The sequence below is a fragment of the Frankia sp. CcI49 genome, assembly GCF_001983215.1.
Lineage (GTDB): Bacteria > Actinomycetota > Actinomycetes > Frankiales > Frankiaceae > Parafrankia > Parafrankia irregularis.
Genome location: NZ_MOWP01000031.1, coordinates 115,343 through 173,013, shown reverse-complemented (window position 1 = coordinate 173,013; position 57,671 = coordinate 115,343). Strand labels below are relative to the sequence as shown.

Annotated in this window: 45 protein-coding genes and 2 pseudogenes (2 of these 47 running past the window's edge); 22 read left to right on the top strand and 25 right to left on the bottom strand. The window is 69.8% G+C overall.

What is annotated here, in order from left to right:
• The 3 genes in view from CcI49_RS27970 to CcI49_RS27960 are tightly spaced (each overlapping or abutting the next) and all read right to left on the bottom strand, a layout consistent with a single transcriptional unit that may run on beyond the window.
• A protein-coding gene (locus CcI49_RS27970) for an ABC transporter permease (protein ID WP_076830959.1) crosses the window boundary here: on the bottom strand, positions 1-1,828 show its 5' portion. 986 nt of this gene lie to the left of the window's left edge; the window shows 1,828 of its 2,814 coding nt (coding positions 1-1,828); its start codon is at positions 1,826-1,828; its stop codon lies off the left edge, out of view.
• The gene (locus CcI49_RS27965; RefSeq protein ID WP_076830956.1) at positions 1,825-2,739 is read right to left on the bottom strand and encodes an ABC transporter ATP-binding protein; all 915 of its coding nucleotides are present in this window, start codon (positions 2,737-2,739) and stop codon (positions 1,825-1,827) included. The genes CcI49_RS27970 and CcI49_RS27965 overlap by 4 nt, the downstream gene beginning before the upstream one ends.
• A complete protein-coding gene (locus CcI49_RS27960; protein WP_076830953.1) occupies positions 2,736-3,485 on the bottom strand; it encodes a PadR family transcriptional regulator in 750 nt (249 codons plus the stop codon). Before CcI49_RS27960 ends, CcI49_RS27965 begins: the two co-directional genes overlap by 4 nt.
• Positions 3,486-4,481: 996 nt before the next feature.
• Here CcI49_RS27960 and CcI49_RS27955 point away from each other — a divergent pair.
• A complete protein-coding gene (locus CcI49_RS27955; RefSeq protein ID WP_241840270.1) occupies positions 4,482-5,900 on the top strand; it encodes a class I SAM-dependent methyltransferase in 1,419 nt (472 codons plus the stop codon).
• 23 nt (positions 5,901-5,923) lie between these two features.
• On the opposite strand, the gene CcI49_RS27950 is transcribed toward CcI49_RS27955, so the two are convergent.
• On the bottom strand, positions 5,924-7,525 hold the full coding sequence (locus tag CcI49_RS27950; RefSeq protein WP_076830950.1) for an aldehyde dehydrogenase family protein: 1,602 nt from the start codon (positions 7,523-7,525) through the stop codon (positions 5,924-5,926).
• Entirely contained in the window at positions 7,522-9,027 is a 1,506-nt protein-coding gene (gene lat, locus CcI49_RS27945) for an L-lysine 6-transaminase (protein WP_076830946.1), read from the bottom strand. The genes CcI49_RS27950 and lat overlap by 4 nt, the downstream gene beginning before the upstream one ends.
• 242 nt (positions 9,028-9,269) lie before the next feature.
• Here lat and CcI49_RS27940 point away from each other — a divergent pair, with 242 nt between their 5' ends.
• Both CcI49_RS27940 and CcI49_RS27935 read left to right on the top strand, forming a co-directional pair.
• Entirely contained in the window at positions 9,270-10,997 is a 1,728-nt protein-coding gene (locus CcI49_RS27940) for a protein kinase (RefSeq protein WP_076830942.1), read from the top strand.
• 304 nt (positions 10,998-11,301) lie between these two features.
• Positions 11,302-13,413, top strand: a complete 2,112-nt coding sequence (locus CcI49_RS27935; RefSeq protein WP_076830939.1) for a serine/threonine-protein kinase — start codon at positions 11,302-11,304, stop codon at positions 13,411-13,413.
• Here CcI49_RS27935 and CcI49_RS27930 read toward each other — a convergent pair.
• The 4 genes from CcI49_RS27930 to CcI49_RS27915 all read right to left on the bottom strand — a co-directional run bounded on the left by CcI49_RS27930 (position 13,400) and on the right by CcI49_RS27915 (position 18,370).
• Entirely contained in the window at positions 13,400-13,879 is a 480-nt protein-coding gene (locus tag CcI49_RS27930; RefSeq protein WP_054567133.1) for a hypothetical protein, read from the bottom strand. The two genes, CcI49_RS27935 and CcI49_RS27930, sit on opposite strands and share 14 nt — an antisense overlap.
• An 11-nt stretch (positions 13,880-13,890) precedes the next feature.
• Positions 13,891-14,703: a mechanosensitive ion channel family protein gene (locus tag CcI49_RS27925; protein WP_347280144.1), complete on the bottom strand. Its 813-nt coding sequence runs from the start codon at positions 14,701-14,703 to the stop codon at positions 13,891-13,893.
• Positions 14,704-15,418: 715 nt separating this feature from the next.
• Positions 15,419-17,107 carry an acyltransferase gene (locus tag CcI49_RS27920; protein ID WP_076830930.1) on the bottom strand — a complete coding sequence of 563 codons (1,689 nt, stop codon included), beginning with the start codon at positions 17,105-17,107 and terminating at the stop codon, positions 15,419-15,421.
• A 369-nt stretch (positions 17,108-17,476) separates the two neighbouring features.
• Positions 17,477-18,370 (bottom strand): LysR family transcriptional regulator, encoded by an 894-nt coding sequence (locus CcI49_RS27915; RefSeq protein WP_054567312.1) that lies wholly within the window; start codon positions 18,368-18,370, stop codon positions 17,477-17,479.
• Positions 18,371-18,580: 210 nt separating this feature from the next.
• Between CcI49_RS27915 and CcI49_RS27910 the strand changes: the two genes are divergently transcribed.
• The 3 genes and pseudogenes from CcI49_RS27910 to CcI49_RS27905 all read left to right on the top strand — a co-directional run bounded on the left by CcI49_RS27910 (position 18,581) and on the right by CcI49_RS27905 (position 21,583).
• Complete coding sequence (locus CcI49_RS27910) at positions 18,581-19,516, top strand: TIGR03564 family F420-dependent LLM class oxidoreductase (protein WP_076831173.1); 936 nt, start codon at positions 18,581-18,583, stop codon at positions 19,514-19,516.
• Between the two features lie 98 nt (positions 19,517-19,614).
• Positions 19,615-19,758 (top strand): annotated as a pseudogene (locus CcI49_RS40875) (carboxymuconolactone decarboxylase family protein); the annotation flags it as partial.
• Between the two features lie 37 nt (positions 19,759-19,795).
• Positions 19,796-21,583: a recombinase family protein gene (locus CcI49_RS27905; RefSeq protein ID WP_076830927.1), complete on the top strand. Its 1,788-nt coding sequence runs from the start codon at positions 19,796-19,798 to the stop codon at positions 21,581-21,583.
• A gap of 690 nt (positions 21,584-22,273) precedes the next feature.
• On the opposite strand, the gene CcI49_RS27900 is transcribed toward CcI49_RS27905, so the two are convergent.
• Positions 22,274-23,113, bottom strand: coding sequence for a hypothetical protein (locus CcI49_RS27900; RefSeq protein ID WP_076830924.1), 840 nt, complete (start codon positions 23,111-23,113; stop codon positions 22,274-22,276).
• A 222-nt stretch (positions 23,114-23,335) separates the two neighbouring features.
• A complete protein-coding gene (locus CcI49_RS27895) occupies positions 23,336-23,581 on the bottom strand; it encodes a hypothetical protein (protein WP_131831211.1) in 246 nt (81 codons plus the stop codon).
• 609 nt (positions 23,582-24,190) lie between these two features.
• Here CcI49_RS27895 and CcI49_RS41700 point away from each other — a divergent pair.
• The gene (locus tag CcI49_RS41700; protein WP_131831210.1) at positions 24,191-24,646 is read left to right on the top strand and encodes a hypothetical protein; all 456 of its coding nucleotides are present in this window, start codon (positions 24,191-24,193) and stop codon (positions 24,644-24,646) included.
• 2,495 nt (positions 24,647-27,141) lie between these two features.
• Here the strand turns inward: CcI49_RS41700 and CcI49_RS27875 are convergent.
• On the bottom strand, positions 27,142-27,363 hold the full coding sequence (locus CcI49_RS27875) for a hypothetical protein (RefSeq protein ID WP_076830907.1): 222 nt from the start codon (positions 27,361-27,363) through the stop codon (positions 27,142-27,144).
• 512 nt (positions 27,364-27,875) lie between these two features.
• Here CcI49_RS27875 and CcI49_RS27865 point away from each other — a divergent pair.
• Positions 27,876-28,766: a hypothetical protein gene (locus tag CcI49_RS27865; protein WP_131831209.1), complete on the top strand. Its 891-nt coding sequence runs from the start codon at positions 27,876-27,878 to the stop codon at positions 28,764-28,766.
• A 237-nt stretch (positions 28,767-29,003) separates the two neighbouring features.
• Here CcI49_RS27865 and CcI49_RS27860 read toward each other — a convergent pair whose 3' ends face one another.
• The 5 genes from CcI49_RS27860 to CcI49_RS42235 all read right to left on the bottom strand — a co-directional run bounded on the left by CcI49_RS27860 (position 29,004) and on the right by CcI49_RS42235 (position 33,728).
• Positions 29,004-31,139, bottom strand: a complete 2,136-nt coding sequence (locus CcI49_RS27860; protein ID WP_116437519.1) for an FtsK/SpoIIIE domain-containing protein — start codon at positions 31,137-31,139, stop codon at positions 29,004-29,006.
• On the bottom strand, positions 31,136-32,047 hold the full coding sequence (locus tag CcI49_RS27855) for a helix-turn-helix domain-containing protein (RefSeq protein ID WP_158230820.1): 912 nt from the start codon (positions 32,045-32,047) through the stop codon (positions 31,136-31,138). Before CcI49_RS27855 ends, CcI49_RS27860 begins: the two co-directional genes overlap by 4 nt.
• 171 nt (positions 32,048-32,218) lie before the next feature.
• A complete protein-coding gene (locus tag CcI49_RS27850) occupies positions 32,219-32,575 on the bottom strand; it encodes a hypothetical protein (protein ID WP_076830895.1) in 357 nt (118 codons plus the stop codon).
• Entirely contained in the window at positions 32,572-33,267 is a 696-nt protein-coding gene (locus CcI49_RS27845; RefSeq protein ID WP_131831208.1) for a hypothetical protein, read from the bottom strand. Before CcI49_RS27845 ends, CcI49_RS27850 begins: the two co-directional genes overlap by 4 nt.
• 140 nt (positions 33,268-33,407) lie before the next feature.
• On the bottom strand, positions 33,408-33,728 hold the full coding sequence (locus CcI49_RS42235; RefSeq protein ID WP_076830888.1) for a hypothetical protein: 321 nt from the start codon (positions 33,726-33,728) through the stop codon (positions 33,408-33,410).
• Between the two features lie 88 nt (positions 33,729-33,816).
• Here CcI49_RS42235 and CcI49_RS27835 point away from each other — a divergent pair.
• A pseudogene (locus CcI49_RS27835) lies at positions 33,817-34,122 on the top strand (carboxymuconolactone decarboxylase family protein); the annotation flags it as partial.
• A 59-nt stretch (positions 34,123-34,181) separates the two neighbouring features.
• On the opposite strand, the gene CcI49_RS27830 reads toward CcI49_RS27835, so the two are convergent.
• The 3 genes from CcI49_RS27830 to CcI49_RS27820 all read right to left on the bottom strand — a co-directional run bounded on the left by CcI49_RS27830 (position 34,182) and on the right by CcI49_RS27820 (position 37,845).
• The gene (locus CcI49_RS27830; protein WP_054567122.1) at positions 34,182-34,982 is read right to left on the bottom strand and encodes a hypothetical protein; all 801 of its coding nucleotides are present in this window, start codon (positions 34,980-34,982) and stop codon (positions 34,182-34,184) included.
• Positions 34,983-35,470: 488 nt separating this feature from the next.
• Positions 35,471-36,439: a zinc-binding dehydrogenase gene (locus CcI49_RS27825; protein ID WP_054567121.1), complete on the bottom strand. Its 969-nt coding sequence runs from the start codon at positions 36,437-36,439 to the stop codon at positions 35,471-35,473.
• Positions 36,427-37,845 carry a DHA2 family efflux MFS transporter permease subunit gene (locus tag CcI49_RS27820; RefSeq protein ID WP_158230819.1) on the bottom strand — a complete coding sequence of 473 codons (1,419 nt, stop codon included), beginning with the start codon at positions 37,843-37,845 and terminating at the stop codon, positions 36,427-36,429. The genes CcI49_RS27825 and CcI49_RS27820 overlap by 13 nt, the downstream gene beginning before the upstream one ends.
• A gap of 87 nt (positions 37,846-37,932) precedes the next feature.
• On the opposite strand from CcI49_RS27820, the gene CcI49_RS27815 reads away from it, so the two are divergent.
• The 3 genes from CcI49_RS27815 to CcI49_RS27805 all read left to right on the top strand — a co-directional run bounded on the left by CcI49_RS27815 (position 37,933) and on the right by CcI49_RS27805 (position 40,702).
• Positions 37,933-38,493, top strand: coding sequence for a MarR family transcriptional regulator (locus tag CcI49_RS27815; RefSeq protein ID WP_076830881.1), 561 nt, complete (start codon positions 37,933-37,935; stop codon positions 38,491-38,493).
• 50 nt (positions 38,494-38,543) lie between these two features.
• Positions 38,544-40,151 carry an MFS transporter gene (locus CcI49_RS27810; RefSeq protein ID WP_076830878.1) on the top strand — a complete coding sequence of 536 codons (1,608 nt, stop codon included), beginning with the start codon at positions 38,544-38,546 and terminating at the stop codon, positions 40,149-40,151.
• A 104-nt stretch (positions 40,152-40,255) separates the two neighbouring features.
• Positions 40,256-40,702 carry a peroxiredoxin gene (locus CcI49_RS27805; protein ID WP_054567309.1) on the top strand — a complete coding sequence of 149 codons (447 nt, stop codon included), beginning with the start codon at positions 40,256-40,258 and terminating at the stop codon, positions 40,700-40,702.
• 82 nt (positions 40,703-40,784) lie between these two features.
• Here CcI49_RS27805 and CcI49_RS27800 read toward each other — a convergent pair whose 3' ends face one another.
• Together CcI49_RS27800 and CcI49_RS27795 are read right to left on the bottom strand one after the other, a co-directional pair.
• Positions 40,785-42,326, bottom strand: a complete 1,542-nt coding sequence (locus CcI49_RS27800; RefSeq protein WP_083749753.1) for an MFS transporter — start codon at positions 42,324-42,326, stop codon at positions 40,785-40,787.
• Complete coding sequence (locus CcI49_RS27795; protein WP_054567118.1) at positions 42,323-42,724, bottom strand: cupin domain-containing protein; 402 nt, start codon at positions 42,722-42,724, stop codon at positions 42,323-42,325. The genes CcI49_RS27800 and CcI49_RS27795 overlap by 4 nt, the downstream gene beginning before the upstream one ends.
• 237 nt (positions 42,725-42,961) lie before the next feature.
• Between CcI49_RS27795 and CcI49_RS27790 the strand changes: the two genes are divergently transcribed.
• The 3 genes from CcI49_RS27790 to CcI49_RS27780 all read left to right on the top strand — a co-directional run bounded on the left by CcI49_RS27790 (position 42,962) and on the right by CcI49_RS27780 (position 48,135).
• A complete protein-coding gene (locus tag CcI49_RS27790; protein ID WP_054567117.1) occupies positions 42,962-43,624 on the top strand; it encodes a TetR/AcrR family transcriptional regulator in 663 nt (220 codons plus the stop codon).
• 142 nt (positions 43,625-43,766) lie between these two features.
• Positions 43,767-46,169, top strand: coding sequence for a protein kinase (locus CcI49_RS27785; protein WP_076830872.1), 2,403 nt, complete (start codon positions 43,767-43,769; stop codon positions 46,167-46,169).
• A 163-nt stretch (positions 46,170-46,332) separates the two neighbouring features.
• Entirely contained in the window at positions 46,333-48,135 is a 1,803-nt protein-coding gene (locus CcI49_RS27780; RefSeq protein WP_083749752.1) for a multicopper oxidase domain-containing protein, read from the top strand.
• Between the two features lie 54 nt (positions 48,136-48,189).
• Here the strand turns inward: CcI49_RS27780 and CcI49_RS27775 are convergent, their stop codons facing one another.
• Complete coding sequence (locus CcI49_RS27775; protein ID WP_063793100.1) at positions 48,190-48,882, bottom strand: GntR family transcriptional regulator; 693 nt, start codon at positions 48,880-48,882, stop codon at positions 48,190-48,192.
• A 153-nt stretch (positions 48,883-49,035) separates the two neighbouring features.
• Between CcI49_RS27775 and CcI49_RS27770 the strand changes: the two genes are divergently transcribed.
• From CcI49_RS27770 to CcI49_RS27735, 7 genes are all read left to right on the top strand, one after another.
• Positions 49,036-50,127 (top strand): urea carboxylase-associated family protein, encoded by a 1,092-nt coding sequence (locus CcI49_RS27770; protein WP_083749751.1) that lies wholly within the window; start codon positions 49,036-49,038, stop codon positions 50,125-50,127.
• Positions 50,128-50,218: 91 nt separating this feature from the next.
• A complete protein-coding gene (locus CcI49_RS27765; protein WP_076831167.1) occupies positions 50,219-50,809 on the top strand; it encodes a flavin reductase family protein in 591 nt (196 codons plus the stop codon).
• Between the two features lie 116 nt (positions 50,810-50,925).
• Positions 50,926-52,161 carry an ABC transporter substrate-binding protein gene (locus CcI49_RS27760; protein WP_116437518.1) on the top strand — a complete coding sequence of 412 codons (1,236 nt, stop codon included), beginning with the start codon at positions 50,926-50,928 and terminating at the stop codon, positions 52,159-52,161.
• A 2-nt stretch (positions 52,162-52,163) separates the two neighbouring features.
• On the top strand, positions 52,164-52,904 hold the full coding sequence (locus CcI49_RS27755; protein WP_076830866.1) for an ABC transporter ATP-binding protein: 741 nt from the start codon (positions 52,164-52,166) through the stop codon (positions 52,902-52,904).
• Positions 52,901-53,803, top strand: coding sequence for an ABC transporter permease (locus CcI49_RS27745; protein WP_241840267.1), 903 nt, complete (start codon positions 52,901-52,903; stop codon positions 53,801-53,803). The genes CcI49_RS27755 and CcI49_RS27745 overlap by 4 nt, the downstream gene beginning before the upstream one ends.
• A 213-nt stretch (positions 53,804-54,016) precedes the next feature.
• Positions 54,017-54,637, top strand: a complete 621-nt coding sequence (locus CcI49_RS27740) for a GNAT family N-acetyltransferase (RefSeq protein WP_076830860.1) — start codon at positions 54,017-54,019, stop codon at positions 54,635-54,637.
• A gap of 6 nt (positions 54,638-54,643) precedes the next feature.
• A complete protein-coding gene (locus CcI49_RS27735) occupies positions 54,644-55,132 on the top strand; it encodes a hypothetical protein (RefSeq protein ID WP_054567110.1) in 489 nt (162 codons plus the stop codon).
• 100 nt (positions 55,133-55,232) lie between these two features.
• Here CcI49_RS27735 and CcI49_RS27730 read toward each other — a convergent pair whose 3' ends face one another.
• Positions 55,233-56,462, bottom strand: a complete 1,230-nt coding sequence (locus CcI49_RS27730) for an MFS transporter (protein ID WP_054567109.1) — start codon at positions 56,460-56,462, stop codon at positions 55,233-55,235.
• Between the two features lie 220 nt (positions 56,463-56,682).
• Positions 56,683-57,671, bottom strand: the 3' portion of a protein-coding gene (locus tag CcI49_RS27725) for an erythromycin esterase family protein (protein ID WP_158230818.1). The gene runs 358 nt beyond the window's last position; 989 of the gene's 1,347 nt are visible here — the last part of the coding sequence; its start codon lies off the right edge, out of view — the gene reads right to left on this strand; the stop codon is at positions 56,683-56,685.

Here is a 57,671-nt window from a genome sequence, read left to right as displayed (position 1 = left end):
CAGCGGCGTCGACGGGCGTCTCGACCACGTGCACCGACCGGATGGGCAGGTGCTCGCGCAGCACCCGCTCCGCGCCGGCCAGTTCCCGCGCCACGTCGGCCTGGTCCCGCGAGTCGTCGAAGAGGCTGATCAGTGCCACGCCGTCGCCCAGCATGGGCTGGTAGGCACGGCGGTCGTGATCATCCATGGCGGCGACGAACAGGGAGACGGCGACCGAGGCCGACACCGCCGCCATCACCGCGCCGATCGCCGGGGTGGTGCGGCCACGCTGGCGGGCGGCGTCGCGCAGGGCCAGCCGCCCGGCGACGGGCAGGGTCCCGGCGAGACGGGCGACCAGGCTGACGAGGACGCCACCGACGGCGATCAGGCCGAGCATCGTCAGCGTCGTCCCGGCGAGGATCAGCAGCCCACTGCGGTTCCCGGCGCCGAGGAGCGCCACGGCCGTTCCGGTGCCGACCAGGACGGTCCCGGCGACCGGGACGCAGCGCCGCATCCGGGCCGGACTGCCGTGCCCGTTCAGCGCGGCGAGCACGTCCAGCCGGCTCGCGGAGATCGCCGGGGCGGCCGCGGCGGCGATCGCGGTGAGCGTGCCGACCGCCACGATCGCCAGCAGATCCAGGATTCGGACGTCGGTGCGCACGATGTCGGCCCAACCGTGGTCCACCAGGGTCGGGATGAGTGCCACGCCGAGCCCGGTGCCGACGGCCGCCCCGAGCAGCGACGCGGCCAGGCCGATGACCACACCGCCAGCCAGCACGATGTCGCGCAGGTGCGCGGGTGCCCCGCCACCGGCCGCGATCAGCGCGAGCTGGCGGCGGCTGCGCCGGGAGCCGATCGCGAACGCGGGGCCGGCGAGCAGCGCCACCACCAGCAGCGCCAGGCCCGCGGCGAGCACCGTCGCAGCGACCATGTCGGCCGCGGGGCCGGTCGAGAGGACCTCCGGTCTCTGGGCCTTCGGGGGCGGGTTTGCGAGCACCGCCCGGCTCACCACCACCGCACCTGCGGCGTTGGCGGCACGTACCCGCGACCAGTCGATGGGATGCGGACCGACCACATACAGCATCTGGGTGACATCCGAGGCCACCGGAGCCAGCGTGCGGGGTGGGGCCAGCACCGTCCTCTCCTGTGGCCCGCGGGTTTCCTCGACGACCCCGACGATCGTCAGCGCGGGCCCGGAACCCGGGGCCTCGCCCGCGGCGAGCGCCGCTGCGGTGAGCGTGTCGCCGACCCCGAGGCCGGCGTGGCGTGCGAGTGCCCGGCTGACCGCGGCCTCGCCCACGGTGGTGGGCAGCCGGCCGGACCGGACCGTCGCCAACGCCGCGAGCTCAGGACGGGTCCAGTCGGTCTCCCGCACGTTCGTGCCGACGGACCGGTCGCGGTGCGACCCGTCGCTGATCCGGAACCTCAGGTAGCCACGCAGCTCGGTGACGGCCGTGTTCCCGGCGGGCAGGGCCGCCAGCGCCTGCCGCTGCGAGTCGGCGGGATCTGGCGCGGCGTCGCCCGCGCCGACGGCGTCGACGGCGCCCGGCGGAGGCGTGGGGAGGTCCTCGGTCCGTATGTCGCTGCCATCGGGACTCTGGGTCAACGGACTGTCCGGCCCGAAGAACGAGACCTCGGCCTGCACGGACGGGTCCTTGCCCAGGTGCCGGTAGGCGATCTGGGCCGGGCCGTCCTGGCTGGATCGCGCGATCACGTCGACCGTCGACACGAGCATCACCGGCACCGCGATCATCGCGAGGACGAGTGCGGTGCGCCCGCGGGCACGCAGGGCGTCGCGCCGAGCGAGGCGCAGCGCCGCCCGCCAGGCCCGCAACCGGCCAGCCGTCACCGCCGGCCCCCGTCAAACCCGTCGGACTCGCCGGACTCATGGAACTCATCGAAATCGTTGGAGTCGCCGGTGCCGTCCCGCGCCGGGTTCGGCCCGTCCGGCGCCGGACTCGCCGCCGCGCCGGCCCTCGAACCGTCCGCGGGGACGGGGACCGGGGCGCTCAGCAGGGACTCCGGCGTCTCGGGCGTGCCGGTCGAGTCGACGACCAGGCCGTCCCGCAGGAAGATCACGCGGTCGGCCCAGGCCGCGTGCCGGGCCTCGTGCGTGACGAGCAGCCCCGCGGACCCGGCGTCGCAGCGGGCCCGCAGCACCCGCAGAACCGCCTCGCCGGTGTTCGAGTCCAGCGCACCGGTCGGTTCGTCCGCCAGGACCAGGCCTCGCGGGCCGACCAGCGCGCGGGCGATGGCCACCCGCTGCTGCTGGCCACCGGACATGTCGTCGGGAAACCGGTCGGCGAGGTCGGCGACACCGACCTCGGCCAGGGCCGCCTGCGCCTCCCGCCGGGCCGCCCGAGCGGAGATCCCGTCCAGCTCGCGGGGAAGCATGACGTTCTCGACCGCGGTCAGCGCGGGTATCAGGTTGAGATTCTGAAAGACATAGCCAAGCGATCGCCGCCGCAGCGCGGCCAGGGCCTTCGGCGACTGGCCGCTCAGCGTCGCGCCCGCGATGAGGACCTCACCCGAGGTCGGGGTGTCCAGACCGCCGGCGAGGGCAAGCAGCGTCGACTTGCCCGACCCGGACGGGCCCATCACCGCCACCAGCTCGCCGGCGCACACGGTGAGATCCACCCCGCGCAGCGCCTGCACCCTGGTCGCGCCCCGGCCGTGCTCCCGGTGCACGCCCCTCAGTTCCAGGGCGGGTGCCCGTCCGACCTCCACCTGGACGTCCGGGCTGGTCAGTGCCGTTGTCATCGGGTGTCCTCACGATCGGGTCCGGCGGGAGCGCCGGAACTGCGGCGAATCAGGCGCAGCTCCACATGGTCGAGCCAGCGGATCTCCGCCTCCGCGGTGAAGATCAGGTTTTCCAGGACGAGGAGCCAGGCGAGGTCGGCGCTGTCGTCGGCCCGGTGCCGCAGCCGGGTGTACTCCTGCATCGCCCGGAGCGTCTCCACCCGCTGCCGCTGGAGCAGCGATCGGACGTCCACCTCGGGGAGCGTGACGGCGAGCGCGAGCTTGATGGCGAGCTCGTCGCGGCCCGCCATCCGCCGGCTCACCGGGGTCGACCACCAGCGCTGCGCCTCCGCCGCGCCGGCAGCCGTGAGCCGGTAGACGATCCCCCGGCCGTCGCCGCTGTCGCCTTCGCCCTGCTCCGGGTTCATGACCGCGGTCCTCGCCACTGGAGCGCCGGTGACCGGCTCGTCCGCGGCAACCGCCGCAGCGCTCGGGGCCGCCGTCTGTGTGGGAGACCTTTCCGCCGCCGACGCATCGGTGGCCAGAGCGTCTGTGGCCAGGGCGTCCGAGTCGGTCGGGTCCGCTCGGCTGGGAGCGCGCTCGCCCGCCACGAGGCCGTCCCGCTCGAGGCGGCGCAGGGTCGTGTAGACCTGCCCGATGTTCAGCGGCCAGGTCGATCCCGTCCTGGCCTCGAACTCCGCCCGCAGCTGATAGCCGTACATCGGGCGCTCCGCCAGCAGCGCGAGCAGCCCGTTCCGGACCGACATCCCGGATCTCCCTCCTCTGCATACCGAGTATGCATGGCGGACAATACTCGGTATGCAGTCGAGGGATGCTTCCGTGGGTTCGCGAGCGGGGGCCGCACCCTGGAACGGGCTCGCGGTTCCGCGCGGTGACCGGGAGGCTCGAAGCCTGGCATCACCCCCACCGGAGATCCACGACCTGCGACGCGAGCGAGGCGCACCGTGGCCGCCGAGCGGCTTCGGCCGCCCCGACCGGCCGGGGAAATCTCGCGCCGACTGACGTGATCCCGACAGCCCACCGACGGACACGACATCACCCGAGGCCTTCAGGCCGGCTCGGCAGCGGATCGTCGGCGCCCACATCGGCACCCGCCACCTCGACCTGGACGGCTGCTTCGCCTTCGCACCGCACAGCGTCAGACCTCGGCGCAGCTGGACGACCCCGTCATCCTCACCGGACTCGCCGCGCCGCGGTCAACAAGTCGGCGAACCCGGGCATCGCCAACGTCGCCAACTCCGGGTACGGCGAGGCCTCGACACGCGCCTGCGCCACCAACTCTGCCCCGGGGCCACGTTGCTGCGGCGCGCTCGACATCAGACATCACTTCCGCCTCATTGAACTCGGCGAAATCTATGGCCGAAGCAAAGAATGGCACTCCTCGTGCACGGGCAATGCCCCAAACGAGTGGACGGACAAGGCTGGCGCGGTCAGAACGGGGCGCCAAGACGGTGTGAGGCAGGAAACACCCGCGGCACGGCACTCGGGTTGTTTGCACCACCCATTTGTTGGGGGACCATGCGATCAGGAAGGGCCCGCGTCGCCCTGCTCCAGCTGACGCCGCCCTGGCACAGACTGAGCAGGCAGGGCCGGTGCTCCCCCGCGGCCGCCCGCCGCATTACCCGTGTCGTGTGGTCGCCGCGCGGGCGATCTGGCGGTTCCGCGGTGACCGCAGGCCCCGGCGCCCGCAGGGACCGGAGGAAAACGTGACGGTCGATCACCCCGTCAGGTCGGAAGCAACCATGTCAACGCCGAGGGAAACGCGCCAGACCGACGCCGCGCCGAGCAGGCCGGAAGGTGCGCGTGAATGGGCGGCGGACGACCCGCGCCCGCCCGGGTTGGACTGGCCGCCGGAGGTCGAAAAGGCATCCCGCGATCTTCTCGTCGAGCTTTTCGGGACGGATCCCGCGGTCCGGGTCGAGATGTGGGACGGCTTCGCGTTGGGGCCGCGGACGTCGACGCGGGTACTGATCCGCAACCCGCATGCTCTGCGCCGCGCGTTGTCCCACCCTGGCGAGCTGGGGTTCGCCCGCGCCTTCGTCGCCGGTGACATCGAGATCGATGGCGAAGAGGGCGGCCAGGGCGACATCTTCGAGGCCCTGGCCCTGCGCGGTCAGATGGCGACGATGCGCCCGTCGGCGGCGGTTGCACGGGCGGCGGTCGTGCTGGCCAAACAGTTCGGGGTGCGGCCGCCGGAGCCGCCGCCGGAGGAGGCCCGTCTGCGGGGACGTCTGCACAGCCGCGCCCGGGACGCGGCGGCGATCTCGCACCACTACGACGTCTCGAACGAGTTCTACCGGCTTGTGCTGGGCGAGTCGATGACCTACTCGTGCGCGGTGTGGGATTCCCCGGCCGCGGAGGGTCCGCTGCCGGCGGGGCTCGCCGGGGCGCAGGCGGCGAAGCATGAGCTGGTCTGCCGCAAGCTCGGGCTGCGGCCCGGTGAGCGGCTACTGGATGTCGGCTGCGGCTGGGGCAGCATGGTGCTGCACGCGGCCCGCCATCACGGGGTCCAGGCCGTGGGCATCACGATCTCCGAGGAGCAGGCCGCGCTGGCTCGCCGCCGGGTGGCGGAGGCCGGGCTGGGCGACCGGATCGAGATCCGCCTGCAGGACTACCGGGAGATCACAGACGGCCCGTTTGACGCGATCAGCTCGGTGGGGATGGTCGAGCATGTCGGCCGGGCGAAGCTGCCGACGTACTTCGAGAGCCTGTTTCGCCTGCTGCGCCCGGGCGGGCGGCTGCTCAACCACGGGATCTCGTTCCCCGGTGACCCGGCCGGCGCCGCCCGCCGGCGCCCCCGGATCGGGCCGGTCCCGCTGCCCGAGAACGCCGACTTCCTGCACCGCTATGTCTTCCCGGACGGTGAGCTGCACGAGATCGGCGCGCTGGTCACGCTGATGCAGGGCGGCGGGTTCGAGGTGCGCCACGTCGAGAACCTGCGTGAGCACTACGCGCTGACGCTGCGGGCGTGGGTCACCAACCTGGAGCAGCGCTGGGACGAGGCCGTCGCCATGGTCGGCGCCGGCCGGGCCCGGGTGTGGCGGCTTTACATGGCCGGGTCGGCACTCAGCTTCGAAGGCGGCTTCTCGCAGATCCACCAGGTGCTGGGTGTGCGCCCCGACGGCGGCGACGCACACCAGCCACTGCGTCCGTCCTACTGAACCGGAGCGGCTCTGAGCCCGGGTCAGCCGCGCAGGCGGAAGCTGAGGTCGGCGGCGGGGACGGTGACGTCCATCTGGGCCTTCTGGAGGCGGCCGGAGAGTTCCCAGGTCAGTGACTGCCAGCGGGTCATCTGGTCGAGGACCCACTGGCCGGACTGGCGGGCGCCGTTGCCGGACCGCCCGTTGCCGCCGAACGGCAGGTGTGCCTCCGCGCCGGAGGTCGACGTGTTCACGCTGACCATGCCGGCGCGGATGCCGCGGCGGAAGCGCCGTACCGTCACCGGGTCGCCGGTGAAGATCGACGAGGACAGGCCGTAGCCGGGCAGGTTGGCGAGCTCGATGGCCTCCTCCAGGTTGCGGTAGGTGGTCAGGCCGACGAGGGGCCCGAAGGTCTCCTCGGTGAACAGGTCGTCGTCGGGGCGCACGCCGTCGACCATCACCGGGTGGTAGTACAGGCCGGTCTCGGGGTTGCCGAGGAAGCCCTGGCGCGGGCTGGACGGGCCGATCCGGCCGAGTGCGGTGGAGCCGAACGGCTGGTGGTGGTCGCGGATGTGCGCCAGGTGGTCCTCGAACCCGGCGGCGAACCGGGCGTCGAGCAGCGGTCCGTAGAGCACGTCCCGGGTCGGTTCGCCGATGGACGCGGCGGCCAGCGCGGCGGTCATCCGGCGGCGGAACGCGCCGTGCACCGACTCGTGGGCGATCACCGTGCCAAGTGAGGTGCAGCGCTGGCCGGCGGTGCCGAAGCCGGCGAACAGCGCGGCGGCGACGGCGGCGTCGAGGTCGGCGTCCGGGGCGAGCACCATCGGGTTCTTGCCGCCGAGCTCCAGGCAGGGGGCCTGCAGGTGCCGCCCGCACAGCGCGCCGATGAACCGGCCGACGGACGTCGACCCGGTGAAGCCGACCTTGTCGACGAGGCCGGCGTCCAGGGCGCGTTCGAGGCCGACGGAGGTGGTGGGGCCGTCGGCGAGGACGAGGTTGGCGACTCCGTCGGGCACGCCGGCGGCGGTCATCAGGTCCATCAGCGCCGCGGCGCAGGCGGCGGCGTACTCGGCGGGCTTCCAGACGACGGAGTTGCCGGTGAGCAGCGCCGGGACCAGGTACCAGGACGGGACCGCCACCGGGAAGTTGCCGGCGGTGATCACCATGGCGACGCCGAGCGGCTCCCGGTAGGTGAACAGCTCCCGGTCGGGCATCTCGGAGTCCACCGTCTGGCCGTGCGGGCGGCGGCCCTCGGCGCGGAACAGGGTGCAGGTGTCGACGATCTCGCGGACCTCGCCGCGCGCCTCGGCGAGCGGTTTGCCGACCTCCCGGGTGACCAGGCGCGCCAGCGCTTCGGCGTTCTCCTCGACGAGCCGTCCGAAGGCGCCGATGACCTCCCCGCGCACGGGTGCCGGGACCTGCGCCCATTCCCGCTGGGCGGCCCGGGCGGCCGCGGCGGCGGCGACGATGGACTCCGCGCCGTCGAGGACGACCTCGGCGACGACCTCGTCGAGGCGGGCCGGGTTCGTCGAGGTGATCACCCGGGTGCCTTCCGGCGCGATACCGGACGGGCCGGCCGTGGCGTACAGGTCGTGCTGACGTCCACCGATCACCGCGGCCACCCGGCGGGGATGAACGAGAGTCATCGCTGTCCCTTCTGCTGCGTTGACGACGAGGGTGCTGACGAGTCCTGCGCTGCCGGCGAAGGAGCCGGCAAAGGCGCCCGCGAGTCGGGCCCCGGGCTCGGCGCGCCGGTCTCGACAGGTCTGATCCGGGCGCGCCCGAGCGAGGTGGCGACCCGGTCGAGGGCCGCCACGCCGCGCTCGAGCTCGTCGGCGCCGATGGTGAGGGCGGGCCGGAACCGCAGGGCCTGCTCGCCGGCGGGCAGCAGCAGCACCCGCTCGTCCTCGCGCAGCCGGCGGACGGCCTCGTCCCGCAGCGTGCTGTCCGCGACGTCGACGGCGCACAGCAGCCCACGGCCGCGTGCGTTGCGCAGCAGCCGGGGGTGGCGTTCGGCGACGTCCGTGAGCGCGGCGAGCAGGTCGGCGCCGAGTGTGGCCGCGCGGTCGAACAGCCGCTCGGACTCCATGATCTCCAGCATCCGCCGGGACCGGACCATGTCGACGAGCCCGCCGCCCCAGGTGGAGCTGATCCGTCCCGGTACCCGGAAGACGTTGTCAGGGACCTCGTCGACCCGCCGCCCGGCCATCAGCCCGCCGAGCTGCACCTTCTTGCCGAAGACGACGATGTCGGGGCGCAGCCCGAGCTGGGTGTGCGCCCACGCGGAACCGGTGGCGCCGACGCCGGTCTGCACCTCGTCGACGATGAACAGCGCGTCGTGGCGTTCGCACAGCGCCGCCATCGCGCGCAGGAACTCGCCGCGCAGATGGTTGTCGCCGCCCTCCCCCTGGATGGGTTCGGCGAGGAAGCAGGCGATGTCGTGCGGGTGGCGGGCGAACGCGTCCTCGGCCTGGGCGAGGGCACGCCGCTCGGCGGCGACGACCGCGTCGAGCGCCGCTCCGACGCAGGGGAAGGTCATCGCGGGGCAGTCGATGCGCGGCCAGTCGAAGATCGGGAAGCGCGCCGTCTTGACCGGGTCGGTGTTGGTGACCGACAGCGTGTAGCCGCCGCGGCCGTGGAACGCCGAGCGCAGGTGCAGCACCCGCCGCCCGAGCTCGGCGGGCCGTCCATGTGCCTCGTTGTGGCGGCTCTTCCAGTCGAAGGCGCATTTCAGCGCGTTCTCGACCGCGGCCGAGCCGCCTTCGACGAAGAACAGGTGGGGCAGCTGCGGGTCGCCGAGCACCCGGGTGAAGGTCTCGACGAACTCCGCGTACGCGACGGAGGCCATGTCCGGGTTCGCCGGCTTGTTGACCGCGACGCGGGCGAGCTCGGCGAGGAAGTCCGGATCGCGCATGAGCGCCGGTGGGCTGACCCCGAGCGGCGCGGACGCGAAGAAGCTGTAGAGGTCCAGGTAGCTCGTCCCGGTGCGGGCGTCGACGACCGTGCTGCCGGAGCTGGCCTCCAGATCGCAGACGACGTCGTATCCGTCGACGAGGACATGCCGGGACAGGACCGGGATCACGTCGGTGGGCCCGAGTTGGCCCCGGGTGCCTGTCGAGGTACCGATCTGGATGTGCCCAACCGCCACGGTCCGCCTCCTCACCTGCCGATCGACTACTGCACTCCTGCCCCGCTCGCGTGCGCTCACATGCCGCGCTCGCTGGCAGCTTCCTGCAGCGTCCCGGTTACCGGGCGGAACCGCGATCCGATCAACCTCCGGTGCCGCGCGGACGGCGTTGCGCGGCCCGCGCTGCCTGTCGGCCACCGCGGGTGAGAACATCGACATCTGGGACCAAACGGCACGAGACAGGAGACGAGGCCCAGGACGCGGTGCTGACCCCCCTGACCACGGACGATCCGCAACAGATCGGGCCCTACCAGCTCACCAACCGCATCGGCGCGGGTGGAATGGGCGTCGTCTATCTCGGCTTCACCGACGACGGCCGGGCCGCCGCGGTCAAGGTTCCGGCCACGGCCCTCGTGGGCGACCCGAGTTTCCGCTCCCGCTTCCGCCAGGAGGTCGCGGCCGCGAGCCGGGTCCGCGGCCGGACGGTCGCCGCCGTCCTCGACTCCGACGCGACCGGGCCACGCCCGTGGCTGGCGACCGAGTACGTGGAGGGGCGCAGCCTCTCCGAGGCGGTGCTGGCGCGCGGCCCGTTCGACGAGCGCCTCGTGTCCGCGGTCGCCGTCGGGCTGGCCGACGCGCTGGTGTCCATCCACGCGGCCGGTGTCGTCCACCGTGACCTGAAGCCGGCGAACATCCTGCTCGCCTGGGACGGTCCGCGCGTCATCGACTTCGGCGTCGCCCGGGACGACGCCACCACCTCGCTCACCCGGACCGGCAGCCTCGTCGGCACGATGGCCTGGATGGCACCCGAGCAGCTGCGCGGCGAACGCGCCGGCCCGGCGGCGGACATCTTCGCCTGGGGCGCCTGCGTGGCGTTCGCGGCGGCGGGGCGGCCGGCCTTCCGCGGCGAGCAGCCGCAGGCTGTGGCACTCGCGATTCTCAACGGCGCACCGGACCTGGAGAACCTGCCGCCGCTGGTGGCACCGCAGGTTCACGCCGCGTTACGCAAGAACCCGCAGGCTCGTCCGGGCGCCGCGGAGATCCTGGCGAACCTGCTGGGCCGGCCGGCGGACGCCCCGACCGACCCCGCCGAGACCGGCCGGCTGATGCGGAGCTGGTGGAGTCCGCCGCCCGGCACCGAGCAGGCCCCGCATCCACCCCCACCCCGACCTCGGCCCACGCACACGCCCATGCCGGCGCCTGGGCCTGGGCCCGCACGGGCGCCGCGTCCGCAGGTGCCCCCATCGATGCGGGCACCCGAGCATCCGCGGGAGGGACAGCACCCGCACCCGCGCGGCGGGCAGCCGGCGCACCCGGGGAACAGACAGCCCCCTCATCCTCGCGGCGGGCCGCCGCCGCGCCCGCGGGACGGGCAGCCCGCGCCCCGGGCGCGGCGCCGGGCGCTGCCCGTCGCCGCGCTCCTCGCGCTGGGGCTGCTGCTGGCCGCTGGCGGCGCGGTCGCCGGCGCGCTGGCGATGTCACACCGGAATCAGGGCACCGCCGGCACGGCCGGTACCGTGACGCCCACCCCCGGCTCCCCGGGCATCACCTCCGCGACGGCGAGCCCGGCGGGCTCCGCGACCGGGCCGTCGGCCTCGACGACCACCAGCCAGCCCCCGCGGATCATGACCGCCACCGAGGCGGCCAGCGTCGTCCGGAGGGAGGGCTACACCCCCGACATGGCCTCCTACGACCCGCAACGGACGCTGAACCTCGTGCGCGCTACCCGGGGAGACCGCGGCCGGCACGAGGAGACCGCGTTCGTCTTCGCCGACGGGAAGTACCTGGGCACCGACACACGGGATCCGAGCACGAGCATCAGCGTGGAGCCGCTGTCATCCGTCGAGGCCGAGGTGACGTACCGGACCTACCCCGCGGGCGGTTCGACGCCTACCGGTTCGGCAGTCGTGCGGTTCCGCTGGGACGGAACCAAGCTGCGCACCGACGGCCAGTTCCCGCCCGCGGACCCGGCGCTACCGGATCATCGTTGACCCATCCCGCGCCCCAGACGAGCGCAACACAGGAAAAAGTCACCTTTAGGCCAAAAAAATGTGACCAGCACAACGAAGTCACCCGGACGGGCCTACCGCTATTCGGGTACCGATGTTGGGATGGTGATACATCGGGCCGAGGCGCACGGAATCGCAACGGTCTCCACAACGCGGGTACTCGTTCGAGGGTGCCCGGGGCAGTAGCCGGTAGTCAGTAGTGAGTAGCCAGTTCAGCAGTGAGTAGCCAGTAGCGAGTGCCAGGACAGACATTCCAGCCCACCCGGGCCGGTCGCGAGGGGGAACGGTGCTGACACCGCTGGTGGCGGGGGACCCTCGGCGCATCGGCCCGTTCGAGATCCACAACAGGATCGGCGCCGGCGGCATGGGCTCGGTCTACCTCGGCTTCACCGCCGAGGGCCGGGCCGCCGCGGTGAAGGTGCCCGCCGAGGGCCTGGCCGGGGACCCGGAGTTCCGCGCCCGGTTCCGCCGCGAGGTGGAGGCCGCCCGCCGGGTACGCGGCCGTGCCGTCGCCGCCGTCGTCGACGCCGACCCGGACGCGAGCTCGCCCTGGATGGCCGTCGAATACGTCGAGGGCACCAGCCTGGCCGACGCGGTCATCCGGCACGGCCCACTGGAGCGGCGGCTCCTGCACGGCTTCGGGGTGGGCCTCGCCGACGCGCTCGTCGCCATCCACGCGGTCGGAGTCGTCCACCGCGATCTCAAGCCGACCAACATCCTGCTCGCCTGGGACGGACCGAAGGTGATCGACTTCGGGATCGCCCGGGCCAGCGGCACACCGACCCACACGCACACCGGCATCCTCGTCGGCACACCGTCATGGATGGCCCCCGAGCAGCTGCGCGGCGAGCGCGCCACCCCGGCGGCCGACGTGTTCGCCTGGGGAGCCTGCGTCACCTACGCGGCGACCGGCCATCCCCCGTTCGGCACCGGTGACCCGGCGGACGTGCTGACCGTGCTGCACCGCGACGAACAGCCCGACCTCGCCGGGGTCCCGGCGAACCTGATGGGCGCGGTGCGGGCGACCCTGTCGCGCCGGCCGGAGGACCGGCCGACCGCGGTGGAGCTGGTCCGCAGCCTCGTCTCCGACGTCGCGGGCGACGGCGTCCCGGATCCGTCGCGGGTCGCCGCGATCGCGCAGACCTCCTGGCAGTGGGATCCACACGCGCCGGCCGCGCCGGCTCCGCGGCCGCCGGACGCTCCAGGCGCGCTCGGCGGCGGCGGCCAGGCCGGAGGCGCTGCCGGGGCTGGCGGCGCCAGCGGCGTTGCCGGGGCCGGGGCCGGGGGTGCTGCCGGGGGCGGCCACGCCGGCGGATCCGGTCGTCCCGGCGCCGCACGGACACCCGCGGTCGGGGCGGCCGCGGCGGCCGGCCGAGCGGGGTCACGCGCCATCGACCGGCCCACCCAGCCGCTGACCGCCCGGCCCGACCTCCCGTTCTGGGAGGAGCCGCCCGGCGGGGACTCCTCACTCGGCACCATCCCGGTGCCGAGGCTGACCGGCCTGATCGACCCGCGAAACGAGGTCACCGACCCGTCGATCCGGCCACGCGCCGGCGCCACCGCGCCGGCCCACGCCGCCACCGGCACCGGAACCGGCACGACAGCCGGAACCGGAACCGGCACGGCAGCCGGTGCGAAGCCGGCCACAGCGGGAACCAGATCTGCCGGCAAACCGGCCGCCGCAAGCTCGGCGGCCGCGGCAGCCAAGCCTGCCAAGACGGCGGGCGGGGCTCGGCCCACGGTGCCGACGAGCGGGGTTCCCACCGCCGGCACCGCCAAGTCCGCCACCGCCGACCCGCATGACCCGGGAACCCCGTCACGGGCCTCCCAGCCGGTTGTCGCCGGTGCGGGCGGAGACGGGCAGCTGTGGGCCGGCTGGCCGCCGGCGGCACGGCTGTGGCTGGCGAAACTGACCACCACCCGGCGACGGGACCGGGCCGCCATGGTCGCCGCCGTCGTCGCGATCGGAATCGTCGTCGGAGCCGTCGTCGCGCTGACCGCCATGGACAGCCAGCGCGCCGAGGGCAGCCCGGGTTCACCCACCCCGGAGCCGTCCTCGTCGCTGGGCGTCACGACAAGCCCCGTGTTCACGCCGGCGTCCCAGCCTGCCGCGGTCGTCACGCTCGCCGCCGCGCACACGAGCCGTCCCAATGGCTGGCCGGACGAGCTTGCCATGGCCGACGAGCCGGGCGCGGGCCCCGGCCACGCTGCCGGTCAGCCCGACGACCCGCGCACCCAGCCGGCGCCGCAGGCCACCCCGACCGGCAGCGTCTCCCCCACCCCCGACGCCCCGGCGCCGACGAGCACGAGCGGCTCACCGAAGCCGACCTCGACCCCGTGCCCCTCGAACGGGCGGGTGGACGAGCTCGCCACCAACGCCACCATCAGCCCCTGCTGACCGCCGGTGGCGAGGCCGGCGTCGGCGTCGTGGCCGGCGCGGCGGAGGCGCCGAAACCCGCCACGCCGGACGCTGACGCGCGAGGGTACGCCGACGGGCTCGCGGTGTTCTCAGCCCCCGGCGCGGCGGAGCCGGAACCTGCGGCGGACGGGGTGAGGCTCGGGTCCGGCGACAGCGTCGGCGTCGGATCGGCGCTGGCCTGGTCGCCGGGCGAGCCGGACGCTGTGGGCGCCGCCGGCGTGCGCGGCCGCGCTGTCGGTGTCGGCGTCGCGGTCGGACTCGAAGAGGCGAGCTGTTGCTGCTCTCGCCGGAGCTCGGTCCTGGCCTGCTCGACCGCCGCGTCGTAGGAGCGCGACGCCGGCAACGACTGCGGCCGCACGAACACGTAGAGGACGAACACGCCGACCAGCGCGGCGGTCAGCAGCGCCGTCGAGCGGCGCATCGGCAGACCCGTCGGGAGTCGCATGGTCGGGCGTCTCATGAGGCGGTCGGCGGGGCAGTGTCGAGGACGGCGGGAATGTGGATGCCGGCCCGCAGCAGCGCGCCGCTGATCCTCGCCCGCAGCGCCCGGCCGACCTCGAACTGCTTGCCCGGCAGGGTGCGCGCGACGATCTGAACCTTGAACTGGTCGAGGTCGAGGCTTTCGACGCCCATCACGGTCGGCTCGTCCAGCAGCAGGCCGTGCAGCGTCTCGTCGGCGTACGCGTCGACACCGACCTCGGTCAGCACGTCGGTGACCGTCGCGACGTCCACGTTGGACGGGATCGGGACGTTGATGACCGCCCTGGCCCAGTCCCGGGAGAGGTTGACGACCTGGACGATCTGCCCGTTCGGCGTGATCACGACCTCCCCGTTCGGTGTCCGGACCCGGGTGATCCGCAGCGTGACCTCCTCCACCGTCCCGGTGATCGCGGTCGGCGAGCCCTGCACGACCAGGCGGACGAGGTCACCGAAGCCGTACTGTCGTTCGGCGACCATGAAGAAGCCGGCGAGGACGTCCTGCACGATCCGCTGGGCACCGAAGCCGAGCGCCACACCGAGCACCGTCGCCGGCGCGACGATCCCGGTCAGCGGCACGCCGAGCCGCCGCAGCACCAGCATGACCGCGACGCAGTAGACGAGCACCAACGTCACCCACGTCAGGACCTGCACGACGGCGTGCCGGTGCTTGGTCGTCTCGGAGCGGACCGCCCCGTCGGTCACCAGGGCCCGCGCGTCGATGCGACGTTCGACCCGGGCACCCGCCCAGTTCGCGAACCGGGTCAGCAGGACCGCCCCGATCACGATCATGACGATCTCGAGGCCCTGACCGCGAGCCCACTCCGAGATGTCCGTCAAAGGCGCGGCGGCCAGGCGTTCCGTCTGATCCGCCTGAATTGTCCGCACACGTTCGAACCTACCCGCGCGCCGCGGTTCAGCCCCGCCATCAGTGCCAGGCCGCCGCGCCCCGTCCCCCTGCCACGGGACTCGCACGAGGAGGCCCCGAGGTGATCAGGCGGTCGGCTGCGGGACGATGCGCCGGCACTGCGCTGCGCCGCCCGCACGGAACGGACCGCCCGCTCCAGGCCTCCCCCTCCAGTTCGGCGAGCGCGGACGTCTCAAGATCGAAAATGCGCGAGGCCGGTCGTCAACGTCGTTGACTATCTTGTGCAGGGGGTCTTCCGCGGGAAGGTACGACCGAGATCACCGCCGATGGTGGAGCCCTGGACACCCGACCGAGGCAGTGGCCTGGGATCTTGCGGTCCTGCTCGACGGCGGTAGTGGCGGTTCGTGGTCGCCGCCCGAAGATCTGAGGATTCCGGCCGTTCCAGCAACCAAGATCCTCACTCCTTGCCAAGCAGTAAACACAGCCCGAATCCGCGGCGCGGAAGATAGGAGGATTCCGGTCGTTCCAACGACCGGAATCCTCCTATCTTGTCCGGCAGCAGCGCGGCAGCGGCAGGGGCAGGGGCAGTCCGAAGCTCCGGATCCTGCGACAGGCTCCTCGGAACCGGAACCGCGGGCGCTACGACGACCAGGCCGGGCGGGCGGCTTCGCCGGCCTCCCGCCGCGCCGCATCGGGGCGGCGCCGCTGGATGGGCCGTTCGAGAAGGTAGTACGACGCCGAGGCCAGGCCCAGCGAGATCAGGCCGACCGCCAGGATCGCCGGCCCCCGGCCGACCGCGATGGTCAGATCGCGGCCCCAGTGGGCGACCACGGGGAAATGCCACAGGTAGAACCCATAGGAGATCCGCCCGAGCCAGGCGAGGGGCCGCACCGCGAGCACCCGGAACAGCCAGCCGGTCGTCGCCCCCACCTCCAGCGCGAGGATGACGACTCCGGCGAGCAGGGCGATCACGGTGTACCCGCCGCGGGCGAGCGCCGTCGGCCGCGGGCCCCAGCCGTTCGGCGCCGCCACCATCGCGACCGCGAGCAGCACGAACGCGACCGCCCCCACCACCGGCAGCACCGCCACCGGACGCACCGGCACCCGACGGGCCAACCCCGGCCAGGACACCGGCCACGCGAAGGTCGGACGCACCCGTACCGGGCGCGCCATCTCGAGACACACCGTTCCGGGCGGCACCGTTCCGGGCGGCACCGTTCCGGGCCGCACCGCTTCCGGAACCACGGGCACGGCGGCTTCCTCGGGACGTCGTTGACGGCCAGGCAGCACCGTCCCGCGATCCCCGGCTTCCCCGGGTTCCCCGGCATCACCGGCCTCCCCGGCATCGCGCTGGCGGGCGCGCAGCCAGGCGGCGAGGGCGCAGCCGACCAACAGGGCGTCGGCCCGGGTGTCCAGGCCGAAGTAGGTCCGCGTCGCCGACGCGCCGGAGGCGTTCAGCGCGTCGCGCCACAGCATGACCACGACCACGCCGCCCAGCAGGACCACGGGAAGCCGGCGGTCGATCCACGGCCGGCGGCACAACACGAGCAGCAGCAACGGCCAGAGCAGGTAGAACTGCTCCTCCAGCGACAGCGACCAGGTGTGCCCGAGCCAGCCGGCCCCGGTGTTCTGCTGCACCACCTGGAAGTAGTTGTTCACATACAGCATGGCGGCGGCCAGGGTGTGCAGGAACTCGTCCCGCTCGCCGGCCGTGCCGACGCCGAGCACCACGACCGCGGTGAAGCCGACGAGGACCAGCATCCAGAACGCGGGCAGCAGCCGGTAGGCGCGCCGCAGGTAGAACCTCGGCAGGCAAACCCGGCCGGTCCGATCCCGCTCGGCCAGCAGCTGGCGGGTGATCAGGAACCCGCTGAGCACGAAGAACACGTCAACGCCCAGGTAGCCGCCGGGCAACGCGTCCATGTGGAACACGAGCACACACAGCATCGCGAGCGCCCGCACACCATCCAGCGCAGGGTTGTACCCGGTACGCCGGGTCGGAGCGCCCGCACGCCGGGCCGCCGCGTCGGGCCGGACGGGCCGCTCCCCAGGTCCGTCCACGTCGGTCGGATCGGTGAGACCGGGCGGGCGGGACGGACTGGGCAGGTGAGGCGCCCCGGAACCGGCCGGGCCTGGCAGGCTGGGCAGGCGGCTACTACCGGCCCGATCGGCCGGCACGACCACCGGTCTCGGCCTGCCGGGTGCCCTCGGTGGCGCCGGGCCGGCCAGCGCRACGCCCCTCGAGCGATCCGCCGACGCCGGAYGACGGCTTGCCGTCTGGTCCAGACGACGCGATCGGTGTTCCAGGTCGTTCGCGTGCTTCGCCATCCGCACTCCTCCGAGAGCAGCCGAGCCGTCCGTCGCCCCTGCCTTCCGTCCCCTTCTATCGGGCCAACCTTGGCGCCAGCTGTCAGGGAAGCCTGGCAGAAGTGATCACGAAGCCTTCGGCGGCAAAGCCGCGACGAGGCCCACTACGAGCGACAGGTTGCTACCCAACGCATCGATCAACACTCTCCGAAGAGGAAGCTGCGTCCCCAGACACGTCACGATCACTGCGACAGCTACATCAGGAGATCAAGGAATCGCATCCTGTGAGCTGCGGCAGTACTCGACTGATGATCGAATATCCAGGACGTGGACGCGGTTCTCGAGCGGGCCCGGCGAGATTGCCGGCACCGGCTCGGACAATCCGGCCGGTCAGCCGTCCGACGGGCCCGCACCAAACGCGACGCGCAGGCCCGCGACGCAGGCGGCGGGCCTCGTCGCCGGGACCACCACACAGCCTCGGGTGGTCAGCGGCGGGTCCACCGGGAGCACCGCGACCCGGGTCACCTCCGACGTCGGCACCGTGTCCGCGTGGAGCAGCGCCCAGCCCGGGGAGCCGTTCGCCAGCTCCAGCAGGACGTCCGCCGTGCTGCCGGTCGGCCGGCCGAGCCGGGGCTCGAAACCCGCGTCGCGGCAGGCGTCGAGGACGAAGGCACGCAGCAGCGGGTCGCCTTCCCGCGACGGCAGCCGCAGCGGGAGCGCGGCGAGATCACGCAGCCGCACGGCGGACCGCCCCGCGGCCGGGTGCCCGGCCGGCAGCGCCGCCACCAGCGGTTCGGGCCACAGGTCGATCACCTGGAATCCGTCGCCGGGTGGGGCGAGCCGCAGCAGGGTCATGTCCAGCTCACCCCGGGCCACCGCCGCCGGCTGGTCGACAACCGGCATGCCGACCAGCTCAAGCTCGACGTCGAAGTGGGAGTGCGCCTGCCGCAGTCGTTCCAGGCCGCGGTCGAGCCGCGGGCCGAGCCCGGGGTTGGCCCCCACCCGCAGGACGCTCATCGGTGCGGACGTGAGGTCGCTGGCGACGGCTGTCACCCGGTCGGCCGCGGCGAGCGCGGCACGCGCCTCGACGAGCAGGCGATCACCTTCGGGTGTGAGCCGGACACGCCGTGACGAACGCTCGAACAGGCGCAGGCCCAGTTCCCGTTCCAGTCGGCTCACCTGCTGGCTCACCGCCGGCTGGGCTATGTGCAGGCGGTCGGCGGCCCGCCCGAAATGCAGCTCCTCGGCGACCGTGACGAAGTATCGAAGCTGCCTGAGTTCCACGTCCGCCTGCCCCTCCCCCGACCACCCGGCCACCCGGCCACCAGTGCCGATGCCGATGCCGATGCCGGCATCTCACCCATCGATCATCTTTCCTTATCGCTGCGCGTGGATGCCGGCCCTTGGTCCACGGTGATCCGCCCCGTTGACTGGACGAACCCGGCCGGACGGACCCGTCCGGCGCGCGGGCGGAACACGGAGAAGGCGGACTACATGCGGATTGGGCTGTGGCTCGACGACGACCAGCTGTCGGTCGGCGAGATCACGCAACGGGCACACGAGGCGAGCAAGGCCGGGTTCAGCTCGGTCTGGCTGAGCGAGCGCGGCGGCTGGGACCCGCTGACCCTGCTCACCGCCATCGGGCCCCTGCCGGCCGGCACCCCGGTCGGGACGTCCATCGTGCGGACGTACCCTCGGCACCCGCTGGCGCTGGCAGCCCAGGCTCTGACCGCGCAGGCCGCCACCGGAAACGGGCTCCTCCTCGGCCTCGGCCCGGGCCCGCAGCCCATCCTCGAAGGTCAGTACGGCTACGGCACCRCGAAGCCGGTCGAGAACCTGCGCGAGTACCTGTCGATCCTGTTCCCGCTGCTGCGCGGGGAGCAGGTGGCCCACGACGGCCCGGCCTGGCACGCGGCCGGCGCGCTCACCGTGGCGGCCGACCCGGCCCTCCCGGCGCCGCCGGTCTACCTCTCCGCGCTCGGCCCCCGGATGCTGGCGCTCACCGGGGAGGTCGCCGACGGAACACTGACGACCTGGACCGGTCCGCGTTCCATCACCGACTACGTGCTCCCGGCCCTGACCCGCGCCGCCGAGGCGGCCGGCCGCGAACGCGTACCGGCCGTGATCGCAGGCGTGTGCGTCGGCCTGACGAACGATGTGGACGGCCTGCGCGGCTGGGTTCACGACCAGTTCGGCGCAGCGATCGGCCTGCCCAGCTACCGGGCCGCGTTCGAGCGCGAGGGCGTCGCCGGCCCGGCCGACACGGTGCTCGCCGGCGACGAGACGACCCTGGAACGCGAGATCGACCGGTTCGCCGCGGCAGGAACCACCGAACTGCAGATCATCCCCTGTGGCACACCGGCGGAGAAGGAACGCACGGTCACCTTCGCCGCCGAACTGGCCACCCGGTTCGGCAACGATCGCACCTGACCTCCAGCCTTCGGAGCAGCGATACGTGACCATCCGACTCCGAGTAGTCTTGCCATCGGCCGGCCGCTGGGCGCCAGGTCACGGTCCGGGAGGTCGTCATGCAACGTCTCGACATGGCCAGCGTCGTCCCCGAGGCCTACAAGGCCGTGATGCACCTGGAGAAGCACGTCCGGTCGAACGTCGACGGCACCGTCCTCGAGCTGGTGAAGCTGCGGGCGTCGATCCTGAACGGCTGGGCGTACTCCTGATCACAGCCAGAGTACGGCATCATGAGCAGGCATGTCAGCCGATGCCCCCCTCGACACGCCGCATCCTCACCCGAGAGACCACACAGAGCCCGCCTATGGTTACGAGCGGTTGTCACGGGATCGCGAAGGTAAGAAGCGGCGTGTCGAGGAGCAGCGGGCGGACATCGACGAGCACGGGCCCCGACTCGGGTACGAGGTCGCCTGCCACTACGTCGACAACTCCGTGTCAGCAAGCAAGTACGACATCGACCGACCTGGATTCGAAGCGCTGTGTGAGGCATTGAGGACAACCGGTGTCCGGAACGTCCTGGTAACCGAGGTCACCCGGATCTCTCGCCAGGACGAAAGCGGCGGCGCGTTCATGGGCATCATGACCCGCGCCAAGGGAAAGGTCATCAAGATCCCAGACGGGATCGTGTACGACTTCGGCACTCCGCACGGACGCGACCAGTTCCGCCAAGCCCTCCACGATGCGATCCGCGAGTCCGACAAAATTTCCGAGCGGGTAATAAAGTCCCAGAAACGGCTTCGCGAGAAAAAGCGGTGGACCGGTGGCCCCGCGCCGTACGGATTCAAGAAGGACGTTTACCCCGAACTGGTTGATGGACGTTACGAGACTCGAATTCGCTGGGCTGTCGAGGAATCCGAGGCCGAGCACATACGCGAAATGTGCGCCGGGATCCTCCGGGGTGAATCCTTGACTACGATCGCCCACCGACTCAACCAGAAGGGCGCGAAACCTCGCCGAAGCAAATTCTGGATGGACAGCAGCGTAAGGGTAATTACCGGGAATCCACGCATCTGCGGACTTTACGCACTCCAGGTTGACGGGGTCTGGGAAGTGCCCGATCTCCAGCCCGAGGAACAGCAATTCCCGCCGATCGTCGACTACGCGACCTGGAACGCGGTCCGGGTGAATCTTGAGGGCCGCAGGCAGACCCCCGGAAGGACCACGGCGCACGACGCCATTACTGAGACCGCAGGACTGTTCCGTTGTGGCGCCTGCCAACAGACGCTATTCCGTCATGCTGCGAACACTGACGGAATCACTTCTTTCATTCGTCACCCTAGCCGAGGGAGGTCTCGCCCGTGCCCGGCGGACCATAAGCTGAGCGTGTCGTATGACGAGACGTGGGACTACGTCGCGGGACTAATTGACACATACATTCTCTTCGCTCCACTTGAGCAGCGCACGGCAGAAGTTCGCGATTTTGACGCCGAACTCGCCAAAGTTGAAAAAGATCTCAAGGATCTGAATTCCGAACTCGACGCGGGAGGAATTACCCTCCGGCTCGCCGGAATTCGAGAAAAGACACTCCTGGAAAAGGAGCGTGAAATTAAGTTCGCCCGCGATCGGGTGCGCGCAGGCGACAAGCCAGTATTCAAACCGGGGATTGTGGCCACCTGGAGAGATCTCCCCCTCTCAGAGTTGCGAGAACTAATCTTCGGAGTATTTACACACATAGACATAACGCCAGGAATTCAGGCGCGCGATCCATGGGACAGGGACCGGTTCACCCCACACTTCACCGGAAAGCTGAGCCCCGAACTGAATGACCTCCTAGTCAGCAGGGCGCCGGGGTGGGACGAACTCGTGAAATCGCTAGTGGAGATGTGCCAAAAGCCGAATGTCTCGCAGGAGGACATCATCTGTAGCATCCGCGACGGAGGAATACATTACGAGTTCCCGCCCAGCATACGGAAACTTATGGRGGCCCGCTCCTACGACAGGGACGGCAACGAGCTGGAGCTGACAGGCCTTGAAATCAGCTTCAACCCCACGGAAACCATTCGGTGGAGCACGTCTCCCGGCAAGTAGCCGAGGACAGTGCCATCATCCATGCGCGCGACTCCCCCGACGCGCGCATGGGATGCCGGCCCGGAAACGAGAAACGGCTCAGAGCCTCTCAGAGCTACGGAAACCGCACCGCCCGCCCCTGACTAGCCCCGGACACTCTTCGTCGGTCTGCGGCGTTTCTGGACACCGGCGTGAGCCTCTCCGGGAGCCGAGGACAACCGCGGGTGTCGGATGAAGCCGCGGTGAGCTGGTGGAGGGCCACGAGACCGACCACGAGCACCACCAGGCGCCGGCGGTAGCCGGCAGAGCCTGAGCAGAGCAACCCACACCGATCGGTACCCCGCATGTGGATGCTCGGTTTCCGTGGTCTTCTCCCCCACGCGGCGACTGCCGCGCCAGGATTCCTATAGGAATCCTGATAGATCTTCTTAAAACCCTTAGAACCTTAGAATCTTAAGAGCCCTTATTAGTGGGACATCGGCGAGACATCCGGCGGGACATCGACAGGACATCCAGCGGGACATTTCGACCCGTCCCATAGTGGGACATTCGCGGGACATCACGGACGGCGTGACGAGCCAAAATGTCCCGCCGATGTCCCACTATGCACCGAGGTTCGGAAACGGAAAATGAAAACGGCCCCCGCTCCTTTCCTGGAGGACGAGAGCCATTTTCTACCAGCCTCGGAAACTACCCAGAGATATTGTCGGGCTACCGACCGTTTTCTCGCCTCTTGACGAGAGCCTTTTCCACATTTTTCATGATCTCTCCGTGGTTCTCCATGAAGGCATCCCAGACGTCACCAGAGTGCATCTGCGAGTAGTCGCCGAATCGAATGATCGACAGAAGCATCTCTTCCGGCGTGAACTCTTCGAGCCCCCGACCGAAGGCGTGCTCCGCGCGTGCGACGTCAACCCCGGGGGTGCCTGTGGTTGCACCGACCCGCAAATTGATCTCCTTCGCCAGGAGTGCCGGCAGTTCGTCACGCGGGATGTCAGGAAGATCCGCAGGCCCGATACCCGGGTAGAAATGGCGGTATTTTGGGTGCGACCTCGGAAGCGGGACCTCGTTAAAGTGAGTCACGAAAAGGTCCGTCGGTCGACTCGAAACGGCCCTGAATCCGCCCTCGTCGTCCAAAAGGGCGTAACGGTCCAGATCGATGATGTATCGATTGGTTCGGTTGCCATCCTTCAGGCGCGGTGACGGAGCCCGCCCGCCGACGTCCCTCCTCTTGACGACCTCGTGAGCCGTGACGACGTCGAAGATTCCCAGCTCGCGATACTTCGTGGTGTAGCGGGAAATCGTTTTCGCATCGACCGGCTTTCCGGCCTTGTCCCTCACCTTCGAGGCGAGGGTCTCCCTACGGGCGAAACAGGCACCCGTTTCGTATCCGACGTGAAACACGAGCCGCTTAAAGACACGCCCCCCGGTGGGGTGCATGTAGTGAGCCCAGTACTTCCCGTATTCGTTCCTCATCCTTTTGAACTGGTCTTCGTCGAGGTGTGACCACGGCAGCTCCGTCGACGGTCCACCGCCCATGCTAAGATTCATGTGCAATCAGTTGTTCTCTCTCGCGTTCGCGTTCGTTGAGGACCTCCGCTAAGCTGTCCAGGCCGGCGGAGGTCCTCTTTCATTGTCCTCCGGGTGCGGGCGCACCCCCACGTGATCAAACGCACGGAAAATGTGTCCTTGCTCGGGAACAAAACCGTGTCGTAGCCGTCCGGAGTTGATCGACTCCAGACTCTCCGTGTACTGCACAGAGCCCATCGGCCGTCAATCCCACTTTCGGTGGTCCTGCACTTCGGCCGGCATCTGAAGATCACAGCAGATCGTGATGATCTCATCCACGGGCATACCGAGTTCCTCGGACTTCCCTTGGACCCAATCCACCACGCCCCGGGGCAGGCTGACAGTCAGCTCCTGGCGGTCGTCCGTGCCGTCTTCATCCTCTTCGAGCGGCTCGAAATCCTCCGTGACCTCGTAGCCCGCGAACGGTTCTCGCGTGGGCCTGGTGGTCACCCTTGTCCCGGGGTATCGCGGGAGCGAATCGTCTTGCCTGTGAATCCCGCCCGGGAGGTCTTTCCCGAACTCCTGGGCTACATTCTCTCGCCTACCCCACATCATGACCGGCTAGCCCGTAGCTCTTCGTTGGCTTGCTCCCAAGCTGCCAATTCCTCGGCTGAATACATAGCCGAGAACACCCATGCCAAGTTCAGGCCCTCGACTAGGTGATCGATGCAGAACTCCCGGGGGCCCATCCACGTGGGCGCGCGGTGAACGTCTTCACTCTCACAGCCGAGTAGGCAACAGCGCCCCGTCATCCGGCCTGCTCGACGGTATGACGCCACAAGTCGAGGGCCTGGCGTAGGACGTCACTGATAGAGGCGCCCCTCTTCTCCCTCACCGATTCCATGAATGTTATTTGCTCTGGGGTCAAGTCGACCGTGTGGCGCTGCTTGTAGACCCCATACGGGCGAGGAATCTTCCGATCTTCTTCGGTGATCACGTGTTTATTTCTCCTGGCATCGAARTGCTTTTCGTCTAGCTTCTCACAGATTTACAGAGAATCATGAAATCGTGCCACGATATTCACGGAGCCCGAAACGCGGGCGACGTAAAGGAGAAGTTGTGCCACGAAAGAAGAAAGTCGACCTCGTTCCGCTGGTGCCGGATACCAGGATCCCGCTACACAAAGACCAGCATGGCCGTTGGGTAACCGAACTAGGGGCACCTGCACCACTGAAGAACGATCGACTCGAACCGAATTACGTTTGGAATGACGTTTATTCGGAATCCATCCGCCCGGTAGATATTCCAGCTGCGGAAAAGGAAGTTCGGGAATTCCTGCCCGCTCACCCCTTTGTTCAGGCCGATGACCCAGCACGGTATGCACCCCTCGCCGTGACTCCGAAAAGATATGGCGCGTCAATCGTGAACTCGGGCACCATCCTTTCCCAGGGTCAATTCGGGCCAGGCACTTACACAGCATCGCCCCAGACTGAACCCACCGTCGATCACGAGCCGTCGACCTCGAACAACCTGAATTTCAGGGGAACGGCCGCTCGCTACTGGGATCGTGGCTAATGGGCCAGGTCGAATCGGCAAACGCATATGTCGCGGGCTACGCAGCTCGTCTACAGCAGAGGACAAACGCCATTCCTCAGAAGCTAGACGAGGGGCGTCACATTCTGGAGAAGTTCCGAGAGCCGCAGCAAGCCGGCCCGCGAGAGCCGAGTAAAGGAGCACCAGGAAAGATTACGAGTCAGCCTTCGTCCACGCCGAAGTCACCTGCCCCTGCTCGTGCGAGTAGCCGGTCGTCCGGAGCCGAGAGAAGGCAGGGGTTCGTGGAAGGTGTCCAGGTTCGCGATTGGTAGTTTCCGGCGCCGTAGCAACTCCTCTCCCCACATTCGAGGATCCGGAAAAGCGGAACATTTCTCGATCACAGTTGATACGGCACCACCGAAAACCGGAACTACACGGGGCGGACGAAATAGCCCGCTTCACCCGGAAAATAAATAGATCCTGGCCGGAGAATGGGTCAGGTGTAGTTGCTACAGCAAAGAGAAAGAGCATGGAAATGAACATTTCACTCGAACAAGGCGAACTTTACCGGCGCGCGTCGTCGTATGTAGCCGGGGGCATGCCCGCTGAAAGGGCCCTAGACCAGGCCTACGCGGACGCCATAGCCGATCGTCAGGACGTTCTGACCGTCTTCACCGAGGTAAAGGAAGCGGCAGGGAGAGCACCCCACACCGAAATGCCGAAGGGTACATGCCCGCGTTGTGGATCAACCGAGCTTTTCGTTTTCGGGGAACTTCCGCAAGTCTTCGAGGGCAGAACTCAGGATCCGGCTGCCGCGGCTCTATTGGCTAAGCGGGATCCACGTAGCGGAATAGGAACCGTCCGGTGCCCTGACTGCAATTACCCAGCTCCTGAGAGCGGATTCACGGGCCCGTCAGGCCGAGGGCCGGCGGGAAGGTTCATGTAATGGCTACGGCTACGCTGACACGTTCTGAAGGAAGGGAAGTCGCCTACAGCACCGCGTATTACAGGGCCCTGCCTGCCGAGACACGGCGTGAATGGAATCGCGCAAAAGCGCGGGCTCGACGTGCTCGACTTCGGGCAGGTGGAAGTTCTCTGTCAGACGAGGAGAGAAAGCTCATTCGACTGAGCGGGGGGTGCACATATTGCGGGGCGACGCTACCGAATAGCGCGGGATCGGAAGAGACCGATCATCTCATGCCCCTGTCGAGGTCGGGTGAGGATGTCCACAGCAATGTGGTACCCGCGTGTTCGAGGTGCAACAAAAGGAAATCACGCCGGACGCTCTTGGAGCTGGCAGATATCGAGTGGGCTATGGTGGGGCGGGCCCTGCTTTATAGCGAGAAGGTACAAAACGAATTCGCACGACTGCTAGCAACAGAGCCCGACCCGATCCCTATGTGACGAGCCGTCCACATAAATTGTAGTTTCCCCGACCGTCTTCATAGGTGCTGATGCCCGCCTGTGGAGATGGCCGGGKGTTCTGTTTTCAAGGGCCACACGAGCCGCTCAGGCACCAGGAACAGGCATCGCCCAGCATCCTCGGTGCCCACTCCGGCGCCGTAGCAACAGGGGCTCATGCTCGACTGACGGAACATTTGGCGTGAGAAACAGGCTCCGCCCGGGGCCGGCGTCGACAGTGACGACCTCGCGCTCGTGCGCGGCCTGGTGCACGGTCTGACGCACAGCCGGTGTTATCGAGGTGCGCTAGCGCACGGTCGGGCGTTATCAGTGGGCACCAGGACCAACATCACGAGTGCGGATCGCCTGCGACGCAGTCAAGATCTCCACCGGGAACCCTTCCGCCACGGGAGAGTCTAACGCCCGATAAGAGGGCATTATCGTGCACCAGGGATGGCAGGTCACCAAGAGTGACACTTGACCACGTATCGTACGCATGCCTGGAATGTGGCACACAGCATGCCCGCTACCGCTTGACGGACAAGGCGCGGGTCGCTCGACATAGATGATGTTGTTGACTCGACGTTCATGCTCGACGCACCGACCCGCGAGTGATCGTCAACAGGTCGGACCGTCAAGGCTCCGGCGTCGAAGTCGAGTCGAGGTCTGGCGTCGARCACGAACTGTCGTGATGATCCACAGAACCGACCGGCGCCCCCCGCTCGACGTTCGTTACGCGACGATCGGCGCGACCTCCCGCGATCATGACTCTCGGTGATGGTCACGCACCGTTAGGAGCCGAGGGGGGTACCCTTAAAAAGATCATGATCAAGGGTACCCGCCAGGTGTCACGCGCACTTTTCCCCAGGACGCCGGAGGACAGTGTCAGGCAGTGGCTTCTGTCGGGATGTCCTCAGCAGGGATCGGGGTTCCGTCCCGCGTAAACCTCTCCGACCGTGAGTGATCATCACTGACAACCGCGTACGCCACGTAACGGTGATCTTCTGTCATCACCCGTGACGCCAGCACGTGAAGATCCACGATGCCCCTGGTGACCTGCCACTGAGGCACGTAGAACGGCACCGATCCGGCCGGGGTGTGCTCACCTTCGGAGCGCTGCAACACCAAGTAGGGCATCAGGCCCTGCCACCGAGAGCGCTGATGAGCGACCCATCAAGTCCGTCGTCAGGCTTCGGGATCCAGGTCACCCCGGGGGCTAGCTCCTGCCCCTGGTCGTCCTGCCCCTGGTCGTCCTGCCCCTGGTCGTCATCCTCACCGAAGTCATCTTCGCCGTACCCGTGGTAGCCGTAGGCGTCGTCATACCCGTCTTCCAGGTCGTACCCGTCTTCGTCGTACACCGTCGCCCCTGTCCCCGTGGTCGCTGAACCGCCGCGCCTATTGCACATCTGCTAGTGGCAGATCTGCAAGGGCTACGTTCGCAGTGGTGGCAGGCGCTGTGACGGTTCGTGATCTTGCTGAGATCCTGGGCATCAGCCGACAGCGTGCTGACCAGATCTCGCKGAAGGCCGGGTTCCCGGAACCCCTGGTCGACACAAGGTCCATGCGCGTGTTCGACCGCGACGAGGTAGAGGCCTGGCTAGATCGTGATCGCCCGGGGTGGCGGGGCGAGTCCTGACACTTGCTCGTAAGCAGTCATGTCGACTTCCACGAACTTCGGGCGCCTTGCTCGGAAGGTAGTGACTTAGACAGCACACCCGACCACGCTTTGCATGGTGACTCACTATCGACACCAGGGCGGCCACGGACGGACACTGAGAAGGTGTCGGATACCCCCACGCCTGTCAGCCGTCGGCAAACGCTCACGCTCGCTGGTCTCGCTGCGGTGTCGGGCGTGCTCGTGAGTCCGACCATGGCTGACGACATCGTCAGCATCGACCAGGAGCTGTCCGCGCTCCGGACCGTTTACGAGACAACGCCGTTGGCGGAGTCTGTTCCTGCTCTCGCGGTGCTCCACGACCGGGCGATCTTCCTTGCTCACCGTCGAGGAGACCCCCGGCAGCGCACGGAGCTTGCTCGCGTGACGGCCACGGTCGGAGCGCTCCGGGCTGACGCGCTCTACAACGATGGGCAGGTGCACACCGCACGGCGCGTTGCCAACCACTCTGTGAGCGTGGCGCGGGTCTCTACTGACGGCCCGACGTTCAGTAACGCCTCGCGAGTGTTGTCCGGGATCGAACTCTATGAGGGACGTCCGGCCTACGCGGTGGYTCATGCTGGTGAGGGCATCGACGAATCCACCCCTGCCGGCATCTCCTGCTTGGTCCAGCGGGCCCGTGGCGCTGCTCTGGCCGGTGTCGATGCGGACAAGGTCAACGCACTGTCGGATCGGGCAGTCACGGCGGCCTACGCCGTTCCCGCCGCCTTCCACGGGCAACCTGGCGATGAGGACCCCAACACCGTCAACCCCGTCGAGGTGACGTATCACGCCGCTCTGGCATCGGCTGTCGCCGCAGATCTGTTCCGGGCTGACGGGTACGCGGATCTCGCGATGCCGCACCTTCCGCCGGGGTTCCAGGCCGTTGTGCACGCCCACCTGGCGACGGCGTCCGTGTCCACGGACCTTGACCGATCGTTCGTGGAAGCTCGACGGGCCATCGCGCTAGCCACACCTTTCAGGGCCCTCACCGTGCCTCTCGCGAGCCTGGTCAAGGCGCTCCGGCCCTACCGGCACAGCTACCCCGATGTGATGACACTCGGCGCCGAACTGGAGAACTGGCACCGGGGCCCCGTCGAGGTCTGACGTCGTCGAGGTCCGAAACCCCGCTACCAGGGTTTCCCACCTAATCAGTTGACTACAGAGGGTGTTGCCCGTCGTCGAGGTCGGCACCGAGGTCTGACACGGCAACGACCCGCCTCCCATCGATCGGGAAGCGGGTCGTCCGGGGGTCGTCGTCGGGTGGGCTGGTGCCCCTCTACGGGCCTTACCGTGCAGGTCAGAGCCCTCTACCGGGCCACCTACCGAGGTAGCGGCCCCCCTCTACATGGGCACCTCGTGAGGCTCCGGCGCCGGCGTGGTCCTGGCGGTGGACGACGTAGCCGGAGCCCCCTCTACCGGGCCGGAGGACTCCACGGGCCTGCCTTCCACGGGCCGCGCGGCCAACACATCGGGCGGGATCGCCCCTTCAACATCACTCCGGTACCAGCCCGCGCGGTTCTCCCCATCGATCTTGACCTGTTTGCGGGTGCGGGTGACGCCGGCATCCTCCAACTCGGCAGCGAGTCGGGATCCGTCCCAATCGCCGTAGATCTCTTCGTCGATGTTGCGTAGCTCCGTGAGCACGTCGTCCGTCCACATGCGGGCCCGCTGGCCGAACGCTTCGAGGACGTCACCGATGATCTCCGGGATCACGTACCCGACCGACGATGCCGCCGCCGGAAGGTCACCACACGCGGCGCCGGTGAGCGTGCCCTCGTTGAGCCGCAGAGCACGCCCACGCTGGCAGACGACATCGAACTCGGGGTTCGTCAGCAGGTCCGCCTTCACCGTGACGAACGACGCCGGCCCCGTCACGAGGACCCCGACGCCCTTGTGCTCCTCGGACAGCAGCGAGGCATCCGCACCCGCACGGGCCTTCCCGTCACCGAGGACCATGTCAGACGAGGTGCGATCGGTGACCTGAGTCGCGTACCGGAACGTCACGATCTCCCGGATCTTCGTCGGGACCGACTTCGCATCCGGGCGTTGGCTCGCGTAGATCGGGATGAAGCCGGCCGCCGGCCCCCTCCTGGCGATCCGGGCGAGCTTCCCGATCAACCGCTGTCGGTCCTTGTCCTCCTCGCACGCTTCGAAGAGTTCCTGAAGCTCGTCGATGACCAGGAGGATCAGCGGGAGGTTGTACCGGCGCATGATCTCCGGCGTGAGCTTCCCTTCCGGACACACCGCCGGAGGCAACGTCGCCAGGAACGCGAACCGCCGGGACATCTCGACGATCAACTCGTCAAGCATCTGCTCGAACGCCACCAGATCGTCAGGATCGGCGCCGAAGACGGTCCGGTGTGCGACCTGGGTAGCAGGACGGAAGTCCGCCCCGCCCTTACCGTCGACGATCCAGAGCTGACACCAGGGATCCAGCACAGCGGCAGCGACCAGGAGCCGCATCGAGAACGTCTTCCCACGGCGCGGGAGGCCACCGAAGAACGCGCTCTGCCAGATCAGCGCCAGGTCGACACGGTTCCCGCGTGCGTCCTGGCCGAACGGGACGGCCTTCCAGAAGTCGAAGCGCTCAACGTCGATCAACAACGACGGCGTAGGCGCACCGAGGTACGGATCGTCATCACAGACCCACAGAGACAGCCGCCGGCCGTGTCCTCCCTGGTGGGCCCGGACACGGCTCATGATGAGCTGGATCTCATCAACACCCAGTTCAGCCGCGATCGTCGGAAGCTTCCCGATGGCGTCCGCCGCCGTCTTCCCGCCGCCGCGCGGAAGATCCAGCACTGTTTCCCAGCCTCGCCCGTTGCGGTCCCGGACGATCGGTGCGCAGAGGATGAGCGCGGTCTCGCCCTTCAGCAGACCGGCCGCGCGGAACGCCCCGTTGAGATGTTCGGGGGCCAGGTCGCGGTGAATGTCGGGTTCGATCCCGGGAAGGTCACCAGGGCCCGACAGGCGACGCCGGCCCGCGAGACCCGTTCCACCGAGGACAACCACACCCGACAGGGCGGGAACCCACTCGCCTACGGCCACCGCGGCGATGATCTCCCCCACCGTGGAAGCGCCGGCACCAGCACCAGTGAGGATCCAGCGGATCCGCCGATGCTCGCGAACGACGAAGATCTCTTTCCCCAGCTTCCCGCGCTCGTCTCGGAGTTCGGTGGCGATGTCGTCAGCCTGTACCCACTGCCACCAGAACCGCCCCGCCCGCCACGTTCCTCGGAGGACAGCCGCCGGCCCCAACCATGTCGAACGGGTCGCGATACGGGCAGCGACGCGGGCACCATGACGAGCCTGAGCACGCCGTACCGCCCGATCCGACGTCCACGCAGGCAGTCGCAGGGGCTCCGCCGCCAAACCCGCGAGAGGGCCGTTCATGGCCTTCTGCGCCCCCGTCTGCGCCGGTGTCTGCGCCCACGGGCCCGGAACGACTTCACCCACGAAATCCGCCTCAGCAGTCATGCCGCCGCCCCCTGCTCAGCAGCGATCGTCCGGGCGAGACCGACGATCATCGATGGTGTCGAGTGCTTCCCTGCCATCTCCGCCCGCGCCATGCGGAGGGCCCACTCCGGTACTTCGGCCGAAGCTGACGAGTCCGGCGTCGTTGAGGTCCTGGCGGTGCGTTCCGGCCGCCCAGAAGGCACGTGGAGCCCCTGCCAGATCTCCAGCCACGCCGACCACCACCGTGCCGGGTTCCACGACTGGTGAGCGTCGTACGCCGCCCGCACCATCGCGGACACCCCAACCCTTTCGAGGACCTGGCGGACGACGCCCACCTGTTCCGGCGTGAGGCTGAAGGTTGCCCGAAGCCCCCGGCTGAGAAGGGCGTCCGCCAGGTTCACGAGGTCATCCGGGATCGACCGAATCCGGTGGATGTGCGCGGCGGCCTGCGGACGAACGGGGGCGCTCTGGTGAGAGTCCAGATCAAGCCGCGTAAAGCTCTCTTGGGTACAGGACGTGGTGTCGTCGGTCGTGCTGACCGTGCTGACCGGTCGTGCACTGTCGGTGCTCTGCTCAGGCTCGACGATCCCGTCAGCCCCGACGATCCGGACGTCATCGGCAGCGTCGTCCCACTCGACAACCGCGAGGATCTGGCCCGTCTCGTCAGGCCCCGCCTCAGACGACGCCGGCCGAACGAGTCGGTAGTCGTTCGACTTCCGGCCCCCGCCGATGACCGTCACGAGGATCCCGAGAGACTCCAGACCACGCACCGCTCGACGGGCGGAGGACTCGGAGCACTCGGCGCGGGCCGCGATGGTGGGCATGGCCGGATACGAGCCCTCCCACGTCTCTGCGCTGATGTTGCGGGTGATCGCGGCCAGGACGTCACGGAGGATCCGAACCGACACCCGCGTCTTGCCGACGGTCACGGACTCCAAAGGAACGGAACGTACATATGCATACAAAGTGGACACGGCAGACCGCCGTGAACTGACAGGCATGGATGCGCTACCTTCAGAAGTCTCGGTAAGTGATCGCCTGGTGCAAACAGGCGTTCGAGACGTCGGGTGGCGCTACGGACGCCACCCGACGTTTCTCTTTCAGGAGCTGGTGACGGCCTGGTGGCTGGTCAGGATCCGGCTAGCCATCGGGTGGTCCTGGGGCCGCGTGATCCACTGCGACACCGCGATGTCGACCAGGGGGCGCAGCAGCTCCGGGACGTTCGCCAGGAGGCATCGACGCCTGGTCTTGCCGTTGCCGGTCGGGTAGCCCTGGATCCCCACCAGGGGCGCGACGTCGGAGCCCACAGGGATGTTCACGACGTAGGCACCGCCCGGAGCCCGACCCACCCACGCGGACGCGGTCCGGGGGTCAAGGTCGAACGCCCACCACAGACGCGCCTGCGGACGGATGGCCTGACGTCGGCTGTCGAGGTCCGTGCTGTCGATGGCTGTCATGCCGCCACCGCCACGACAACCGGCTCGTCAGCGGTGATGTCAGCCACTGGCGCGGCGATCGGCGCGGTGCGCTTCGACTCTGCGACGTACCGACGGGCAGTAGACGGCGCAAGATCGATCTGAGCCGCGATCTCGCCCACGATCTGAGCCTCACTGCGCCGATCGTCGGGTGAAACCGCAGACCACAGGGCCAGAAGCTGAGCCTTCTTGGTCAACTTCGGCGCGGGAGTCGGCTTCGTGCTCTTCCTCGCAGGCGACTGCTTCGGCGCAGATGCGGCCGGCTTCGGTGTTTCGAGGGGCTCGACAACCGGCTCGTCTCCCGGCGCGGGCTCCGGCTCGGTGGGCTCGACGACAGGCGACTCGTCAACCGGGGCGACGTCCACCAGGGCGACGGGGGCAGAATCCTCCGACGTCATCGGCGCCACCGCAGACACAGGCTCGTGAGTCGTCCGGGTGGCCTTGATTCCCGCTACAAGACCAAACGCGATGACTACCCACAGTGCCGCGATGTACCGCCACGGCCCGGGGTCACTGGTGAGCCCAGCAGCAGCGCGGAGGTTGCAGGCGCCCGACCACGCGATGCTGGCGATGAGCACGAAGATCGGGAAGACAGCTCGACTCCCGTCCCGGCGGCGGGCCCGAATTTCAATCATCGCGGACACGGCCATGATCTCGCCGGTAGCGGCGATCACGTCCGCGTACCAGCCACCCTGCCCAGACCATGTAGCCGTCGCCCGGACATGATCGAAGGCGACAGCAAAGACAGCGGCGCCGAGTGTGAGCGGGAGGACAGTGGACGCCGCGCGTTCGATGTCCTGCCCCGTCGGGCGCTTCACTGATTTCCCAGCGTCTCGATACGGGCACCGTGGGCAATGACGTCTGCGACGATCAACCGGATCCGCGTGGCTGCCCCGACGGTGTCGCCCGCCCCGATCAGCCGCACCAGGTCATCCACGTACATGTGCGTGTGGATGGCGAGCAGACGATCCGCACTGGTGCTGTGCTCCGTCCGCGCGTACGTCAGCTCAGCCGACATCGTCTCAAGCGTGCTCGGAAGCAGCGCCGCAACAGAGACAGCCTCCGCCGTGACGGCGATGGGAACCTTCGCCAGGTCAGGCGTTTCAGGGCCCGCGCGTCGTACACTTCTGATCATGGGGTGACCCTCCGACGGTCGCTCCACCCCCGGGGTCTGCCAGGACCACCGGGGGATCCGTGATTCTCACAGTGATCAGAAGTTCGCCTGCGCGTTCTGCGTGGACCTGCACAGCCGCGACGCGCTCGCCGCCGGCGAATCCAGCCGGCGGCTGTTCTCCGTCGCCGCCTGGCACGAGTCACCGTTCTTCACCGAACGGGAACGGGCCGCCCTCGCCCTGACCGACGCCGTCACCCGGCTCGGCCCGGACGGTGTTCCCGACGACGTCTGGAACACCGTGACCAAGGTCTGGACCGAGCAGGAAGCCGCCAACCTCATCGTGGCCATCGCCACGATCAACGTGTGGAACCGCTTCGCGGTCACCACCCGAACCCCTCCACCCACCACCGTCTGACCGGTGGGCCGGCCGGCCGGTACCTCGAGGCGCAATGGAGACAGTGTCGAACGCCGGGGTCATCGCGGCTGATCCGGGCACTGGGCGCCGGCCGCGCCGAGGACACCGCAGAAGGTCCGCCGCTGCACCTGCCAGCCGGCCGCGGTCAGCACCGCCTCGCCGAGCAGGCCGTCCGCCCGCAGGTCGCCGCCGGTGACGTCGTACAGCAGTGCGGCGTGGCCGGGTTCGACGAAGAGGATCTCGCCGACGGTGACCGACCTGGTGGCGGTGACCTCCGGGCGGTCCCGCCGGAGCTGTTCGACGGTGCCGCGCAGCTCGGCGCCGCCGTCGACGGCGGCGAGCACCCGATCGAGGTCGATGGCGGTGAACGCGTCAGCGTAGGCGGCGCGGATCCGGGCCATGGCAGCCCGCGGATCCGCGGGCTCGGCCCCGGGCCAGCCCGCCTGCCCCGCCGGCCGTACCTTCAGCTGGTCGTATGCCCGCCCGTCGCCTGCCAATGTCACGTCAAGGGTGGTCGACAGATCCACCTCGTCGGGGTCGAGGTCGACCTCGCTGGTGGTGATGCCAAGGTCGGCGGTGCAGGTCTCGCCTTCGACCGTCTCGACCGAGATCCGCAGCGCGTGCGGATTCACGATCTCGATCTTCGCAGGCACGGCCGGGCACGAGGAGGAACCCAGCAGGCTCAGCGCCAGGACGCCGCCGGGGAGCAGCACCGCGGACGGCCGCGGCGTGCCGTCCTGGCTGGCCTGCGACGCCTCCCAGCGTGCGGCGACACTCTCCCGCAGGCGCTGGGCGAAGACCCGGTCCTCGCGGCCGTCGCGCTGGGCCAGCATGGGCAGCACCGCCAGGGCGACCAGCATCGCGGCCGCCGCACCGAGGGTCGGCAGCCAACCACCCCGTCGCCGAATCCACAAGGACCTCACGAACCCTTGGACGCACTGAGCCGCCGCCCGGTTCGCCCGCTCAGGGAACTCAGGAGGCGAGCCGCTCCGGAGCTCCGCCAGGACGGCAACGGTGAACCTCCCTTTTCGTCGACCGACGATGGCAGCATCGACGACCGCGGCATCGATTGTGCATCTGCAATTGCACCTGCCATTCCAGTCCTCCGGAAGGCCGCCACATGCAACGATTACTTTCGGTTAAGATTTGACCGGCGCATTGACACCCAGTGACACCCGAAAGGATCCACAGGTCAGCACACCGACCAGAGTAAAGCGTCGACCACTTACTATTCAATTACATTGAAATCAGCATCACTTTCGATTGCGACACGGCATCAGAGGCGTGATCTTTTGATCCGATCAACTAACCCTTGTCGGATCGAAAACTTTCGGAAATCACGGCTGGATCAGGTTGTCGTCAGCAGGGTCTTGCCGATCGCGGTGCGGGCTTCGATGGCGGCGTGTGCCGCGGCGGCGGCCTCCAGCCGGAACGTCTGCCCGATCGTCGCTCGCAGGGTTCCGGCCGCGGTGAGCCGAAGCGCCTCGACTGCGAGGGCGAACATCTCTTCGCCGGTGGCGCCGATCGCGCCGATCGGCAGGATTGTGATGTGCCGCGCCGCGGCGTCGGCCTGGTCGATCCTGCCCCAGCGCCCGCCCGCGGCGCCGTGGGGCAGATAGCGTCCGCCGGGACGGACCAGCGGGAACAACGTCTCGGTGATCGTGGAACCGACGCCGTCGAAGACCACGTCCACGCCGTCGGGTGCCAGCCCGGCGAGCGTCCGTTCCCAGCCGGCGGCGCGGTAGCTCAGGGCGTGGTGGGCACCGAGAGCGCGCGCCTGGCCAAGTTTCGTGTCATCGCCGGCGAGCCCGATGACACGCGCGCCGCTGGCCGCGGCGAGCTGGACGAGAAGGCCACCGACTCCGCCGGCTGCCGCGGTCACCACGACGACCTCGCCGGCACCGGGGTGGGCGGCGCGCCGCAGCCCGAGCGCGGTGCGGCCGTCCGCGAGCACGGCGGTGGCCTCGTCGAGCGTCAGCTCCGCGGGGACACGGTGCAGGTCGCCCGCTCGGGCCAGGGCGGCGGAAGCGTAGCCGCCGCTGCCCCCGGTGGTTGTGACGACCCTCGCACCCAGCCAGGCCGGGTCGACGTCCGCGGCGGCGGCGTCGACGACACCCCCGACACCGTTGCCGAGGATCACCGGAAAGGTCACGCGGGGGCCGGGTGAGGTGCCGGCGCGCAGCTGGGTGTCGATGAAGGTGATGGCGGCGCGTTCCACCGCGACTCGGACCTGCCCGGGGCCCGGCTCCGGGTCGGGCAGTTCGACGGGGCGCAGCACTTCGGGGCCGCCGGGACGGTCTGCGATTACGGCACGCATGGCACACTCCTGGGATCTTCGACGGGACCTGGGCGCCTGGCCTGACGACCAGGCAGGAAGGCGGCCGGAACGAACGTCACCGCGGCGAATCCGAGAATCCACCAGAACGTGACGGCGAACGCGGCGCCGGACTCCGTCCCGGCCGCGGTGGTCTGGCTTTCGAGGATGAGCGCGACGACGACGGTGCCGAACGACGCGCCGAGCCGCTGCACGACGTTGGTCAGACTGGTTCCGCGGGCGAACGCGGCGGGTTCCAGGTCGCGGTAGCTCGCCGCCGAGACCGCGACGCCGAGTGACCCGATCCCGGCGCCGAGCAGGAAGATCGCCGCGGACAGCGTCGTGATGGCGGCGGCCGGGCCCGTCGACGCGATCAGGGCGACACCGGCGCAGGCGAGCACCACGCCGAGCACCGCGACCCCCCGGGGGCCGGTCCGGTCGACCCATCGCCCGATGACCGCGAGCGCGATCATCGTGCCGACTCCCTGGGGCACCAGGAGGAGGCCGACCTCGGTTTCGGAGAACCCGTGGACCCGCTGGTAGAACAACGGCAACAGCAACATGGGCCCGTACAGGCAGAGCCCGAACAGGAACATCGCCGTGGTGGCGGCCGCGAACGACCGCAGCCGCAGCAGGCCGACATCCACCAGTGCCCGGTGGCCGAGCCCGCGGGCGTGGAGCACGAAGACGCCCAGCAGGAGCAGACCCGCCGCGATCAGGACGCCGGGCGGGACGACCGTGTCGATCTCGCCGGGGACCGCGGAAAGCCCGGCGAGGATCGAGACCGCCGCCGGAGTCAGCAGGAGAACACCGATGCGGTCCAGGTGAGCGTGACTGTCGTCGGTGGCCACCCGGAGATATCGATGGGCCAGGAGGAGGGCGGCGACGCAGATCGGCACGTTGACGAGGAACAGCCAGCGCCAACCTCCCAGGCCCAGCAGCAGGCCGCCCAGAACAGGCCCGAGGATCGGGGCCAGCTGGCCGGGGATGCCGACCAGGCCCATGACCCGACCGATGCGCGCCGGACCGGCCGCCCGCGCGAGGATCGTCTGCACGAGTGGCAGGACCAGGCCGCCGCCCAGGCCCTGGACCACCCTGAACGCGATCAGGCTCTCGATCGACCAGGCCAGCGCGCACAGCACGGACCCGAGCAGAAAAATCGAGATCGCGCCCAGCCAGACGCGCCTGCCGCCCCACCGATCGACCAGCCAGCCCAGTAACGGGATCACCGACGTCATCGCGAGCAGATAGCCGCTCGTCGCCCACTGCGCCACCGCGACCGTCGTGTCGAAGGTTCGTGCGACGTCATCGAGGGCGATCGCGACGATCGTCGTGTCCAGCAACGCCGCCTGGGCGCCGAGCAGCAACACGGCCATCAGCCGAAGCAGGTCGCGATCCAGTGGTGGCACCCGGGACGAATCCAGGGAGGTTGTTGGCATGCCAACAATATGCACGAGATTTGTTGGCATGCCAACAGTGCGAGGTAGGCTGACACCATGGCGAAGGCGTCGCGCGGCGAGGATGCCGCGGCATCGCACCGCGAACCATCACCTCACGCGCCCCACACACGTCGCGCACCTCGCGCACCTCGCGAGCCGGGGCGGCGGCACGTCGGCACGACCATTGACGGCGCGCCGCTCGGCTCGCTGCTGCTGCAGACCATCCGGGTCCACGCCCGGCTGGGCGACGATCTGCTGAAGCGCGCCGGCGTGACGACCCCCCACGAGATCGTGGTGCTTTTCCTCGACGAGCACGGGCCCGTCCCCCAGACCGAGCTGGTGCACTACCTCGGTCGGGATCGATCGACGGTCACCGCGACGCTCCAGGCCATGGAACGCGCCGACCTCGTCGCCCGGACCCCGTCACCCGACGACCGGCGCACCATGATCGTCAGCCTCACCCCACGCGGCCGCGACCTCGCCCCCGCCGCCCGCGCGGCGTGGCACGAGCTCGAGTGCCACACCACCAGCCAGCTGACCGCCGCCGAGCAGGAGCAGCTCGTCGCCCTGCTCACCGTCGTCCGCGACGCGCTCGACGACATCGTGGATCGTCGGTAACAGGCCGAACCGACCAGGACGGAACCGACCAGGACCGGACCGGCCTGGCGGTGTCAGGAGCGTTTCGGGCCGCGCCGACCGCGCAGGCGCTACCGGTCGCCCACGGCTACCGTCAGCCCGTGAGGGCACCCGGGCCGGCCACCTACCCGTCGGCGGCGAGTCCGAACGTGGTGCTCGCCGTGATGTCGGCGTGCGTCGTCCTGGTCGTCGGCATGGTCGCCGCGGTCAACCTGGCGGTGCCCGACATCGCCGCCAGCGGGCTGCATCCGTCGGCGGCCGCGCTGCTGTGGATCGTCGACATGTACGTCATCGTCTTCGCCTGCCTGCTGATCCCCGCCGGTGCCGTCGGTGACCGCTTCGGGCGGCGGGGAACCCTGCTGGTGGGCCTCGCGGTGTTCGCGGTGGGCGGCGCGGTGTCCGCCGGCGCCCCGGTGGTCGCCGTCATGCTCGTCGGGCGGGCGGTCACCGGCGCCGCGGCGGCCTGCATCCTGACCAGCACGCTCGCCCTGATCATCAACGTGTTCCCGGTCGAGCGCCGGCAGGCGGCGGTCGGCACGTGGGCCGCCATGACGGGCGTCGGCGGCGTCGTCGGCAACGCCGCGGGTGGGCTGGCGGTACAGCTCGGTTCCTGGCATGCCCTGTTCGCCGCCGTCGTCCCGATCGCGCTGCTCCTGCTGGTGCTGGCCGCGCGGACCACGCCGAATCCGCCCCGGCAGCCCCACCCGCTCGACGTCGCCGGCACGGTCGGCCTCACCGCGTCGTTCCTCGCCCTGCTGTACGGGATCATCGAGGGGCCCGACCGGGGCTGGGTGACCGTGCCGGTGCTCGGCGCCTTCACGTTCGCCGCGGCCGGCCTCACCGGCTGGACCTGGTACGAGCTGCGCCGGGCTCATCCGCTGCTGGACCCGCGGGTGTTCGCCATCCCCCGCCTGCGCGCGGCGACGCTCGGCATGCTGGTCGCCTTCTTCGGCCTGTACGCCCTGTTCTATGTCAACGCCCAGTACCTGCAGTACGGAAAGGGATACTCCGTACTGGTCGCCGGCCTCGGAATCGTTCCGATGGCGGTGGCGATGGTTGTCGTCGCCCAGGTGAGCGTCGGGCTTGGCGACCGGATCGGCCACCGTGCGGTCGCCGGGCTCGCCCTCGGATCGATCGTCGCCGGACTGCTCCTGCTCTCGACAGCTACTCCGGACACGCCCTACCGGCTCTACGTGATCTTTCTCCTCGTCGTCGCGGCCGGTTGCGGGCTCGCCCTTCCCGCGCTGTCGAACGGGATCGTGCACGCGTTGCCGCCCGCGAAGGCCGGGGTTGCCGCGGGCATCAACAGCACCGCCCGTGAGCTGGGCAGCGCACTCGGGGTCGCCGCCGTCGGAACCGTCATGGTCTCCCGCTTCACCGGCCAGCTACCCGCCGTCCTGCGCGATCCGGCCGGCGGCAGCACCCCGCGCACCGTCTCCGCGGCGCTCGCCCGGCTCGACGCAGAAGGCACCGGTGCCGGTGCCGGTGCCGTGCCGGACGCGCACGCGGCCGTCGTCCAGGCCTTCACCTCCGGGATGGACACCGGGTTGCGGGTGGTGGCCGTGATCGTGCTGGTCGCGGCCATCGCGGTCGTCACCTGGCATCCGTCCCGGAAAGCCCGCGAACCGGTGCGTAGGTGAAGGACTACCGTGTACGGATGAGGCCGTCATGCCGGCGGCCCTGGGCACGGAGCCGGTTCCGATACCGGCTCGGCGTCCAGCCCGAGGTGAGGAGCGCACAGATGCTGCGTGTCGGCGACACCGTGCCGGACTTCGAACTCCCCGACGAGACCAACACCCCGCGCCGGCTTTCCACCCTGCTGGCGGACGGCCCGGTCGTCCTGTTCTTCTACCCGGCGGCGATGACCAAGGGCTGCACCGCGGAAAGCTGCCACTTCCGGGACCTCGCGGCGGAGTTCGCCAAGGTCGGCGCGCAGCGGATCGGTATCAGCCCCGACACCGTCGCCAAGCAGAAGGAGTTCTCCGACAAGCACGCCTTCGACTATCCGCTGCTGTCGGACGCCGACGGTGTCGTGGCACGGATTTTCGGCGTGAAGCGGTCGATCGACCTGCTGCGGGTCAAGCGGGCCACCTTCGTGATCGGTACGGACCGGGTCATCATCGAGGCCATCAACAGTGAGCTGAACATGAACACGCACGCGGACAAGGCGCTGGCCGCGCTGGGCGGATAGGCAAGCTCGTCCACGGGACGTCCTGTTCCCGCGCTCCTTCGTCTCAGGCGGCTCCGCGGCACCCGCCGGTGGGCGCCGCCGGTCATACGTCCTGCTGGCTCGTCACCGGCGTGCGTGATCCAGCTGAACTGACCGGCAGTGCGAAGAACGCGAGTACGGCGGCCAGGCCGAGAAGCACGCCGCTGATGCCGACGGCCGTCGCGTACCCGGCGGCGAGAGCGGCAGGGCCGCCGCCGTCGTGCCGGCCGGTCACCCCTGTCGCCACGGTCGCCAGGGCCGCGAGGCCGATCGAGCCTCCGATCTGCCGGGAGCTGGTGATCAGCCCGGCGGCCATCCCCGCCTCGGCCGGGGCGACACCGACCGTCGCGGCCGATCCCATGGGCACCACACACAGGCCGATTCCGACGCTCGTCACGATCGAGGGCCCGAGGATGGACGTGAGGAAGCTCCCGTCTGCTCCGAGTGCCGCGGCGAACCAGCCGAACCCGACCGCGGCCAGTGCCCCGCCGACCGCCAGCAGGAGACGCCCCTCGATCCGGGCCGCCAGCCGGGATGCCGTGGTCGAACCGAGCAGCATGCCGGCGCAGAACGGTAGGAAGGCGCCCCCCGTGGCCACCGCCGAATAGTTCAGCACCTGCTGGAGGTAGAGCGAGACGAAGTAGAAGGCGGCGAACTGGCCGGAGAACAGAAGCAGCACGAACAGGTTGGCGACGACGACCGAGCGATGCGTGAACAGCCGCATTCGCAGCAGCGGCGCCGCCGCTCGGGTCTCGACCAGGGCGAAGGCCACGAGCAGGACGACAGCCGCGGCGATGGTCAGCAACGTGGTCGCCGACCCCCAGGGGTGCGCGTCCGTGCGGATGACTCCGAGGACGAGTGCCGAGGTCCCGGCGGTGACCAGCAGCGCCCCGGCGACGTCCGGCCGCGGCGTGGGGGCGGCTTCCCTGCGGTCGGCGGAGACTTCTCCGCGGTCGGCGGGGACGCCGCGGCGGGCCGCGGCCAGCAGGAAGCCCACGACAGGCAGGTTGAGGAACAGCACGACCCGCCAGCCCGCCCACTGGGTCAACGCTCCTCCGGCGAGCACACCAACCGCGCCGCCGACGGCGGCGGCCGCCCCCCACAGCCCGAGCGCCCGGGCCCGCGCCGGCCCGGCGGGCACGTACACCGCGATGAGGGTGAAGGCGATGGGGGCGAGCACGGCCGCGCCGACACCCTGGGCGGCTCGGGCCGCGATGAGCTCCCCCGGCGTCCGGGCGAGCCCGCCGGCCAGGCTCGCCACGCCGAAGACGACGAGTCCGGCGAGCAGCGCCCGGCGCCTCCCGACCAGGTCACCGGTGCGGCCACCCAGCATGATCAGGCCGCCGAACGCCAGGGAGTACGCGTTGACCACCCAGGTCAGGCCCCCGGGACTGAAGTCGAGCGCGGACTGGATGTCCGGCAGCGCCACGTTCACCACGGAGGTGTCCAGCGCCACCATCGCCTGCACCAGCAACACGACCACGAGCAGCCACTGAAGGGTCCGCCCCGACAGGCCTTCCGGTGGCGCCGGGTCCGCCGGGTTCGGCGGGTTCGGCGGGTTCGGCGGAGCGGCAGGAGCGGTGGTCCGGGAGCCCGTTCCCGTCATGCCCGCCGCTCCAGCCGGGATCCGGAGCGCAGCGCGATGCTCATCAGGTCGCTCGGAGCATCCAGTTCGAATCGGTGCCAGCGCCCGCGCGGAACGACGAGCCCGGTCCCGGCAGCCAGGGTGACGACGGTCTGTGCGCCGTCCGCCTCCTCCGGCCGCACCGCGCCGACCAGCCCGACATTGATCCGGGCCCGTCCGGACAGCACGCACACGGCCTCGTCGCTTTCGGGATGAACCTCCCAGTGGTCACCGTGGACGTCCTGGTCGGTCTCCGCGTGTGTGACGGCGACGGTCCAGCCCTCGTCATCGGCGTCCATCCGCCGCGGCTCGACGGTGACGGTTCCGCCCGGGCGCAGGCGCAGCACGGCGGTGCGGAGATCGACAGGGATCAGGTCCATGAGAGCGGTCCTCCTGGGCGGGTGCGCGGATCTCCGGCCGGACGGCAAGGGGGCTGGGAATGCGCCGCCCCACCCTGCGGAGACTTTAGGAACATGTTCGAAAAGTAGCCCGCGCGACGATCAGGGTCGAGAGGCAACCGCACAGCGTGATCCAGGACACACTCCGGGGGCGCCGTGCGGCCCGGGCATGATGAACCCGTGACAGCGGCAGAACCGTCGGCCCCGGCGCGCGGGCGTATGGGCCGCCCGCCCCGCACCTCCCGCGCGGAGATCATGACCGCCGCCCGTCGCCTGATCGACCGGGACGGCTGGGAGAAGCTGACCATGCGCCGGCTCGCCGCGGAGGCCGGCACCGCGTCGACGACGCTCTACCACCACGTTCGCGACAAGGACGACCTGCTCACGCAGCTCCTCGACGACTACGCGGCGGGCATGCCCCGTCCGGCCATGCCCGCCGACCCACGCGAACGCGTCATCACGGCCGCGACGGTCATCCGGGACACCCTGGCCGCCTGGCCGTGGGTCGTCAGCGTGCTCGTCCAGGACGATCAGGTGGGCCGGGCGGCGCTGTGGATGGTGGAGGCGCTGCTCGCCGGGGCCGTCGAGTGCGGATGCACGCCGGAGCAGGCCGTCGACCTGTACCGGACCATCTGGTACTACACCGCCGGCGAGGTACTCGTCCGCGCGAACCACGACCGTCAGCAGGCAGAGAAGCCCGGCACGACCCGGCGCGACGACCTCATCCGCGCGGTCGACGCCACCGAACTGCCGCACCTCGCGGCGCTCGCGGAGCGCTGGGCCACCCTGGCCAGCCGGGACACCTATGCCCTCGGCCTGCGCAGCCTCGTCGACGGATTCCTCCGGGCCCTGCCGGCGGACGGCGAACCCGATCACACGTAGAGCCCGTGCGGTCACGATCGCCGACCCGGCCCGTTTCCACGGGAAGGAGGCACCTCGTGGCGCTTCGTGGCGGACTATTACGCTCGGACCCGATGGCGCCTCATGGAGACGGTGTGCGACGACGGGCCCGGCGGGACGATCAATGATCGTCGACCGGGACCGGGTGGCGAAGGCCCTGCCTGGTTATGTTCTGGGTGAGCAGCTCGGGTCAGGGGCGTTCGGGCTGGTACTGGCGGGTACGCACCGGCAGATGGGCCGGCCGGTGGCCATCAAGGTGATGGAGGCCCGCGGCACCGCGGCGGCCGCGGCCGGTTTCGCCGCCGAGGCACGGGTGCTGGCCAGGCTGGATCATTCACACGTCGTGCGGGTCTACGACTATGTCGAGGACCACGGCCTGTGCATGGTCGTGATGGAGTTGCTCGCCGGCGGCACGCTGACCGAGCGGCGGGCGACGATGAGCCCCGAGGAGATCTGCGCGGCGGCGCTGGCGATCGCCGCGGCTCTCGAGCACGCGCACCGCCACAAGGTCCTGCACCGCGATATCAAGACCGACAACGTCATGTTCGCCGGTGACGGCACGCTCAAGGTCACCGATTTCGGCATCGCCAAACTGTTCGACGGGTCGGGGACGACCACCAGCGGCATCGCCGGCACCCCGGCCTACATGGCCCCGGAACAGATCGAGGGTGGCCAGCTGGGGCCGTGGACCGATCTGTACGCGCTGGGGATCGTGCTGTACAGCCTGTTCACCGGACGGCTGCCGTTCGATCCGAAGCTGCCGCTGCTGGCGTTGCTGGGCCGCCAGCTGAGCGAGCCACCGCCACCGATGACCGGTGTGGCCGCTCCGTTGGCCGAAGTGGTGTCACGCGCGCTGGCCAAGTCCCCCGCTGACCGCCCCCCGGACGCGGCCACGTTCGCGCTCGAGCTGGCGTCCGCTGCCACCGCCGTGTTCGGTGTCGGCTGGGCGGCGCGCGGGCGGTCACCGCTGCATCTCGACGCGACGGTTCGGGCCGCCACCGAGCGTCCGCCCGGGTGGGCGCACTGGGACTTCTTCATCTCCTACGCCAGCGCCGATCAGGACTGGGCGGACTGGGTCGCCTGGGTCCTGGAGACCGCCGGCTACCTGGTTCTGCTTCAGGCACGGGACGGCACCGCAGGGCCGCGATGGACCGCCGACGTGCGTGCCGGTGTCGGGCACTGTGCCCGCACCCTGGTCCTCCTCTCCGATTCCTACCTGGAGTCGGAGTTCGAGCAGGCCGGGTGGGGCACCGTGCGCGGCGCGGACGCGGTGACCCTCGCGCGGACGCTGGTGCAGGTGCGGGTCGAGAACTGTCCCCGCCCGGAGCTTCCCGGCACGATGCCGACTCTCGACCTGTTCAACAGCTCCGCCGAGGCGGCACGAACGGCGCTGTTGGAGCGGGCGACCGTCGCTCTGGCCGGGCGGGAGGATCGCGCGGGCCCAGGGGCGTCTGTCTCCCTCCCGCCGACCAGGGCGATCGTCGGGTTCGTGCCCCTGGTACCGCCCCGGCTGCCGGGCACGACCGTCGCGCCGCCGTTCCCGGCGGGGCCCGGACTCCCACCGCGGCATTCCTGGGACGACCCGCCGCCACCAGCCGCGATGCCGGCGGAGGGAATGCCGGCGGACGCGATGCCACCGGCCGCAATACCACCGGCGGCAGTACCACCGGCGGCAGTACCACCGGCGGCGGAGTCTGGCCCGCCGGCGGCGGACAGCCAGGCCCCGGGGATGTCCGCGCTGGCGGCCGACGTCGTCCCGGGTGGTCCGGAGCCGTCGGCGGACAGTTCGGGCGCCAGGCCGCGGACCGGGCCGCGGAGCAGGCGGAGGCGGCGGCGACGGCGGCTGGGGCGCAGGGCCGCCGTCATCGGCGTCGTCGTGCTCGTGCTGACGGTCGTGGTGGGAGCGCTCGCGCTGTCCCGGTATCCCGGGAGGTCTCCCACTCATCCCGCGGCACGCGTCTCCCCCGCCGCCTCGGCCGACACCGAACTCACGGCCGAAACGCCCCGGTCGCCGTCGCCGGGGCCGAGCGGACCGGTCTCGCCGTCCACCGAGGCGACCATCTCGCCCAGCGCCTCCAGCACGTCCGCCACCTCGAGCGCCGGGCCGGCGAACACCGCCACGCGGTCCGCCGCCGCGCAGGCCGGCCCGCACCTGACCTCGTCCTCGATCAACGGGATCAACGGCGGCGACGACACGACACAGGTTCCGGGCTCCGAGGCGGACACCTACTGGGTGGGCGACAACGCGACCTGTTCCGCGTGGCTGTCCGACAACGGCTCCGGCGCACTCGCGGGAGTGCTCAACACGTCGCTGACCCAGTCCTGCGTCGCCGAACTTTTCCGCAGCGACGGAATCGCGTACACCTTCTCCGCGTCCTGGGGCGCCAGGAAGACGAACTTCGTTCCAGTCGCGGGATACACGATGTGGATCTGCGTGTGGCACGCGGATCTCCGGTCCAGCACCGAAATGTGCTCACCTCACTTCGGCATGCGCGGCACCATTCCGGCCAGGCAACCCGGCACCTGATTTTTCCGGATGGCCGTCCGGGTCATCAGAATTCCGAATCGGTCAACCGTGCAGAACCCCGGATGGTACTGTCCCCGCCGGAGGTATATGTGATCATATATTTGGCACACGATGACCTCACGCGGGCGGGACGTCCGGTCTGGCGGCGATCGGGAGTGTGCAGATGAGTCGGCAGCGGCCACGGGAAACCGATGACGGCCAGGAGCCCGACCCGCGGCTGATGAGTCGTCGCGGCGTCCTGCGGGCCGGTGCCGTCGCCGGCTGGGTGGGTGCCAGCGCGGGTGTCGGCTGGGCGCTGAACGCGGGGGCGGTCCGGTCGTGGGCCGCGCCGCCCTACCCGGACCTGGTGTTCCACTCCCCGCCGCTGACGCCCTATGTGGACGAGCTGGCGGTCCCGCCGGTGGTGACCGGCGACCTGACGCTGGCCGCGGCCGAGGGCACTCATCGCTTCCACCGGGATCTCGGCACGGCCCGCACCTGGGGCTACGGCGGGCAGCCCTACCTGGGCCCGACGATCGAGGTCCAGGCCGGGATCCCGACGAGGATCGTTCACCAGAACCGGCTCGGGCCGCACATCTACGCCGCGGACGTCGACACCGCCCTGGACGGTGCGAGCGACCTCGACCGCACGTCGCCGCGTACCGTTCTGCACCTGCACGGGGCTCCCAGCCCACCGGGATCCGACGGCCACCCGATGGCGACGTTCCTGCCGGGCCGTGACGTCGTCCACGACTTCCCGAACCGGCTCGAGGCCACCGCGCTGTGGTACCACGACCATGCCATGGGGATCACCAGGCTGAACGTGTGCGCGGGGCTCGCCGGCATGTGCCTGGTGCGCGACCGGTACGACACCGGCCGGCCGGGTAACCCGCTCGGCCTGCCCAGCGGCGAGTTCGAGGTCCCGCTGGTACTGCAGGACAAGATGTTCAACGCCGACGGAACGCTCGGTTTCCGCGTCTTCAAGCTGGTCGCCGCCGGTACCTGGGAAGGTGGCATGACCGGCGACACGGTGGTCGTCAACGGGGTGGTCAACCCGAACCTCACCGTCGCCCGTGGGCTGTACCGGTTCCGGCTCCTCAACGCCGCGAACCTGCGCACCTACCACCTGTTCTTCGCCGACCGGATGCCGTTCTGGGTGATCGGCAACGATGGCGGCCTGCTGAACGCGCCGGTGCGCACGACGGACCTGCACATCGCCGCGGGCGAGCGTTACGACCTGCTCGTCGACTTCTCGGCGTTACCCCCCGGGACGCAGTGTGAGTTGCGCAACGACGAGGCACCGCCGGCCCAGTCGACGGTCATCGGCGTCGACGTCCTGCCGCGGGTCATGCGGTTCACCGTCGGCGCGGCCCAGGGGGTGACCGGCGGACCGCCCGCGTCACTGCGCGGCGGCACCAGCCAGCCGGCCGTCCTGCCACCACTGCCGACGCCGCAGAAGGTGCGCACCGTCACGGTCAGCCAGCTGGTCGCCGTCCGCTGGCCACCGGCCAAGATGACGCTGAACAACCTGCGGTTCCACGACACCGACATCGACCGGCCCCGTCAGGGCTCGGTCGAGCAGTGGGACATCGTCAACACCACCGACGACGAACACCCGATTCACCTGCACCTCGTCCAGTTCCGAATCCTGCACCGGCAGGCGTTCGACGCGACCAGCTATGTGCTGCTCAACCCCCGCCCCGCGCTCGGTACCCGGTGGGCACCGCCCGTCGGTCCTTTCACCCTCGGCCGGCCGGTGCAGCGGCCAGCGGCGTGGGAAGCCGGATGGAAGGACACGGTCCGTGCCCCGAGCAAGATGGTGACCCGGGTCCTCGTGCGCTTTCCGACCGCGGACGAGCTGGGCTTCGACCCCGATTCGCCCTTCCTCAGCCCGGACGGCGAGACCCTGCAGGGATACGTCTGGCACTGCCACGTTCTCGACCACGAGGACGACTGCATGATGCTGCCCTTCCGCGTCGTCGGCTGATCTCGCGCGGCCGCCGGATCCGGTCGCCGGGCGGCCGGCGGGACGGCAGTAGCGTCAGTAGCGGCTGAGGATCACCGCGAGATCCTGCGGCCGGGTCTCGGGGCCGCGCACCAGCGCGCGCGACTCGACGGCGCTGACATGCCGCAGGACCAGCTGCTCCGCCCCGTCGGCGTCCCCGGACTCGAGCAGGTTGATCAGCTCCTCGTGCTCGGCGATGGACTGGTTCTGGTCGTGGGGGTGGCCGTAGACCGACAGGATCAGCGCGCAGCGCCACACCACCTCGGCCAGATAGCGCTCCATCAGGGAGTTGCCGCTGTACTCCCCGAGCCTGAGGTGGAACTCCGCGGCCAGCCGCCCGGAGACGCGGTGGTCCCCCAGGGCCATGGCCTCCCGCTCGGCGTTCACGTGCCGGCGCAGTTCGGCGGCGGCGTCGCGGCTCCATCCGGCTGCCGCGAGTCGCACCGCCTCCCGTTCCAGGCAGCGGCGTACCACGAAGACCTCCCTGGCCTCGGCAGCGCTGGGGCTTGCGACGGTCGCCGACTTGGCCTTGCCCGACTCGACCAGCCCGGCGGTGACGAGCCTGGCCAGGATGGCGCGGATGAGGGTCCGGCTCACGTCGTACTGCGCGGCCAGGACGTCCTCCGGCAGCTTGGTCCCGGGCAGGAGGGCGGCCTCGACGATGGCCGTGCGCAAGCTGATGAAGGCCGCTTCGGCACGCTGCGCCGGGCGAGCGGGCGATGCACTCATGGAGCGAGTCTAGCCGCCCAGTATACGGAAACGATCAGCCTGGTCGACGAGAAGACCTCGATACATCGACGAAACGGCATCGGTACGTATCCGAAAGATGGCCATGTTCGTATACCGAAATTGAAGCTTCCGTATACAGAACGAGGGGCCACCATGCCGTACGTAGTGCTCAGGCTGACCGACCAGCAGCTGGAGCTCGTCGACGCCTCGGTGGCGGCACGCGAAGCACCCACCAGGGCAGAGCTGGTGCGGCTGGCGCTGACCGAGTCGGCGCGGGGAATCCGGAGCCGGCCACATCCCCGGGTGACGGGCCGCCCGTGGCACTGGCAGCACGCGATCACGCCGCAGCCGAGCGCCGGGAGACGGACCGAGCTGGCGCGCTGGGAGATCGCACCCGGCACCGGCCGGGCGATCGAGGTACGGGCCGGGCAGATCCTGCGGATCGAGCAGATCGAGGGCGACCAGTGCGTGGACCTGAACGTCTTCAGCCTCCACGACTACCGCKAGTTCATGCACGTGGGCCGCACCCGCACGCTGCACGGCCTCAACCCCGGCCAGGGCGACTTCCTGTGGTCCGCACCGCCCCGGGAGCGGGCGATGATGTATCTGCTCACCGACACGGCGCATCTGAACGACACCCTGTTCCCCCGCTGCAGCGCCGCCATGTACGAGTCGACCCACGGCTTCGCCGCGCACACCAACTGCGCCGACATCCAGGCCGAGGCCCAGCGTGAGTACGGGCTCACCCCCGACGACGTACACGACTCCTTCAACCTGTTCATGGCCACCCGGGTGGTCGACGGCAGGCCCGAGATCCTGCGCCAGCAGACCGGGCCGGGCGACCATGTCGAGCTGCTCGCCCTGATGGACGTGCTCGCGGTCCCCAACACCTGCGGCAACGACATCATGGGCACGAGCAACTACTCGTTGTCGCCGGTGCTCGCCATCCTCTCCAGCGCTGCCCGCGCGGACGTCGACGCCGTGCCCCCGCTGCGGGCGTACGACTCCCAGCGCACGCCCGCGCAGTTCCGCCAGCCGCACATCCGCGCCGAGCGCCGGCTGGCCCGGGACCCGCACTACGTCCCGGACTTCCCGCGCACCCCGATCCGCCTGGTCGACGTACCCGTCGAGCTCAGCCCGACAGACGAGGCGGCCCTGGACGCCGTCGGACCCGGCGCGCGCGCGGACGCCGCGGCCGCCCTGCGCGACGTCCTGCTGTCGTGGTGGGTGGCCAGCCATGCGTGAACCCGCGGGCGCCCGGACGGACACGCACGCGGACGCGCCTGCGCTGCGCGTGGTGCTGGGAGAGCTGAGCCCGTACGAGCGGTACAAGCTCATGGCCGGCCTGATCGTGCCGCGCCCGATCGCGCTCGTGACCACGGTGGACGCCGACGGGAGGGTGAACGCGGCGCCGTTCAGCATGTTCGCCATGGCCGGGGAGGATCCACCCCTGGTGATGATCAGCCTGGACCGGCGGTCCGGCCTCCAGAAGGACACCGCGGCCAATATCGGCACGAACGGCGAGTTCGTCGTGCATCTGGTCGACGAGGCCATCGCGCAGCAGATGCACGACTGCGGCTTTCCGCATCCACCCGAGATCGACGAACTGCGCGAGGTCGGCCTCACCGCGGTGCCCTGCGCACAGGTCCGGCCGCCGCGGATCGCCGAGGCGCCGGTGGCGTTGGAGTGCACGCTGCACGAACGGATCGAGACCCCCACCCGGGAGATCTTCCTCGGTCTGATCTGGCAGCTGTGGGCGCGTGCGGGCCTGGTCGACCAGGAGCGCTGGCATGTGCGGCTCGCCGACTACCACCCGGTAGGGCGTTTCGGCGCCAGCTTCTACGTCACCACCCGGGACCGGTTCGCCCTGAACGCCGCCGATGCGGCCACTCCGCCCGCCCGGCACACCGAGATCGACTCACTGTGACGCCCGCCGTCCGCCCGGCCCCAGCCTCGCCTCCCCCGCATCCCTCACCTCTCCCACCCGCCGCGCTCCCCGCCGGCGCCGCTCCACATATCCGTCCTCGTGAAGGAGACAGCACGATGAACGCGAATCCCGGGCGCCGTCAGCGCCGGGCCGCACACCGCTACCTCCGCCGCGTCGCGGCCGCACTCTGCGCGGTGGCGCTGCCGGCGCTTGCCGCCTGCGCCGACAGCGGTGCCGGTGCCTCGCAGGCCGGTTCCACCGCGGGTCTCACCATCGGCTCCGTCGACCTTTCGAAGGTCTGCCCGGCCAAGGTCGTGATCCAGACCGACTGGAACCCCCAGGCCGAGCAGGGCGGGCTCTACCAGCTGCTCGGCCCGAACCCGGTCCTCGACGACGCCAGGAAGCAGGTGCGCGGCCCGCTCTACGCGAAGGGTGAGTGGACCGGTGTCGAGGTCGAGATCCGGTCCGGCGGTCCGGCGATCGGCAACCAGTCGGTGGCCGTCGAGATGTACACCGATCCCGACATCCTGCTCGGCTGGGTGAACACCGACGAGGCCGTGCAGAACTCCGCCGAACACCCCGTCACCCAGGTCTTCGCCACCTTCGACAAGGCCCCCTGGATGATCATGTGGGATCCCGGGACATACCCCGGCGTGTCCACGATCAAGGAGCTGGGCAAGGCCGGCGCGACCGTACGCTATTTCGACGGCGCCACCTGGATGGACTATCTCATCGGCAACAGCATCCTGCGCCGTGACCAGGTCGACGGGAGCTATGACGGCTCGCCGGCCACCTTCCTCGCCGCCGGCGGCAAGGCCGCGCAGCAGGGCTTCGCCACCGTCGAGCCGTACCTCTACCGGAACGAGCTGCCCCAGTGGCACAAGCCGGTCGCGTACCAGCTGATCAGCGACACCGGCTACCCGCTGTACGCGGTGGCACTGTCGGTCCGCAGCAGGGACGTGACCGCGCAGTCCGCCTGTCTGAGCGCCCTGATCCCGGTGGTGCAGCAGTCCACAGTCGACTACTTCGCCCACCCGGAACCGGCGAACAGACTGATCATCAAGGCCGTCGACGCCTTCGACAACGGCTGGGTGTACACCGCAGGGCAGGCCGCGGACTCCGCGAAGAGCCAGCTGACGACGGGAGTCGTCAGCAACGGCGGCAACGGCACCCTCGGCGACTTCGACGGGAACCGGATACAGACCATCCTCGACATCACCACCCCGATCCTGACCAGGAACGGCACCGCACCGGCCGACGGGCTGAAGGCCACGGGCCTGTTCACCAACAGGTTCCTCGACCCGGGCATCGGGCTCGGGACGACCGGCGCGGCCGACAGCCCCGAGGACTAGCGATGTCGGACCCCATGCTGGACTTCCGGGGCGTCGGCCTCACCTACCCGGACGGAACCACCGCTCTGCAGGAGATCGATCTGGCGGTGAGCCGCGGCGAGTTCGTCTCCGTGGTGGGACCCTCCGGCTGCGGCAAGTCCTCACTCCTGCGCATCGCGGCCGGGCTCAGCACAGCCACCCGCGGCACGGTGACCATCGGCACGCACCGGCTCGGATATGTGTTCCAGGAAGCGACGCTGCTGCCGTGGCTGAGCGTGCTGGACAACGTCGCGCTCTTCCCCCGGCTCGCCAGGCTGCCGAAATCCTCTCGGCGGGAACTGGCCGCGGAGGCGCTCGCCACAGTCGGACTGACCGACTTCGGGAAACATCTGCCACATCAGCTCTCCGGCGGCATGCGGATGCGGGTATCGCTCGCCCGCTCGCTGACCATGGAGCCGGATCTCTTCCTGTTCGACGAACCGTTCGGTGCGCTCGACGAACTGACCCGGGAGCGGCTCGGCGAGGAGATGCTGCGGCTGTTCGTCGACCGCCGGTTCGCCGGGGTGTTCGTCACCCACTCGGTCAGCGAGGCCGTCTATCTGGCAACCCGTGTGGTCGTCATCTCGGGCCTGCCGGGGCGCGTCGTCGACGTGGTCGACGTGCCGTTCGGGGACGTCCGCGACCCCGGGCTGCGGTTCTCGGGCGAGTTCGGGGCGCTCTCGGAACGGATCAACCTCGCCCTGCGGAAGGGGTACACGCCGTGAACGCGATATCGGTCCGGGCCCAGTCGCAGGGCCACTCCCCGGCCCAGGCCCAGGCCCAGGGCCGGGGCCGGGGCCGGGGCCGGACCTGGCCCCGGTTCCGCACCCGGCCCGGATCCCCGCTCGGGCGACGGGCCCGGATGGCCGTCCCACCCGTGCTGGTCGCCGGGCTGATACTGGCCGTCTGGTATTCCGTCAGCTATCTCGCCCTCGATGCCTCCCGTCGTTTCCTGATGCCCCCACCGCACACCGTCGCCACGGTGGCGTTCGGGGACGCGAAGGTGCGCGCCGACATCGCGACCGCTCTGTGGCGGACGGCACAGGTGGCGTTCACCGGACTGGCGGCGGCTTTGGTCCTCGGCGTGCTGTGGGCGGTCGTGATGAACCACGCGGACTGGCTGGAGCGCTCCCTTTTCCCATACGCCGTGATGCTCCAGTGCATTCCGGTCCTGGCACTGGTGCCGCTGATCGGCTTCTGGTTCGGTTTCGACTTCTTCGCACGGGTCATCGTGTGCGTGCTGATCGCCCTGTTCCCCATCGTGTCGAACACGATGTTCGGCCTGCGTTCGGTGGAACAGGCGCAGCGTGAGCTGTTCGCCCTGCAGCGGGCTTCCCGCTGGGTCGTCCTCACCCGCCTCGAACTGCGTGCCGCCCTTCCCGCGATCTTCGCCGGAACGCGGATCTCGGCGGGCCTCGCGGTGGTCGGCGCGATCGTGGCGGACTTCTTCTTCCGGCAGGGCGATCCGGGTATCGGCGCGCTGATAAGCCGTTACCAGGCCCGTGCCCAGTCGCCGCAGCTCTTCGCCGCGGTTCTGGTGGCCTCGGCCCTGGGAGCCGCGGTCTTCGTCGGCTTCGGGTGGCTGTCCCGACGCTGCGTGGGACATTGGTACCACGGTGCCTGACGAGCGTGCGGCGGCGCTGTTGTCAGCCCCGGGGCAGGCTCACCAGCCCGCACCCGGGACTGGCGGCGAGTGCGACGGCGGCGCCCTCACCATAAGCATTCATGGGCACCCACGATCACCGCCCCGCAACCAGTAGCGACCAGAGGCAGTCAAGGTATCGACTTCCACCGTACTCCATACGGGGATGCCACCAAAACGGCTACCATACCGGATATGCGCGTCTCGGCGTTGTCCGATCTCGACCCATCGCAGGTCAGCTCAGTGGAGCGAATTTATCTGGAGGCCTTCCCCGCGGGCGAGCGGATGCCGTTCGGGGAGATAGTGCGAGATGTCAACGAGGGTGTTCGCATCGCTTACGTCGCACTTCACGAGGGAACTGCACTGGGCTTTGCGTCGGCCTACGTTCTCAGGTCGGTTCAGATGTTCTATCTTGAATATCTCGCGATCGACGGGAGGTACCGCGGCGGCGGGTTCGGCGGCGAGCTCTGGTATCACATCTGCAGCGACGCCCGGCGCCGTCGGGGGGTGACAGCAGTTGTCCTCGAGGTCGAGGACCCCGACGAGCCGGACATCGACCCAGGAACGACCGCCGCACGCCGGCGGCGGATCTGCTTCTACGAGAACAGAGGCGCCCGCAGGTTACCCATCGCCGGCTTCCGGGTTCCGCTTCTCCAGGGAGACGGCGAACAACCGATGCTCCTGATGTGGGCACCGGCCGCCCAGCCCGACCCGCCGACCGGCGACGAGCTGACCAATCTCGTTCGAGCGCTGTACGAGGAGGGCTACGACCTCCCACCCGACCACCCACTTGTCATCGCGACAGCTGGAAAGTGACCTCGGATGGAAACCTCGAACATTGTCGCGGTCGTCGCACTGATGCTTTCCATCGGCGCGACGGCGCTGTCCGTCTCGGATGCCAGGCAAAATCGGACAGTCACCACCTACAACAGTACAACCGATCTGGCACTCCAAGTGGACAGAGTATTCATCGAGTACCCTCAGTGGCGACCCCATTTCTATGAGGACGAGCCGATCCCGACGGATTCGACACGCCAGGATCGCAATCAGATACTGGCGATCACCGAGTTCTGCCTCGACATCCTGGAATGCATCTGGGATCGGAAACCCGAGTACTCCAAGAAGGATCTCGAATCCTGGCGCGCGTGGATCCTGGACCTCTTCGACTCGTCGCCGGCCATGAGGAGCTACTTCGCCGAGAACAGCAGCTGGTACCCCACTCTCAAGGGTCTGCACGAGGAGGCACGGTCGGCGTGGTGGCTCGACGGCCCACCTCCGACGCCCGCACCGCCCCAGCCGCGAGCCAGCTGAGCACTCCGCGGACAGACGTCCGACGTCCCCCACGATCAGCGGCTTCCACTCCGACCCGCTCGCCTGGGCGCCCTCGGTAGCAGCCGAGCTTCGTGTCTCATCACGGCGTCGCGCCGCCGGCGCGACGTGCGATGACGCTGCTGTCGGCCGCCGGCAGGTGCAGTAGCCCGAACCCGAGGCCGGCGGCGAGTGCTACGGCGGCGCCGACGAGAAGCGGCGACCGCGCACCATGCGCGTCGAGCAGCACGCCGCCGATCGCCGCGCCCGCCGTGATCGCGACCTGGAACGCCGTGACCTGCAGAGACATCGCGGACTCGGCGCGTTCCGGCTCGACTCTGGTGACCCACAGCTGGGTGGCGACCGGCACCATGTTGAACGCGAACCCCCACAGCACGATCCCGATCACGAGCTGCACGGGAGCGTCCGCCATGGCGGTGATCACCAGGCTCACGCCCAGCAGGGCCGGTCCCCCGGCCGCCAGTGGGCGCAGCCTCGCGGCGAGCGCGCCGGCGATGATGTTCCCCGCCATGCCACCGAGGCCCCACGCGACGAGCAGCCAGGTCGTGTGGGCCGAGGTCACCCGTTCGATCGCGAGCCTGATGTAGGGGTAGGCGGCGAAGTTCCCGAACGCGACCAGGACGACGCACCCGATCCCCGCCATGAGCCGCCGGTTCCCGACAGCCTCGCGCAGCATCGGCAGGCCGGCGGACGGATGCGCAGGCACCGGCGGAAGCGTGCACGCCAGCCAGGTCGCGGCGGCGGCGCAGATGACGGTGGCGCCGGCGAACGCGGCCCGCCAGCCGACGTCGTTGCTGACAAGGGCGGCGAGCGGCACACCCAGCACCGTCGCGAGGCTCACGCCGAAGGCGAGCGCGGTCGACACGACGCTCGACCTGCCCGGGGCAACGGTCACGCCCGCGCCGAAGGCGAACGACCAGAAGCCGGCGAGCGCGATGCCGAGCAGGAGCCGGCCCAGCAGCAGGACGGCGAAGTTCGGGGCGGCCGACACGGTGATGTTGGCGACCGCGCCGGCGGCCAGCAGGGCGACGAGCACCGTGCGCCGGTCGGCCCGCGGGAGGACGAGCGCGATCGTGGGCGCGGTCACCGCACCGGCGATCGCGGTGACCGCGATCGCCAGGCCGGCGACCCCGTCGCTGACACCGACGTCCGCGGCCATCTTCGGCAGCACGCCGGCGGGCAAGAACTCGCTGGTCACGAGCACGGTCGTCCCCGACGTGAGTGCGGCCACCGGTGTCCAGGCCGCCGCCGGCGTGACGGCCCCGCCGGTCGGCGAGGACGTCGGCGGGGACACGGCGATCTCGTTGCTCATGAGGCCAACCTGCACCACCGCCGGACGACAGGCGTGATCCCGTGACACTTCCGGAGATCCCGCCGTTCGCTACACGTCCGCGTGCGTGGCCACTTTCACCGGCGCGGACCCGCGGCGGCGACAGCCGTGACGACAGCCGTGACGAACTTGCGATGTGCCCGGGTGATCCGCGGAATCCCGTCGAAGTAGATCTTTCGGGTCTCCCACGCCAACGAGTGCCTCAGAGCGGCGTGGTCGCGGTGACCACCCCCTGGTGGACGAGCACGTCGAACCAGCCGCGCAGGCTGCCCCCGGACATGAAGTAGGACGGGTCGTTGGCGGGGTCGTAGCTGGGGCCGACCGCGCGGAGGACGGCGGGGCCCCGAAGCCAGCTCCGCACGGCCGGCGGGGCGGGCGATCGCAGGTCGAGCAGGTAGTCGGCCGCCGTGGCGGCCGACGCGAACGCGGTGTCGGTGAACTGTGGGGCCGGCGGCGGGACGGCGTACCGCTGCAGCGGGTAGCCCGCGTTGACCTCCCCGTGGTCGAAGGTCATGGCGACCGACAGGTACCGGTCGCCGTAGCGGCGCCGCAGGATGCCGCCGGCGCTCGTCTGCGTCGAGGGCGGGAACGGCGGATAGGAGATGGTCAGCGGGTCGCCGCAGGCGCTGTGAACGTTCGAGGCCCAGTAGATCGAGCGTCCGCCGGTGTACCCGCGCCAGAAGGCGACGGTGTCGGCCATGTAGCGGTCCCGGACGGCCACGGCGGAGGTGGCGTGGTACTCGTGGAAGCCGACGATCGCCTCGGCGTGCCGCAGCGCGAGCCGTCGCCCGGGGTCGGCGGGAAGGCTGGCGACGAGGTCACGCGCCGCGCGGGCGTGGTCGATGTAGGGCTTCTTGTCCGGCTGGCCGCGGTACCAGGCGATGTGCGGGCCGATGGCGCCGGCCGGCCGGATCACGTCGTAGTGGGCGCTGAGGTCGGCGAGGCGGCGCCGCGCGCGGCGGGCCACGTGGTCGGTGACAGCGTCGTAGGCGAGGGCGCGGACCGAGACCACGTCGGCGCCGGCGAACCGCACCGGTTCGGTGGGATGGCGTTCGTTGTGCTCCCGCATCCAGACGAGCAGGTCGAGAATCTCCCGGCACTGCCACGGTGTGCCGGCATCGGCGAGCAGATCGCGCGGGTCGCCCCGGCCGTGACGGAGGAACTCGTCGATCTGGATGCCCTTGGTCCAGT

Bases quoted from the DNA above. Each gene is read 5' to 3' on its own strand.
- CcI49_RS27965 (WP_076830956.1), bottom strand. From the start codon at position 2,739: ATGACAACGGCACTGACCAGCCCGGACGTCCAGGTGGAGGTCGGACGG.
- CcI49_RS27960 (WP_076830953.1), bottom strand. From the start codon at position 3,485: ATGTCGGTCCGGAACGGGCTGCTCGCGCTGCTGGCGGAGCGCCCGATG.
- CcI49_RS27955 (WP_241840270.1), top strand. From the start codon at position 4,482: ATGTCAACGCCGAGGGAAACGCGCCAGACCGACGCCGCGCCGAGCAGG.
- CcI49_RS27950 (WP_076830950.1), bottom strand. From the start codon at position 7,525: ATGACTCTCGTTCATCCCCGCCGGGTGGCCGCGGTGATCGGTGGACGT.
- CcI49_RS27930 (WP_054567133.1), bottom strand. From the start codon at position 13,879: ATGCGACTCCCGACGGGTCTGCCGATGCGCCGCTCGACGGCGCTGCTG.
- CcI49_RS27925 (WP_347280144.1), bottom strand. From the start codon at position 14,703: ATGATCGTGATCGGGGCGGTCCTGCTGACCCGGTTCGCGAACTGGGCG.
- CcI49_RS27900 (WP_076830924.1), bottom strand. From the start codon at position 23,113: ATGAATCTTAGCATGGGCGGTGGACCGTCGACGGAGCTGCCGTGGTCA.
- CcI49_RS27860 (WP_116437519.1), bottom strand. From the start codon at position 31,139: ATGACTGCTGAGGCGGATTTCGTGGGTGAAGTCGTTCCGGGCCCGTGG.
- CcI49_RS27850 (WP_076830895.1), bottom strand. From the start codon at position 32,575: ATGACAGCCATCGACAGCACGGACCTCGACAGCCGACGTCAGGCCATC.
- CcI49_RS42235 (WP_076830888.1), bottom strand. From the start codon at position 33,728: ATGATCAGAAGTGTACGACGCGCGGGCCCTGAAACGCCTGACCTGGCG.
- CcI49_RS27830 (WP_054567122.1), bottom strand. From the start codon at position 34,982: ATGCTGGTCGCCCTGGCGGTGCTGCCCATGCTGGCCCAGCGCGACGGC.
- CcI49_RS27825 (WP_054567121.1), bottom strand. From the start codon at position 36,439: ATGCGTGCCGTAATCGCAGACCGTCCCGGCGGCCCCGAAGTGCTGCGC.
- CcI49_RS27815 (WP_076830881.1), top strand. From the start codon at position 37,933: ATGGCGAAGGCGTCGCGCGGCGAGGATGCCGCGGCATCGCACCGCGAA.
- CcI49_RS27800 (WP_083749753.1), bottom strand. From the start codon at position 42,326: ATGACGGGAACGGGCTCCCGGACCACCGCTCCTGCCGCTCCGCCGAAC.
- CcI49_RS27795 (WP_054567118.1), bottom strand. From the start codon at position 42,724: ATGGACCTGATCCCTGTCGATCTCCGCACCGCCGTGCTGCGCCTGCGC.
- CcI49_RS27790 (WP_054567117.1), top strand. From the start codon at position 42,962: ATGGGCCGCCCGCCCCGCACCTCCCGCGCGGAGATCATGACCGCCGCC.
- CcI49_RS27785 (WP_076830872.1), top strand. From the start codon at position 43,767: ATGATCGTCGACCGGGACCGGGTGGCGAAGGCCCTGCCTGGTTATGTT.
- CcI49_RS27780 (WP_083749752.1), top strand. From the start codon at position 46,333: ATGAGTCGGCAGCGGCCACGGGAAACCGATGACGGCCAGGAGCCCGAC.
- CcI49_RS27775 (WP_063793100.1), bottom strand. From the start codon at position 48,882: ATGAGTGCATCGCCCGCTCGCCCGGCGCAGCGTGCCGAAGCGGCCTTC.
- CcI49_RS27765 (WP_076831167.1), top strand. From the start codon at position 50,219: ATGGCCGGCCTGATCGTGCCGCGCCCGATCGCGCTCGTGACCACGGTG.
- CcI49_RS27760 (WP_116437518.1), top strand. From the start codon at position 50,926: ATGAACGCGAATCCCGGGCGCCGTCAGCGCCGGGCCGCACACCGCTAC.
- CcI49_RS27755 (WP_076830866.1), top strand. From the start codon at position 52,164: ATGTCGGACCCCATGCTGGACTTCCGGGGCGTCGGCCTCACCTACCCG.
- CcI49_RS27740 (WP_076830860.1), top strand. From the start codon at position 54,017: ATGCGCGTCTCGGCGTTGTCCGATCTCGACCCATCGCAGGTCAGCTCA.
- CcI49_RS27735 (WP_054567110.1), top strand. From the start codon at position 54,644: ATGGAAACCTCGAACATTGTCGCGGTCGTCGCACTGATGCTTTCCATC.
- CcI49_RS27730 (WP_054567109.1), bottom strand. From the start codon at position 56,462: ATGAGCAACGAGATCGCCGTGTCCCCGCCGACGTCCTCGCCGACCGGC.